General features: G+C 66.9%; 51 protein-coding genes (1 of these 51 cut by a window edge). 27 read left to right on the forward strand and 24 right to left on the reverse strand.

The features are described from left to right. The 10 genes from ACFWP0_RS27415 to ACFWP0_RS27460 form a co-directional block, all read left to right on the forward strand. The coding region (locus ACFWP0_RS27415; RefSeq protein WP_377847616.1) for a type VI secretion system Vgr family protein at window positions 1-2,571 on the forward strand (2,571 nt) is incomplete at its 5' end. A gap of 50 nt (window positions 2,572-2,621) precedes the next feature. After that, entirely contained in the window at window positions 2,622-4,352 is a 1,731-nt protein-coding gene (locus tag ACFWP0_RS27420; RefSeq protein WP_377847617.1) for a lipase family alpha/beta hydrolase, read from the forward strand. A gap of 135 nt (window positions 4,353-4,487) precedes the next feature. Further along, window positions 4,488-5,627, forward strand: coding sequence for a T6SS immunity protein Tli4 family protein (locus ACFWP0_RS27425; RefSeq protein ID WP_377847619.1), 1,140 nt, complete (start codon window positions 4,488-4,490; stop codon window positions 5,625-5,627). A gap of 112 nt (window positions 5,628-5,739) precedes the next feature. Beyond that, window positions 5,740-6,444, forward strand: coding sequence for an SDR family oxidoreductase (locus tag ACFWP0_RS27430; RefSeq protein WP_377847621.1), 705 nt, complete (start codon window positions 5,740-5,742; stop codon window positions 6,442-6,444). A 109-nt stretch (window positions 6,445-6,553) separates the two neighbouring features. Beyond that, window positions 6,554-8,119, forward strand: coding sequence for a DUF1800 family protein (locus tag ACFWP0_RS27435; RefSeq protein ID WP_377847623.1), 1,566 nt, complete (start codon window positions 6,554-6,556; stop codon window positions 8,117-8,119). Then, the gene (locus ACFWP0_RS27440; RefSeq protein WP_377847625.1) at window positions 8,116-9,519 is read left to right on the forward strand and encodes a DUF1501 domain-containing protein; all 1,404 of its coding nucleotides are present in this window, start codon (window positions 8,116-8,118) and stop codon (window positions 9,517-9,519) included. Before ACFWP0_RS27435 ends, ACFWP0_RS27440 begins: the two co-directional genes overlap by 4 nt. A 63-nt stretch (window positions 9,520-9,582) precedes the next feature. Further along, window positions 9,583-10,047, forward strand: coding sequence for a GNAT family N-acetyltransferase (locus ACFWP0_RS27445; RefSeq protein WP_377847627.1), 465 nt, complete (start codon window positions 9,583-9,585; stop codon window positions 10,045-10,047). Window positions 10,048-10,143: 96 nt separating this feature from the next. Continuing rightward, window positions 10,144-10,512 carry a hypothetical protein gene (locus ACFWP0_RS27450; protein ID WP_377847629.1) on the forward strand — a complete coding sequence of 123 codons (369 nt, stop codon included), beginning with the start codon at window positions 10,144-10,146 and terminating at the stop codon, window positions 10,510-10,512. 31 nt (window positions 10,513-10,543) lie between these two features. After that, window positions 10,544-11,056, forward strand: coding sequence for an RNA polymerase sigma factor (locus tag ACFWP0_RS27455; protein ID WP_377847631.1), 513 nt, complete (start codon window positions 10,544-10,546; stop codon window positions 11,054-11,056). Window position 11,057: 1 nt separating this feature from the next. Further along, a complete protein-coding gene (locus tag ACFWP0_RS27460; protein WP_377847633.1) occupies window positions 11,058-11,873 on the forward strand; it encodes an anti-sigma factor family protein in 816 nt (271 codons plus the stop codon). 12 nt (window positions 11,874-11,885) lie between these two features. Here the strand turns inward: ACFWP0_RS27460 and ACFWP0_RS27465 are convergent, their stop codons facing one another. From ACFWP0_RS27465 to atzF, 3 genes are read right to left on the reverse strand one after another with little or no spacing between them, the layout of a single operon-like run. After that, a complete protein-coding gene (locus ACFWP0_RS27465) occupies window positions 11,886-12,617 on the reverse strand; it encodes a GntR family transcriptional regulator (protein ID WP_377847741.1) in 732 nt (243 codons plus the stop codon). Further along, entirely contained in the window at window positions 12,614-16,252 is a 3,639-nt protein-coding gene (gene uca / locus ACFWP0_RS27470) for an urea carboxylase (protein WP_377847635.1), read from the reverse strand. The genes ACFWP0_RS27465 and uca overlap by 4 nt, the downstream gene beginning before the upstream one ends. Window positions 16,253-16,279: 27 nt before the next feature. Continuing rightward, window positions 16,280-18,109: an allophanate hydrolase gene (gene atzF, locus ACFWP0_RS27475; RefSeq protein WP_377847636.1), complete on the reverse strand. Its 1,830-nt coding sequence runs from the start codon at window positions 18,107-18,109 to the stop codon at window positions 16,280-16,282. On the opposite strand from atzF, the gene ACFWP0_RS27480 reads away from it, so the two are divergent. The 10 genes from ACFWP0_RS27480 (at window position 18,108) to ACFWP0_RS27525 (ending at window position 27,329) form a co-directional block, all read left to right on the forward strand. Next, complete coding sequence (locus ACFWP0_RS27480) at window positions 18,108-18,305, forward strand: hypothetical protein (RefSeq protein WP_377847638.1); 198 nt, start codon at window positions 18,108-18,110, stop codon at window positions 18,303-18,305. The two genes, atzF and ACFWP0_RS27480, sit on opposite strands and share 2 nt — an antisense overlap. Before the next feature lie 176 nt (window positions 18,306-18,481). Beyond that, window positions 18,482-19,735, forward strand: a complete 1,254-nt coding sequence (urtA, locus tag ACFWP0_RS27485; protein ID WP_377847640.1) for an urea ABC transporter substrate-binding protein — start codon at window positions 18,482-18,484, stop codon at window positions 19,733-19,735. An 11-nt stretch (window positions 19,736-19,746) separates the two neighbouring features. Then, window positions 19,747-21,378 (forward strand): urea ABC transporter permease subunit UrtB, encoded by a 1,632-nt coding sequence (gene urtB, locus ACFWP0_RS27490; RefSeq protein WP_377847642.1) that lies wholly within the window; start codon window positions 19,747-19,749, stop codon window positions 21,376-21,378. After that, window positions 21,375-22,502, forward strand: a complete 1,128-nt coding sequence (urtC, locus tag ACFWP0_RS27495) for an urea ABC transporter permease subunit UrtC (protein WP_377847644.1) — start codon at window positions 21,375-21,377, stop codon at window positions 22,500-22,502. Before urtB ends, urtC begins: the two co-directional genes overlap by 4 nt. Then, window positions 22,499-23,338 (forward strand): urea ABC transporter ATP-binding protein UrtD, encoded by an 840-nt coding sequence (urtD, locus tag ACFWP0_RS27500; RefSeq protein WP_377847646.1) that lies wholly within the window; start codon window positions 22,499-22,501, stop codon window positions 23,336-23,338. The genes urtC and urtD overlap by 4 nt, the downstream gene beginning before the upstream one ends. A 1-nt stretch (window position 23,339) precedes the next feature. Then, the gene (gene urtE, locus ACFWP0_RS27505; protein ID WP_377847648.1) at window positions 23,340-24,038 is read left to right on the forward strand and encodes an urea ABC transporter ATP-binding subunit UrtE; all 699 of its coding nucleotides are present in this window, start codon (window positions 23,340-23,342) and stop codon (window positions 24,036-24,038) included. 47 nt (window positions 24,039-24,085) lie between these two features. Next, the gene (locus ACFWP0_RS27510; protein WP_377847650.1) at window positions 24,086-24,493 is read left to right on the forward strand and encodes a DUF2946 domain-containing protein; all 408 of its coding nucleotides are present in this window, start codon (window positions 24,086-24,088) and stop codon (window positions 24,491-24,493) included. A gap of 104 nt (window positions 24,494-24,597) precedes the next feature. Further along, window positions 24,598-26,139 carry a PepSY domain-containing protein gene (locus ACFWP0_RS27515; RefSeq protein ID WP_377847651.1) on the forward strand — a complete coding sequence of 514 codons (1,542 nt, stop codon included), beginning with the start codon at window positions 24,598-24,600 and terminating at the stop codon, window positions 26,137-26,139. 65 nt (window positions 26,140-26,204) lie between these two features. Further along, window positions 26,205-26,633: an arsenate reductase (glutaredoxin) gene (arsC, locus tag ACFWP0_RS27520; RefSeq protein ID WP_377847653.1), complete on the forward strand. Its 429-nt coding sequence runs from the start codon at window positions 26,205-26,207 to the stop codon at window positions 26,631-26,633. Window positions 26,634-26,723: 90 nt separating this feature from the next. After that, window positions 26,724-27,329: a phosphatase PAP2 family protein gene (locus tag ACFWP0_RS27525; RefSeq protein WP_377847655.1), complete on the forward strand. Its 606-nt coding sequence runs from the start codon at window positions 26,724-26,726 to the stop codon at window positions 27,327-27,329. Window positions 27,330-27,354: 25 nt separating this feature from the next. On the opposite strand, the gene ACFWP0_RS27530 is transcribed toward ACFWP0_RS27525, so the two are convergent. From ACFWP0_RS27530 to ogt, 3 genes are all read right to left on the reverse strand, one after another. Continuing rightward, window positions 27,355-28,338 carry a Bug family tripartite tricarboxylate transporter substrate binding protein gene (locus ACFWP0_RS27530; RefSeq protein ID WP_377847656.1) on the reverse strand — a complete coding sequence of 328 codons (984 nt, stop codon included), beginning with the start codon at window positions 28,336-28,338 and terminating at the stop codon, window positions 27,355-27,357. Window positions 28,339-28,438: 100 nt separating this feature from the next. Then, entirely contained in the window at window positions 28,439-29,524 is a 1,086-nt protein-coding gene (locus ACFWP0_RS27535; RefSeq protein WP_377847658.1) for a tartrate dehydrogenase, read from the reverse strand. A gap of 87 nt (window positions 29,525-29,611) precedes the next feature. Next, entirely contained in the window at window positions 29,612-30,178 is a 567-nt protein-coding gene (gene ogt, locus ACFWP0_RS27540; protein ID WP_377847660.1) for a methylated-DNA--[protein]-cysteine S-methyltransferase, read from the reverse strand. 145 nt (window positions 30,179-30,323) lie between these two features. On the opposite strand from ogt, the gene ACFWP0_RS27545 reads away from it, so the two are divergent. Beyond that, window positions 30,324-31,769: an AlkA N-terminal domain-containing protein gene (locus ACFWP0_RS27545; protein WP_377847661.1), complete on the forward strand. Its 1,446-nt coding sequence runs from the start codon at window positions 30,324-30,326 to the stop codon at window positions 31,767-31,769. 22 nt (window positions 31,770-31,791) lie between these two features. Here ACFWP0_RS27545 and ACFWP0_RS27550 read toward each other — a convergent pair whose 3' ends face one another. From ACFWP0_RS27550 to ACFWP0_RS27590, 9 genes are all read right to left on the reverse strand, one after another. Beyond that, entirely contained in the window at window positions 31,792-32,697 is a 906-nt protein-coding gene (locus ACFWP0_RS27550) for a LysR family transcriptional regulator (protein ID WP_377847663.1), read from the reverse strand. A gap of 18 nt (window positions 32,698-32,715) precedes the next feature. Then, window positions 32,716-33,198 carry a YajQ family cyclic di-GMP-binding protein gene (locus tag ACFWP0_RS27555; RefSeq protein WP_377847665.1) on the reverse strand — a complete coding sequence of 161 codons (483 nt, stop codon included), beginning with the start codon at window positions 33,196-33,198 and terminating at the stop codon, window positions 32,716-32,718. Window positions 33,199-33,267: 69 nt separating this feature from the next. After that, window positions 33,268-34,056: a heme ABC transporter ATP-binding protein gene (locus tag ACFWP0_RS27560; RefSeq protein ID WP_377847666.1), complete on the reverse strand. Its 789-nt coding sequence runs from the start codon at window positions 34,054-34,056 to the stop codon at window positions 33,268-33,270. Next, window positions 34,053-34,940: a FecCD family ABC transporter permease gene (locus ACFWP0_RS27565; protein WP_377847743.1), complete on the reverse strand. Its 888-nt coding sequence runs from the start codon at window positions 34,938-34,940 to the stop codon at window positions 34,053-34,055. The genes ACFWP0_RS27560 and ACFWP0_RS27565 overlap by 4 nt, the downstream gene beginning before the upstream one ends. Window positions 34,941-35,049: 109 nt before the next feature. After that, window positions 35,050-35,883 (reverse strand): hemin ABC transporter substrate-binding protein, encoded by an 834-nt coding sequence (locus ACFWP0_RS27570; RefSeq protein WP_377847668.1) that lies wholly within the window; start codon window positions 35,881-35,883, stop codon window positions 35,050-35,052. 17 nt (window positions 35,884-35,900) lie between these two features. Beyond that, window positions 35,901-36,947 (reverse strand): hemin-degrading factor, encoded by a 1,047-nt coding sequence (locus ACFWP0_RS27575; RefSeq protein WP_377847670.1) that lies wholly within the window; start codon window positions 36,945-36,947, stop codon window positions 35,901-35,903. 80 nt (window positions 36,948-37,027) lie between these two features. Further along, on the reverse strand, window positions 37,028-39,646 hold the full coding sequence (locus ACFWP0_RS27580) for a TonB-dependent receptor (protein WP_377847672.1): 2,619 nt from the start codon (window positions 39,644-39,646) through the stop codon (window positions 37,028-37,030). A 105-nt stretch (window positions 39,647-39,751) separates the two neighbouring features. After that, a complete protein-coding gene (locus ACFWP0_RS27585; protein WP_377847674.1) occupies window positions 39,752-40,765 on the reverse strand; it encodes a FecR domain-containing protein in 1,014 nt (337 codons plus the stop codon). Next, on the reverse strand, window positions 40,744-41,253 hold the full coding sequence (locus ACFWP0_RS27590) for a sigma-70 family RNA polymerase sigma factor (protein WP_377847676.1): 510 nt from the start codon (window positions 41,251-41,253) through the stop codon (window positions 40,744-40,746). The genes ACFWP0_RS27585 and ACFWP0_RS27590 overlap by 22 nt, the downstream gene beginning before the upstream one ends. A gap of 155 nt (window positions 41,254-41,408) precedes the next feature. On the opposite strand from ACFWP0_RS27590, the gene ACFWP0_RS27595 reads away from it, so the two are divergent. The 4 genes from ACFWP0_RS27595 (at window position 41,409) to ACFWP0_RS27610 (ending at window position 44,152) form a co-directional block, all read left to right on the forward strand. After that, window positions 41,409-41,876: a CopD family protein gene (locus tag ACFWP0_RS27595; RefSeq protein WP_377847677.1), complete on the forward strand. Its 468-nt coding sequence runs from the start codon at window positions 41,409-41,411 to the stop codon at window positions 41,874-41,876. A gap of 145 nt (window positions 41,877-42,021) precedes the next feature. Then, on the forward strand, window positions 42,022-42,882 hold the full coding sequence (locus ACFWP0_RS27600) for a hypothetical protein (RefSeq protein WP_377847679.1): 861 nt from the start codon (window positions 42,022-42,024) through the stop codon (window positions 42,880-42,882). A gap of 97 nt (window positions 42,883-42,979) precedes the next feature. Next, window positions 42,980-43,669 (forward strand): helix-turn-helix transcriptional regulator, encoded by a 690-nt coding sequence (locus ACFWP0_RS27605; protein WP_377847681.1) that lies wholly within the window; start codon window positions 42,980-42,982, stop codon window positions 43,667-43,669. A gap of 69 nt (window positions 43,670-43,738) precedes the next feature. Next, window positions 43,739-44,152, forward strand: coding sequence for a VOC family protein (locus tag ACFWP0_RS27610; protein WP_377847683.1), 414 nt, complete (start codon window positions 43,739-43,741; stop codon window positions 44,150-44,152). A gap of 9 nt (window positions 44,153-44,161) precedes the next feature. Here the strand turns inward: ACFWP0_RS27610 and ACFWP0_RS27615 are convergent, their stop codons facing one another. The 7 genes from ACFWP0_RS27615 to ACFWP0_RS27645 form a co-directional block, all read right to left on the reverse strand. Next, entirely contained in the window at window positions 44,162-44,293 is a 132-nt protein-coding gene (locus ACFWP0_RS27615; protein ID WP_377847685.1) for a hypothetical protein, read from the reverse strand. Window positions 44,294-44,346: 53 nt separating this feature from the next. Continuing rightward, the gene (locus tag ACFWP0_RS27620; protein ID WP_377847687.1) at window positions 44,347-45,297 is read right to left on the reverse strand and encodes a DUF6708 domain-containing protein; all 951 of its coding nucleotides are present in this window, start codon (window positions 45,295-45,297) and stop codon (window positions 44,347-44,349) included. Window positions 45,298-45,381: 84 nt separating this feature from the next. Continuing rightward, complete coding sequence (locus ACFWP0_RS27625) at window positions 45,382-46,332, reverse strand: DUF6708 domain-containing protein (protein ID WP_377847689.1); 951 nt, start codon at window positions 46,330-46,332, stop codon at window positions 45,382-45,384. Between the two features lie 84 nt (window positions 46,333-46,416). Continuing rightward, on the reverse strand, window positions 46,417-47,367 hold the full coding sequence (locus ACFWP0_RS27630) for a hypothetical protein (protein WP_377847691.1): 951 nt from the start codon (window positions 47,365-47,367) through the stop codon (window positions 46,417-46,419). After that, complete coding sequence (locus tag ACFWP0_RS27635; protein WP_377847693.1) at window positions 47,364-50,192, reverse strand: toxin VasX; 2,829 nt, start codon at window positions 50,190-50,192, stop codon at window positions 47,364-47,366. Before ACFWP0_RS27635 ends, ACFWP0_RS27630 begins: the two co-directional genes overlap by 4 nt. An 18-nt stretch (window positions 50,193-50,210) precedes the next feature. Next, window positions 50,211-51,140: a DUF4123 domain-containing protein gene (locus ACFWP0_RS27640; RefSeq protein WP_377847695.1), complete on the reverse strand. Its 930-nt coding sequence runs from the start codon at window positions 51,138-51,140 to the stop codon at window positions 50,211-50,213. Window positions 51,141-51,435: 295 nt separating this feature from the next. Beyond that, window positions 51,436-52,572 (reverse strand): pyridoxal-phosphate dependent enzyme, encoded by a 1,137-nt coding sequence (locus ACFWP0_RS27645; protein WP_377847697.1) that lies wholly within the window; start codon window positions 52,570-52,572, stop codon window positions 51,436-51,438. Window positions 52,573-52,670: 98 nt separating this feature from the next. On the opposite strand from ACFWP0_RS27645, the gene ACFWP0_RS27650 reads away from it, so the two are divergent. Then, window positions 52,671-53,582 carry a LysR family transcriptional regulator gene (locus tag ACFWP0_RS27650; protein ID WP_377847699.1) on the forward strand — a complete coding sequence of 304 codons (912 nt, stop codon included), beginning with the start codon at window positions 52,671-52,673 and terminating at the stop codon, window positions 53,580-53,582. A gap of 7 nt (window positions 53,583-53,589) precedes the next feature. Here ACFWP0_RS27650 and ACFWP0_RS27655 read toward each other — a convergent pair whose 3' ends face one another. Beyond that, window positions 53,590-54,996: an amino acid permease gene (locus ACFWP0_RS27655; RefSeq protein ID WP_377847700.1), complete on the reverse strand. Its 1,407-nt coding sequence runs from the start codon at window positions 54,994-54,996 to the stop codon at window positions 53,590-53,592. A 79-nt stretch (window positions 54,997-55,075) separates the two neighbouring features. Then, window positions 55,076-56,326 (reverse strand): kynureninase, encoded by a 1,251-nt coding sequence (gene kynU / locus ACFWP0_RS27660; protein ID WP_377847702.1) that lies wholly within the window; start codon window positions 56,324-56,326, stop codon window positions 55,076-55,078. 139 nt (window positions 56,327-56,465) lie between these two features. Here kynU and ACFWP0_RS27665 point away from each other — a divergent pair, with 139 nt between their 5' ends. Further along, window positions 56,466-56,602 carry the 5' end (the start) of an Lrp/AsnC family transcriptional regulator gene (locus tag ACFWP0_RS27665; RefSeq protein WP_377847704.1) on the forward strand. It continues 337 nt past the right edge of the window, so 137 of the gene's 474 nt are visible here — the first part of the coding sequence; the start codon lies at window positions 56,466-56,468; the stop codon falls past the right edge of the window.

The raw sequence follows: 56,602 nt of genomic DNA on the forward strand, positions 1-56,602 counted from the left end.
ACTCCGTCCTCTTCTTGCTCGTACCCGGCCGAAACCCTTGTTCCTCTTGTTCCGGTTGTTCAGGATGCCGACATGCCCCGATTATCCGATGTGCGTTTCACCTTTTCCCCGGCCGCCGCTGGCGTGGACTTCGAGGTGCTCGAGTTCACGCTCGACGAAGCCTTGTCCGAGACATTTCTACTGCGCGTGGAGCTATCGAGCTTTGATGCGGCGGTGGATTTTGGCGCGCTGCTTGATCAGCCTGCGCTCTTTACGATCTGGCGCGGGGATACGCCCGTGCGCCATGTACATGGAATCCTGACCGGCTTCGAGCAGGGAGACAGCGGGTTCCGGAGAACGCGCTATCGGGCGGTGGTGGAACCGGCCCTGGCGCGCACGGACCTGTGTTCGGATTGGCGCATTTTTCAGCAGCAGTCGGTGCCCGAGATTCTTGAACAGGTCCTCAAGTCGCACGGCATCACGGACTACGAGCAGGTCACGACCAACGCACACCTGCCGCGTGAATACTGCGTGCAGGCCGGCGACACCGATTTGCAGTTCCTCGCCCGCCTGGCGGCAGAAGAGGGATTCTTCTACCGTTTTGCGCATACGGACAAGGGCCATCGGCTGATCCACGGGGATCGGATCTATGTGCATGGGGAGATTGAAGGAGGACCGGTCACCTACAACCCTGCTCCCGGCGGCGATCAGCCCGAACCCGCGCTGCGCAAGTTCACCTACGCCGAACAGGTGCGCACCGCGCGCCAAACGCAGCGCGACTACACCTACACGCATCCACGGTACGACCAGGAGCATTCGCCGGTCGCCGCGGACCTGGACCACCAGGACAAGCGCTACGAGCGCTACGCCTACCCTGGGCGATACAAGCGCGACGAGGCCGGTAAACCGTTTGCGCAAAGTCGTCTTTTGGGCCTGCGTCGCGATGCCCGCATGGCGCGGGTCGAGGGCGACGATGCGCGATTGATTCCCGGCGTGGCGTTCGACCTGACCGGCCACCCGCGTGCAGACTGGAACCACGGCTGGCGCCCGGTGCGCATGCAGCATCACGGCGTGCAGCACACCAGCCAGCAGGAAGAGGGAGCAGAAGCCTCGCAAGGCACGCAGTACCGATACATGGCGGACATCGTGCCCGACCGCGTGGACTGGAAGCCCGAGCCCGCCCGCAAGCCGCGCATCGACGGGCCGCAGATCGCGTCGGTCGTGGGGCCGGCCAACGAAGAGATCTACTGCGACGACTTCGGCCGCATCAAGGTCCAGTTCCCGTGGGATCGCCTGGGCAAGAACGACGAGCACAGCTCCTGCTGGATCCGCGTGTCGCAGAACTGGGCGGGCGCGGCATTTGGCCACATGGCGATACCGCGCATCGGACAGGAGGTAATCGTCGACTTCCTGGATGGCGATTGCGACCAGCCGATCGTGACGGGAAGAACTTTTCGGGCCACCAACCTGCCGCCCTACGAGCTGCCCAGGCACAACATCCTGAACACAGTCAAAAGCAAGGAGCATAAAGGCGACCGCGCCAACGAACTGCGCCTGGACGACACGTCGCAGCAGATCAGCGCGGCGCTGATGAGCGAGCATGGCGCAACCCAGTTGCACCTGGGGTACCTGACGCATCCACGCCCCGATGGCGGCCAACCTCGGGGCGAAGGATTCGAGCTGCGCACGGATGAGCATGGCGCGCTGCGCGCGGCCAAGGGTCTGCTGTTTAGCACGGACGCGCAATTGAAGGCCGGCGCCGGCCATCTGGATCGCACGCAGGTGGTCAGTGCGCTGCAGGCCGCATTGGAACTGGCGAAGAACCTGGGCGACTACGCAAGCGAGCACCAGGGCGTCGGCCACGACATCGAGCCACAGCAACGATTGAACGATGCCGTGCGAGACCTGGGACAGGGCGCCAATGACGAGAAGGAAGGCTCAAATGGCGGACAGCCCGTCATTGCGCTGAGCGCGCCGGCAGGCATCGCAGCGGCAACGCCGCGCGCCATCACCCTGAGCGCGGGCGCCCATATCGACAGCGTCGCGGAACAGAACCAGCACATCACGGCCGGACAGAAGATCGTCGTGAATGCGGGGATGGACCTGGGCCTGTTCGCACAGGGCGGCGAGTTGCGGCACATCGCGCATCAAGGGCAACTTCTGCTGCAAGCGCAGAACAACACCATTCGCCTGCAGGCCGACCAGAGCATCGAAATCAGCGCGAGCAACGACCATGTGCTGCTCTCGGCAGACAAGCACATCACCCTGCTCTGCGATGGGGCCTATATCAAGATGGAAGGCGGCAATGTCGAGTTGGGTATGCCCGGGACGTTTACGGTCAAGGCGGGCGCGCACAATTTCCATGGTCCTTCTTACGCTTCCGTTGAGGCCAATAGCTGGGCACATTCTGATTTCGACGAACGTGTGCGCGTCATGCGCAGCGGGAAACCCGTGCCGAACTATCGCTACGCCATTGTGCACGCTGACGGCGCACGGATTGAAGGCGTCACGGACAGCGACGGTTGGGCAGAGTTGCAGCGTGGATTGAGTGTGACGGGGTATTCGTTTCTCTTGCTCGGTCCGAACACTTGAGCTCGCAAAGAATCTGAAAACACCTCCTCCATCAGCAAGGAAGAACTGAAATGAGCGAACAGACACGTCAGATTGACACGTATATCGGGGAGGACGGAAATCCGACGGCGCATGTAACCATGAGTCCGACTTCGAACCTAATGCGCTGCCACGTGGAGGCGCCGCCGGATCGGGCAATTCCAATTGTTTTTTTGCCGGGAATAATGGGCAGCCCGCTTATTGCAACTGGAAATTCTGCTCGCCTCATCGGTGATGAGAACGTATGGGCGTGGTTTCCGGACGATTCTTTGGGATGGGTAGCAGGCATTACAAAATGGTCCAGCTACAGTTCATTAAGCCCAGCCCAACGTAAACGCCTACTCAACCCCCATGAAACACGTCCTCTTGAGGTTACTGACCAGGCACATCGGAAGACGGTAGAAAAAGCTGTGCAGAGTTCCATACCAGTGGAGGAGGCCTTTCGACGTGGTTGGGGTACAGTTTTGTTGGATTCGTATGGCGAAATACTGAAATTCCTCGAAACCAGACTATCAAATATTATTACACCCCGGGGCGAGCCCTCCTCCGGGACGGCTGGAAGGGCGATTCCATCCCGAGCTCTCCCATGGGGAGAATATCAGGGAACATACACACCCTTGGATAAACAGGCATTTCAAGCTGCGGCCGAATTCAGATATCCAGTATTTGCCGTGGGCTATAACTGGCTACGCTCGAATGAGGACGCAGCAGAATATTTGTATGACCGCACGCAGGCGATCCTATCCTATTGCAAGAAAGACCTCAGATTGACTTGCAACCATGGGGTGATCTTATTGACCCACTCTATGGGCGGGCTGGTGGCGCGTCGCTTTGCTCAGCAGCATCCAGAAATGGTCCAAGGGATTGTTCATAGCGTACAACCGTCTGTGGGAGCGGCAACGGCGTACCGACGAGTAAGGGCCGGTTGGGAGGACTTTAAGGGCGCTGTCGGACTGGGAGATAATGGAAAAAAAATCATGCCCATATTCGCGAACGCCGCAGGACCTTTGGAACTATTGCCCACCCAGAGTTACGGCACGGGCTGGTTGCGAGCGCAGTCAAATAGTGGGGAGCCAATATTTCAGCTGCCCCTTGTGAACCCATATGACGAAATTTATCTTGAGACGCGGGCGTGGTGGAGGCTCATGGATCCGCTTTGGGTCGATCCTGTAGACACGGATGCCCCGCCAGGAACCCCTAGGCCTTCGATCGCCCGAGGCTGGGAGAACTACAGTTCGAATATTGAGCTAGCCAGGAAGTTCCACGGCGAACTCGGCAATTACTATCATCCCAATACGTATGTCACCTACGGCGGAGATGACGGGAAGAAGGCTTTTAGTACGGTAACGTGGCGATTTAGCCAGAACACTATTTCCTCAGCCATTCCCGGGCGGGCGGCCACGGCAGGGCCTATGCTAAGCAAAGCGCATGCTCTAGATCTTCACCTGAAATTTGACAACTATAAGGGCCGCGTGACGATGATCAACAGCCAAAGTGAAAAAGCGATGATTAATCAATATGGCGCCGGCGTAGTGCATGACACTTTAAACGATGCCCACATGGCCGATTTGCAGGATGCGGACCAAGCGGGCGACAGTACTGTTCCTCTAAATTCAGCCAAACATGCGGCAGACAATGCTCGGTTCGCCGTCAAAATGAAAGGATACGGGCATCAGGATTCTTTTAAGGATGAGAGGGTGAAAGAAGTAACGCTATACGCCTTACTGCGTATAGGTTCGACTGCACAAAAATTATCGTTCTGATCGTCAACCATCGCCTATTGGACGGAAATGATTCGTCGCTATCTCAGCATCTCATTTTTTTCAATTATTACGATAACTGTCGGATTTTTCGCGTCGAACCGTTGGCAGCAGGCACATCCAGACCGGACAAACTCCATGACTTCGTTAACCCGCAATATGAAAACACAATGTGTGGGCCGCATACTTATTGACTTACCTGAAGGTTCCAAGTGGAAGCCAAAAGCAAAGGGGGGGAGAGTGGGCGACCAGTACTTCTCCGTCACAACGGGGGTGTCTCTAGATGAATTCACTGCCGTGCTCGAGGAGCGATGGGCAGCGATACTGGCGCTGAAAACTTCCCGGGGTGAAGTCGTGACTCAGCCCCCCCATCGGTTTAGCTCGGCTCCGAATAGCGTCATTTTTTCGTACAACTATCGCAAGCATAATTTGCCGGATCTAAATGGCCAATGGGCAAACAGGATTTTTCATGAGGCGGAAGGATACATCTGGCTCAACGGCACAATGGTCACTGTACCGCGAAATTTGAACGGCCGAGACGAGACCGCCAGCCTGATGAAGCGGATGAGGGCGAGAGCCACGGACGAAATACCGGCTGATCCAGGATTATGTTTGGACGGGGCTTTTATTGCTGGATATTACGACCCAACGGAAAGAGAGGAGATTATGTGGAGCTTCAGCCTCCCGCGCAATCTTGGACTGGTTGTCCAGCACACGAAGGTATGGGGTCCTCTTCAATCAATGCTTGAACGGCGCGACGATGCCGCCCGAGAAATCGCTGGGTATGTCGCAAAGTTGCTTTCTGAACCTGGCGTTGTCGCCGGAAATAAGAAATACCGTGCTGCGACGCGTATCGGAGGAGTACTGGAGGGAGAGGAGTTCGTCATGGGAGGCACGCAGGGAATTAATGACCACACGTTTGAAACCAATATTGGAGGCCTGTGGGAATTTCCCGGACGCGGATTCCCGTCTCCGCTGCCGAATATTGAGCTAAACATGGGCACAACATTCCGCACCGCCGAAAAGCCTTCCTCGCTGGGCGCGTTCCCCAAACAGGAGGGCAATCCGGATGCTCCCACCGAGGCTGAGTTCTTCGAAATCTGGGACGCCGTAGTGTCCAGCGTCCGCGTGCGGCCTATCGCCATGGCGCAGCCGCCACAAAAGGAACTTCCGCCGCCGAAAATTACACGTGAACAAGCCGAGGCGGATCGCAAGGCGCTCGATGCCTTTATTGCCGAGGGACCGGGCCCGGACCTATCGAAGCCCTCGACGAAATAGCAACGCCTGCCCGCGGCAACGCCGCAACCAAGCTCCCGGGGCGAAACCCACAAACGCCGCCATGCCCGCCCCCTACAATGGCCGCTCCCCCGAATTCGAGACAGGAGCGAGCATGAGCACGGAAAAAGTAGCGATCGTCACCGCCGGCGGCAGCGGCATGGGTGCGGCGGCGGCGCGCAAGCTGGCGGCCGACGGGTATCGCGTCGCCATCCTGTCCTCGTCGGGCAAGGGCGAGACCCTGGCGCAGGAACTGGGCGGACTGGGTGTGACCGGCTCCAACCGCTCGCCCGAGGACCTGTCCCGGCTGGTGGACGCCACGCTGCAGAAATGGGGCCGGGTGGACGCGGTGGTCAACAGCGCGGGCCACGGCCCCAAGGGCGCGCTGCTGGAGATCAGCGACGACGACTGGCACCTGGGCATGGAGTTCTATCTGCTGAACGTCGTGCGCATCGCCCGGCTGGTCGCGCCGGTCATGAAAGCGCAGAAGTCCGGCGCCATCGTCAACATCTCCACCTACGCCACCTTCGAGCCCGAAGCGCTGTTTCCCACGTCGGGCGTGTTCCGCGCCGGACTGGCCGCCTTCACCAAGGTGTTCTCGGACGAGTACGCCCAGCACAACGTGCGGATGAACAACGTGCTGCCGGGCTTCATCGACAGCCTGCCCGAAAAGGAAGACCGCCGCGCGCGCATTCCGATGGGCCGCTACGGCACCGCCGAGGAAGTCGCGGACCTGATCGCGTTCCTGGCCTCCGACGCGTCGGCCTACATCACCGGCCAGAACATCCGCATCGACGGCGGCATCACGCGTTCGGTGTGAACACGGCTTCTACTGCTTTTGGCTTAATCCTCTCATCCGAATGCCGGTATTGAACCCTGCCCCGGGCTTTTAGTACCGTAGGTTTTCGCATTCGACGAGGTGCCTGCGCATGTCCGCTACGCCGTCAGCGGCTGCGCAGCAGTCCGCCACGCCCCATCAAGCAGCCCCCACCCCCGGCCAGGCCTCGCGCTTTCTGGCTCAGGCCACGTTCGGCCCCACGCCCGCGCAGATCGACGCCGTGGTGCGCGAGGGCTACGCGGCCTGGCTGGACGCGCAGTTGGCGCTGCCCCCTTCCCAGACGCACTTCGACTGGCTGGTGCAGCAGAAGAAGAACACCGAGGCCTTCAAGGGCAACGGCATCAATGCGCCGCTGGAATCCACGCTGTGGCGCAAGTTCATCAGCGCCGAAGACCAGGTGCGCACGCGGGTCGCGTTCTCGCTGTCGGAGATCTTCGTCGTCGGGGTCTCGTCCATTACCGCTTCCTGGCCGCTGTTTGGCGCCGCGGGGTTCATGGATCTGCTGGCCGAGCACGCGCTCGGCAACTACCAGGACCTGCTGACCGCCGTGACGCGCAACCTGTCCATGGGCTGCATGCTGACCTATCGCGGCAACCGCAAGGAAGATCCCAAGACCGGCCGCCACCCCGACGAGAACTACGCCCGCGAGGTCATGCAGCTGTTCAGCATCGGCCTGCTTGAGCTCAGGCAGGACGGCACGGTCAAGATGGTCGATGGCGCGCCGGTGGAGACCTACGCCAACGCGGACGTGCAGGGGCTGGCCAAAGTGTTCACGGGCTGGGACATCAACGGCCCGGAGACGGACGTGGAATTCCACAGGCGGCCCATGGCGCTCAACAACGCGCTGCATTCGATGTCCGAAAAGCGGTTCCTGGGCGCGGTCATTCCGCCCGGCACCGACGGGCATCTGTCGCTCAAGCGCGCCATGGACGTTATCTGCGCCCATCCGAACGTGGGGCCGTTCATCGGCATGCAGCTCATCCAGCGGATGGTCACCAGCAACCCCAGTCCCGCCTATGTCGGCCGCGTGTCGGCCGCGTTCAACGACGACGGCAAGGGCGTGCGCGGCAACCTGAAGGCGGTGGTGCGCGCCATCCTGCTGGACCCGGAGGCCCGCCAGGCGGACCTGAACGCCCCCCATTGGGGCAAGGTGCGCGAACCCATCCTGCGTTTTTCGGGATGGGCGCGGGCCTTCGGCGCCGCCTCCACCAACGGCGCCTGGGCCATGCCCGACACCACCGACAACACGATCCGGCTGGCGCAAAGCCCGATGCGCTCGGCCACGGTCTTCAACTTCTTCCGGCCCCGCTACGTGCCGCCGGTGACCGAGCTGGCCAGGCGGCATCTGGTCGCGCCCGAACTGCAGATCACCGACGAGACCAGCATCGCCGGCTACCTGAACTTCCTGGCGATCTACGCGGACCGGGGCTGGGAGGACCTGCAGACCTCCTATGCGCCCGAGATCGCGCTGGCCCGCGACCCGGACGCGCTGGTGGCCCGCGTAGTGCTGCTGCTGGCGGGCGACGCCTTCAGCGCGGGCACCGCCGCCGCCATCGCGCGGGCCGTGGCCACCCTGTCCGCCGACCGGCCCCGCGACCGCGTGCGCGCCGCCATCATGCTGGTGGCGGCCACGCCCGAATACCTGGTGCAGAAATGACACGTATCCACGACGCCGACCGCCGCGCTTTCCTGTTGCGCGCCTGCGCACTGGGCGCCACCGGCGCCGCCGCGCCGCTGGCCTTGAACCTGGCCGCGATCGGCGCCGCGGCGGCGCAATCGGCCCCGGCCTCGTACAAGGCCCTGGTCTGCGTCTTCCTGTACGGCGGCAACGATCCCTACAACACGCTGGTGCCCTTCGACGCGCCCGCCTACCGGGCCTACGCGGCGGCCCGCGGCGACATCGCCCTGCCCCGGGACGCGCTGCGCGCCACGGCGCTGCGCGGCAAGGCCGAGGCGGCGGGCGGCGCGCAGTTCGCCCTGGCGCCCGCGCTGGCGCCGCTTGCGCCGCTGTACGAACGCGGCGACATGGCGGCGCTGCTGAACGTGGGGCCGCTGGTCGTCCCCACCACGAAGGCGGAGTACATCGGCGCGCGCGTGCCGCTGCCGCCCAAGCTGTTCTCGCACAACGACCAGCAGTCGTACTGGCAGGCGCTGGCCCCGGAGGGCGCCTCGTCGGGCTGGGCCGGCCGGCTCACTGACCTGTTCGCCGGCGCCAACGCGCAGCGCAGCTTCACGGGCATCACGGCGGGCGGCAGCACCGTGCTGCTGGCGGGCCGCAAGGTGGCGGGCTATCGCGTGGGCATCAACGGCTCGACGCAGATCGACATGCTGCATCGCGACATGTATGGATCCAGCGCCTGCACCGCCCTGCTGCGCGAGCTGATCACGCAGCCGCGCGAGCACCTGATGGAGCGCGAGATGTCGCGCATCGCCGCCCAGTCCATCGACGCCGACGTGCGGCTGCGCAACGCGCTCGCGGGCGTGGCGGTGCCGGGCGATTTTTCTTCGCCGCTGGCCCAGCAGCTGAAGATCGTGGCCCGCATCATCGGCGCGCGGCAAGCGCTGGGCGCGCGCCGCCAGGTGTTCTTCGTGTCGCAGAACGGCTATGACAACCACACGGGCCTGAACGACGCGCACCCCGCGCTGCTGCGGGAAATGGGGCAGGCGCTGGCGGCATTCCAGCAGGCGCTGTCGGAAATGGGCGTGGCCGATCAGGTCACCACGTTCACGGCGTCGGAGTTCGGCCGCACGCTGGGATCCAACGGCAACGGCTCCGACCACGGCTGGGGCTCGCACCACTTCGTGCTGGGCGGAGCGGTCAACGGCGGCCGCTATTACGGGTCCCACCCGGAAATCGCGCTGGACGGCCCCGGCTTCGTCGACAACGGCCGGCTGCTGCCCACCACGGCGGTCGACCAGCTGGGCGCATCGCTGGGCGCCTGGTTCGGCGCCAGCCGCGACGACCTGCGCATGGTGTTCCCCAACCTGAAGCATTTCGACGCGCGGCCCCTGGGAATACTGGATCGCACTGGCGCTGGCGGCCCAACCGCTCTATAACCTCATCCATCAGGCCGGCAAGCCGGCCAAGCCGCGTTCCCCCAGCCCATCCGCATCCCCGACATGAGCCTCACCCCCGCCCTGGCGCTGCAGCCCGCCACCGAAGACGACCTGCCGTTCCTGCTGTCCCTGCGCAAGTCCACCATGACCGAGCACCTTCAGCGCGCCGGCGCGCCGGCGGACGACGAGCACCACCTGGCGCGCATCCGCCACCACTTCGACGACGCGCAGATCGTCTGGCTGGACGGCAGGCCCGCCGGCCTGTTCAAGCATTACCGCGACGCGGCCGGCTGGCGCATCGTCCAGATCCAGATCGACCCCGCCTTCCAGGGCCGGGGCCTGGGCCGCCGGCTGCTGGCCGGCGTGCTGGACCAGGCCGACGCCGAAGGCGCGCCCGTCACCTTGAGCGTGCTCAAGGGCAGCCCCGCCCGGCGGCTGTATGAAGCGCTGGGCTTCACCCCCATCGAGGAGACCGACCTGGAGCATGAAATGCGTTACGAACCCGGCGCCGTCCGGCCGGCCGGCTGAGCCTCTGCGATTTCTTCCGTCGTCGCGGGAATAAAGCGATACCGGGCAGCGTCTGTAGAGGGCAGTCCCCCCACTTTCCCACCTACGAGGCACAACATGCGCAATCACATCGCCGCAGCCCTGGTTCTCACCTCCGCCGCCCTGTTCTCGGCCGGCGCCCAGGCCCAGGCTGTCAAGACCCAGGACGGCATCCTGGTCAACAGCGCCGGCATGACGCTGTACACCTTCGACAAGGACAGCGCGGGCAAAAGCGCCTGCGTCGACCAGTGCGCCAAGGCCTGGCCCCCTGTCGCCGCCCCCGCGGACGCCAAGCCCATGGGCGACCTGACGGTCATCACCCGCGACGACGGCTCCAAGCAATGGGCCCACAAGGGCAAGCCGCTCTACCTGTTCACCAAGGACACCAAGCCGGGCGACAAGACCGGCGACAACTTCAAGGAAGTCTGGCACGTCGTCAAGCCCTGACACGGACAGCACCGCTCATCCGTTTCAGACCATGCGCGCCGAAGACGAAGCCCTGATCCTGGCCTGCATCCCCAGCCTGCGGCGCTACGCCCGCGGGCTGACGGGCGACCCCCACCGGGCCGACGACCTGGTCCAGGACACGCTGGAGCGCGCATGGGGCCGCTATTCGCGGTGGCAGCGGCGCGGCGAGCTGCGCGCCTGGATGTTCGGCATCATGCACAACCATTTCATCGACGGCGTGCGCGCCTCCAGCCGGCGGGTCGAGCAGACTGCCCCGGGCGACCTGCCCGACGCCCCCGTGCGCGCCACCCAGGCCGACCGCCTGGAGGTGCGCGACCTGGACCGCTGCCTGCAGACCCTGCCGGCCGAACAGCGGGAAGTCCTGTTGCTGATATGCGTGGAAGACCTGTCCTATCAGGAAACCGCCCAGATACTGGCGGTGCCGATCGGCACCGTCATGTCGCGCCTGTCGCGCGCCCGCGAAAAGCTGGGCGCGCTGATGCAGGGCCGCGACGCGGTCAGCCGGCTACATCGCGTGAAATGACATGAACGACAAACGCCTACAACCGGTTCCCGCCGCCGGCACCCCCATCACCGAAGCCGACCTGCACGGCTACGCGGACGGCCAGCTGCCGGAGGCGCGCCATGCCGAGGTCGCGGCCTTTCTTGCCGCCCATCCGCAGGACCAGACCCGCGTGGACGACTGGAAGGAACAGCGGCGCGCGCTGCATGCCTTGCTGGATCCCGTGCTGGACGAGCCCCTGCCGCTGCGCCTGCCGCTCAAGGCCCCCGCGCGGCTGTGGCCCTGGCGCGCGCTGGCCGCCGGCGTGGCGATCGCCGTGGTCAGCGCCAGCGCGGCCTGGGTGGTCCGAGGCGCCATGGATGCCCGCCATCTGCAGGCCGTGCTGGCCACCGCCGGCCCGGACCGCGCCGCAGGGGGCTACGCCCAGCGCGCCGCCATCGCCCACGCCGTCTATGCGCCCGACATGGGCCGGCCCGTCGAGGTCAGCGCCGACAACGAAAAAGGGCTGGTGACGTGGCTGACCAAACGCATGGGCGCGCCCGTGCGGGCGCCGTCGCTGTCGCATGCCGGCTATGAGCTGGTGGGCGGACGACTGCTGCCCGGCGGCGCGGGCCCCGTCGCCCTGTTCATGTACGGCGCCGCCGACGGCCAGCGCCTGACCCTGTACGTCACCCGCGAAGCCGCGGGCGAGGAAACCGCCTTCCAGTTCACGCAGGAAGGGCCGGTGCGGGTGTTCTATTGGGTGGAAGGGCAGTTCGGCTACGCGCTGTCGGGCGCCGTCAGCCGCGAGGAGCTGCAGCGCGTATCGCAAGAGGTCTACCGGCAGCTGCAGGGCTAGCGCCTGTGCGCGCTAGGCCGCGGCGTTCTCCCGCGCCGCATGCAGCATGTGCAGCGTGATCTTGCGCACCTCCGCCTTGCTCATCTCGATGTGGGAGCGCAGCATGCGCGCCGCCTCGTCGGCGCGCCGCGCCAGCACCGCCCTCAGGATGGCCGCGTGCTCGTCGTAGGTGGCGTCCACGCGGAAGTCCTTGGTGAAGTCCAGCCGGCGCACGATGCGTATCTTCTCGGTCACGTCGCGGTGGATCTGCGCCATCTCCGGATTGCCCGCGGCCGCCACCAGCGAACAATGGAAGGCTTCGTCCAGCTGCGCCACCAGCCTTCCATCCAGGATGCGCTGCGGCGGCGGCGCCAGCCACACGTCCGTCAGCGCGCCCAGGATTCCGGCCTCGTCCATGCGCTCGCGGGCGCACAGCTTGTCCACCGCCGCCTGCTCCAGCACCACGCGCACGTCGTACAGCGCTTCGAAGCGTTCAAAGTCGAACGGCCGCACCTGCCAGCCGCTGCGCGCCCGCGCCAGCACAAAGCCTTCGCGCTCCAGCCGGGCCAGGCCAAGCCGCACCGGAGTTCGGCTGACGCCCAGCCGCGCCACCAGGTCGGCTTCGGTGAAGCGCTCGCCCGGCAGCATGCGAAAGTCGAACAGGTCGTCCTTGATGCGCTGGTAGACCTGGTCGGCCAGCGAGCCCGCCAGGGCGGGCGCCTGGCGCATGGCCGGACCGGCCTGCACGGATTCCAGGCGCATCATCCGGTCACGGCGCACGTGGCGTCTTCGGTCATCACGATCAGCGGATCGCCCGCGTTCACGGGCTTGCCCGGCACGCAGCGGATCGCCGTCACCGTGCCCGACGCGGGCGCGATGACGGACAGCTCCATCTTCATGGCCTCCACCACCACCAGCGTGTCGCCGGCCGACACGCTCTGCCCCACCTGGACCGGAATCTTCCAGATGTTGCCGCACATGTCGGCGCTGACCAGGCGCTCGTCTTCGCGCAAGGCGGCCTCGGGCTCGGGGTCGGCGACGGCCTGCTCCACCGCCGCGTCCTCGGTTTTCCACAGCGCCACTTCGGCGTCGAAGGCCGTCTTCTGGCGCGCCTGGAACGCGGCGATGCTGCCGGCCTGCTCGGCCAGGAAGCGCTGGTGCGCGGCGAAGTCGAACACTTCCTCCTCGATGCGGACCGTGGCCCGGCCTTCGCGGAAGTCCTCGCGCAGCCCGTCCAGCTCGGCCTCGGTCACCGGATAGAAGCGCACCTGGTCGAAAAAGCGCAGCAGCCAGGGCTTGCCGTCCTGGAACACGGGGTTCTTCAGGAACTTGTTCCAGATGGGCAAGGTGCGGCCGACCAGCTGGTAGCCGCCCGGGGAATCCATGCCGTAGATGCACATGTACACGCCGCCGATGCCCACCGTGCCTTCGGCGGTGAACGTGCGCGCCGGGTTGTACTTGGACGTCAGCAGGCGATGGCGCGGATCGATCGGCACCGCGCAAGGCGCGCCCAGGTAGACGTCGCCCAGGCCCATGATCAGATAGCTGGCGTCGAACACGATGCGGCTGACTTCGTCGCGGTCGTCCAGCCCGTTGATGCGCTGGATGAAATCCACATTGTTCGGCAGCCACGGCGCGCTGGCGCGCACGGTCTCCTGGTAGCGCTGCACGGCGCCCAGCGTGGCCGAGTCCTCGAAGGCCATGGGCAGGTACACGACGCGGGTGGGCACCTTCAGGGTGGCCACATCCGCCAGGCCGGCCTCGATCTCCAGCAGGCGCGCAATCAGCGCGCCTTGCAGGATGACGCGGCTGTCGTACCGGATCTGCAGGGAACGCACGCCCGGCGACAACTCCCGCACGCCCGCGATGGGATGGCCGTTCAGCGCTTCCATCAGCAGGTGGATGCGCATGCGCAGCGCCAGGTCCAGCACGTTGTCGCCGTATTCCAGCAGCAGGTAGCCGTCGCCCGCCTGCCGGTACGAGACCGAGGGCCGCGAGCCTTCGGCCGGCAACGCCGCGACGATGGTCTCGGACGCGGTGGCGGGCACGGGAGCGGGCTCGGTCGCGGCGGGCGCCACGGCCGACAGATCGGCCACGCTGCGGTCCTGCGCGGCTTCCAGCGCCACGGCCTGCGCGTAGTCGATGCGCACGAAGCGGATGCGGTCGCCCGGCTTGACCTGGCCCACCTTCCACAATTCGGCGCGGGCAATGGTGACGGGGCACACGAAGCCGCCCAGGCTGGGGCCGTCGCGCGTCAGGATCACCGGGCTGTCGCCCGTGAAGTTGATGCTGCCGATGGCGTACTCGCAATCGTGGATGTTGGACGGATGCAGGCCGGCCTCGCCGCCGTTCTCGCGCGCCCAGGCGGGCTTGGGGCCGATCAGCCGCACGCCCAGCCGGTTGGAGTTGTAGTGGACTTCCCAGTCCGCGGCGAAGAAGGCCTCGATGGCCTCGGGCTGGAAGAAGTCCGGCGCGCCGTGCGGGCCGTACAGCACGCCGATCTCCCAAGTGCTGCCATAGTCGGGAATCAGTTCCGCGGGCGCGCCCTGGGGCTCGGCCACGGGCGGCGCCGCATCGTCGCCAGCGAGTTCCGGGCGCACCACGGGCAGCATGTCGCCCACGCGCAGGATGCGGCCGGCGTGGCCGCCGAACTGGCCGAGCGCAAAGGTCGAGCGGCTGCCCAGGTAGACCGGCACGTCCAGCCCGTTGCGCACCGCCAGATAGCTGCGGCAGCCCGACAGCGCGCGGCCGGTGGCCAGCACCTGGCCCGAGCGCACGGCGACCGGCTGCCACATGGGCACGGGCTCGCCGTCCAGCGTGGCCGCGCAGGCGGCGCCCGTCAGCGCCACGATGGCGTCGCCGTGAAAGCGCAGGGTCGGGCCGACCAGCGTGGCTTCGATGCCGGCCGCGTCGGGCGCGTTGCCGACGATGCGGTTGGCCACGCGGAAGGCGTAGTCGTCCATGGGGCCGGAAGGCGGCACGCCGATGTCCCAATAGCCGGCGCGGCCCGGGTAGTCCTGAACGCTGGTGTAGGTGCCGGCTTCCAGCACCTCGATCGCGGCGGGCCGGTAGGCAAAGCTCTCCAGGAAGCGCGTGGACAGCTTGCCGGCGCGAAAGCGCTCGTCGGCCACGATCTGGCGCAGGTAGTCCAGGTTGGTGGCGATGCCGTGCAGCCGGGTCCGGGCCAAGGCGTCGGCCAGCTTGTCCAGCGCGGCCTCGCGCGTGTCCGCATGGACGATCAGCTTGGCCAGCATCGGATCGTAGAAGGCCGGCACCTCGGTGCCGGTCGCCACCCAGCCGTCCACCCGCACGCCGTCCGGGAACGACACCTCGGTCAGCACGCCGGGCGAGGGCTGGAACTGGCGCAGCGGGTCTTCCGCGTACAGGCGCACCTCGATCGACGCGCCCCGCGGCGCGCGCGACATGGCGGCGTAGTCCAGCGGTTCGCCCGCGGCCACGCGCAGCATGCATTCCACGAGGTCCAGGCCCGTCACCTCCTCGGTCACGGGATGCTCGACCTGCAGGCGTGTGTTGACCTCCAGGAAGTAGAAGCTGTCCCGCGCCGGGTCGTAGATGAATTCCACCGTGCCGGCCGAGCGGTAGTTCACGGACTCGCCCAGCTTGACCGCGGCCTGCAGCAGCGCGGCGCGCGTGGCGGCGGGCAGCAAGGGCGCCGGGGTTTCCTCGATGACCTTCTGGTTGCGCCGCTGGACCGAGCAATCGCGTTCGCCCAGCGCCAGCACGCGGCCCGCGCCGTCGCCGAAGATCTGCACCTCGACGTGCCGCGCGTTGTCCACGTAGCGCTCGATGAACGCGCCGCCGTCGCGAAAGAAGTGTTCGCCCATGCGCTGCACGCTGTCGAAAGCCACCGTCAGCTCGGCCTCGTTCTCGCAGCGCGACAGGCCGATGCCGCCCCCGCCCGCCGTGCTCTTTAGCATCACCGGGTAGCCGATGCGCTCGGCCTGCGACAGCGCTTCGCCCAGGCTGGCCAGGAGGCCCGTGCCTGGCGTCATCGGCACGCCGGCCTCGGCGGCCAGTTCGCGCGAGCGGTGCTTCAGGCCAAACTCGCGGATCTGCAAGGGCGTGGGGCCGACGAAGGCGATGCCCGCCGCTTCGCAGGCTTGCGCGAATTCCGCGCTTTCCGACAGGAAGCCGTAGCCCGGGTAGATCGCCTGCGCGCCGTGCTCGCGGGCGGCGGCCAGCAGCAGGTCCATGCGCAGGTAGCTGTCGGCCGCCTTCTCGCCGCCCAGCGCGACGGCCACGTCGGCCTCGCGCACATGCGCGGCGTTGCGGTCCGGGTCGGAATAGACGGCCACGCTGCGGATGCCCAGGCGCTTGAGGGTGCGGATGGCGCGGACGGCGATCTCGCCGCGGTTTGCAATCAGAACGGTATCGAACACGATGCGACTCCCTGGTGTCTGGCGGGGTTAGCGGGGGGTGGCGGCAAGGCTGGCCAGATAGGCGCGCCAGCCGCCAAAGGCGGTGATGTCGCGCGCGCCGTCCAGGCCGCGCGGCTCGCAGATGAAGCCCTTGACGCTGCGGCCGTCCTCCAGTTCCAGCGTGCCGATGCCCAGCGGCGCGGGGATCTCGGCCACGAAGGCGCCGAAGGCCGTCACGGGCACATCCCACAGCTCGACCTCGATGGGCGCGCCGCTGTCCGCCTTCACCAGGCCGGGCTTGGGCGGCGTGGTGTTGGCCAGGGCGTACAGCCGGTAGTCGCCCGCGGTTCGCGTCTTTTCGACAAACGCCGCATGGCGCGACGTGAGCTGATGATTCAGCGGCATGCCGGTCAGGTGCGCGCCCACTACCGCCACGCGCACGGTGTCGGCGCGCGCTTTTTCGGCGGCCGCGGCCGGCAGCGACGCGCCCGTGGCGCCCAGCGGCAGGCCGCGCTGCGCCTGCCAGCGCTTGCCGAACCGGGCCAGCGCGTGATCCTGCCACGCCAGGCCGATCAGCGTGATGCCCGACGGCAGGCCGTCGCCGCGCATGCCGGCCGGCACGGCCAGCGCCGACAGGTCGGCCAGGTTGGCGAAGTTGGTGTAGACGCCCAGGCGCGAATTCAGCGTGACCGGATCGGCCGCGAGCTGGGCGATGGTGTAGATGGAGGGCGAGGTCGGCACGACCAGCGCGTCGAAGCCTGCCAGCGTCTGGTGGATCAGCCGGGTCAGTTCGGCGCGGCGGTACTCGGCCTTGAATGCGTCCAGCGCGCTGTACCGGGCGGCCTGCTCCACGATGCCGCGCACCACCGGGTTGATGGCGTCCGGCTTTTCCTGCCACAGCGCTTGCACGGCGGCAAAGCGCTCAGCCACCCACGGGCCCTGATACAGCAGCGCGGCCAGCTCGTTGAACGGCGCGAAGTCGATGGCCTCGACCTCCGCGCCCGCCGCGGCCAGCGCGCGCACGGCGTCGTCGAACACGGCGGCGGCCTGCGCATCGCCATAGAATTCCAGCGTGGCGGGAATCGCCAGCCGGGGCGTCTTGGACCACGGCCGCGAAGCGCCGGCCGGCATCGTGCGCGAATAGGGATCGCGCTCGTCGAATCCGCCGGCCACCTCCGCCACCCGCTCGGCATCTTCCACGGTCAGCGCAAAGATGGACACGCAATCGAGCGTGCGGCAGGCGGGCACCACGCCCGCCGCGCTGAGCCAACCCTTGGTGGGCTTGAGGCCCACGATGTTGTTGAAGCCCGCCGGCACGCGGCCCGAACCCGCGGTGTCGGTGCCCAGCGAAAACGCCGCGATGCCGCGCGCCACCACCGACGCGGATCCGGAGCTGGAGCCGCCGCTGACGTACTCCGGATTGAAGCTGTTGGCCACCGCGCCGTGCGGCGAGCGCGTGCCCACCAGGCCGGTGGCGAACTGGTCCAGATTGGTCTTGCCGATCAGGATGGCGCCCGCGGCGCGCAGGCGCTGCACGACGGTCGCGTCCTCGCCAGGCGTGTAGGCGAACTCGGGGCAGGCTGCCGTGGTGGGCCAGCCCGCCGCGTCGATGTTGTCCTTGATGGCGAAGGGCACGCCATACAGCGGCAGGCGGCCCATGTCGCCGCCCGCGGCGGCCAGCAGCAGGCGCAGGCCGTCGAGCTGTTCGTCGAGCAGGGCGCGGTCGACCCGCCGGATCCAGGCATTGTCCCGCGGGCTGTCCGGCGTGGCGGCGTAGGCGGCCAACAGCGCTTCGGGCTGCGCGCCATCGCGGTAGGCGGCCAGCCACTGCGCGATCGTCCAACCGACAGGGCTCTTCTGCGTTGCTGCGGCATTCATGCTGGAATCCTTTCTTGTATACAAGTACGGATACCCAAGCAATCGGCGTGCCATGTTGGCCGCCGGCTTCGCCCGCCCTCTGGCCGCCGGCGAAAAACCCGCGCAAACGCCGTTTTTCCGCCGGCGCATGGCTGCCCTGCCCGCACCGCAAGCGGGCGTTTCGCGCACCTGTTTTGTGCATGCGGCACTGTTTTGATCCGCTCTATGCCGCAACGCGGCAGCCGCGCGCCTTCGCGTAAACACCCCCTCTTCATACGGCGGCTCCGCGCCGCGCAAGCACTTGGCACGCCTTTTGCTTTGAAGTCCAGGTTGTTGGGTGTTGTTCAGATCGTTCTCGCCGGCCAACCCGGCACATTCCATCCTGGAGTCACCATGAAACGCAGACTAGCCCTTAAGCAACTGACCGCCGTGAGCCTGTTGGCCATGTCCGGATGGATGCCGCAGGTGTACGCCGCCGACGACACCATCAAGGTCGGCATCCTGCATTCCCTGTCGGGCACCATGGCCATCTCGGAAACGTCGCTCAAGGACGTTGCGCTGATGACCATCGACGAGATCAACGCCAATGGCGGCGTGATGGGCAAGAAGCTTGAGGCCGTGATCGTGGATCCCGCGTCGAACTGGCCGCTGTTCGCGGAGAAGTCGCGCCAGCTGCTGTCGCAGGACAAGGTGGCCGTGGTCTTCGGCTGCTGGACCTCGGTGTCGCGCAAGTCCGTGCTGCCGGTGTTCAAGGAACTGAACGGCCTGCTCTTCTATCCCGTGCAATACGAAGGCGAAGAGCTGGAGAAGAATGTGTTCTACACGGGCGCGGCGCCCAACCAGCAAGCCATTCCCGCGGTGGAATACCTGATGAGCGAAGACGGCGGCGGGGCCAAGCGCTTCGTGCTGCTGGGCACCGACTACGTCTACCCCCGCACCACCAACAAGATCCTGCGCGCCTTCCTGCATTCCAAGGGCGTGAAGGACAGCGACATCGACGAGGTCTACACGCCGTTCGGCCATTCCGACTACCAGACCATCGTGGCCAACATCAAGAAGTTCGCCACGGGCGGCAAGACGGCCGTCATCTCCACCATCAACGGCGACTCCAACGTGCCCTTCTACAAGGAACTGGGCAATGCGGGCCTGAAGGCCACCGACGTGCCGGTCGTGGCGTTCTCGGTGGGCGAAGAGGAACTGCGCGGCGTGGACACCAAGCCGCTGGTGGGCCACCTGGCGGCCTGGAACTACTTCGAGTCGGTGAAGAACCCGGTCAATGAGGAATTCATCAAGAAGTGGAAGGCCTATGCGCGCGCCAAGAACCTGCCCAACGCCAGCACGGTCGTGACCAACGACCCGATGGAAGCCACCTACATCGGCATCCACATGTGGAAGCAGGCCGTGGAACAGGCCAAGACCACGGACGTGGACAAGGTAATCGCCAACATGGGCGGCCAGAAGTTCAACGCGCCCGACGGCTACACCATCGAGATGGACAAGACCAACCACCACCTGCACAAGCCCGTCTACATCGGCGAGATCAAGGCGGACGGCCAGTTCAACGTGGTGTGGAAGAGCAAGGGCCCGATCCGCGCGCAACCGTGGAGCCCCTACATCCCCGGCAACGACGGCAAGCAAGGCCTCTAAGCGGAGCAAGCATGCACATCGCGGCAATCGCACACTTCTTGCGCCGTTCTCTTCTTGCGTGGCTGCTGGCCATGCCGATGCTGTCCGCGCCCGCGGCGGCGGCCGGCGTGGACCAGTCCCTGCTTGCGCCGCTGGCCGGCGACGACACGGACGCCAAGCTGCAAGCGATTGCCGCGCTGGGCCAACTGCCCGAGCCCGGCGCGGCCGCGGTGCTGCAGGCGCTGGGCAGCGACCAGCTCTATGCAAGCGCCGACGGCCGCGTGCTGATCGGGACGGGCGGCGCGCGGGCCACCGATCCCGCGACGGGCGCCGCCGTGGACCTGCCCCCGGGTTCCGGCGCCGTCTCCATCAACAACCGCCTGCGTCGCGCCATCGAGGCCGCGCTGGCGGGCTCGCGCCTGTTTTCCGACAAGTCCAATGAGCGCCTGGACGCCGCCCGACGGCTGCAGCAAACGGGCGACCCGGCGCGCCTGCCCATGCTGGAAAAGGCGCTGGCGTCCGAAAAGAACGAGGCCGTGCGCGAAGCGCTGCTCGTCGCGCAGGCCAACCTGGAATTGAAAAGCGCCGACCCCGCCAAGCGGCTCCACGCCGTGGAGCTGCTGGGCGGCACGCGCAACGCGGCGTTCCGCCCCACGCTGGCCGCGCTGGCGCAGGAGCGCGACGGCGTCCATGCGGAACCGGACGCCGGCGTGCGCGAGGCCGCCGCCAACGCGCTCAAGCGGATCGACCGGCACCTGGCCACGATCGAATGGGCCGGCAATCTGTTCTACGGCGTCAGCCTGGGCAGCGTGCTGCTGCTGGCGGCGCTGGGCCTGGCCATCACTTTCGGCCTGATGGGCGTCATCAACATGGCGCACGGCGAACTGCTGATGATCGGCGCCTACGTCACCTATGTTGTGCAGACGCTGTTCCGCTCCTGGCTGCCGGGCTGGCTGGACTGGTACGTGGTGGCCGCCCTGCCCCTGGCCTTCGCCGTGACGGCGCTGGTGGGCATGGCGCTGGAGCGCACCGTCATCCGCTGGCTTTATGGCCGGCCGCTGGAAACGCTGCTGGCCACCTGGGGCATCAGCCTGATGCTCATGCAGGGCGTGCGCACGCTGTTCGGCGCGCAGAACGTGGAAGTGGGCAACCCCAGCTGGATGTCCGGCGGCTTCACCGTGCTGGGCGGACTGGTGCTGACCTACAACCGCCTCGTCATCATCGGCTTTGCCTTCTTCGTGGTGTTCCTGGTGTGGGCGCTGCTGAACCACACTCGCCTGGGCCTGTTCGTGCGCGCCATCACGCAGAACCGCCGCATGGCCGACTGCGTGGGCGTGCCCACGGGCCGCGTCGACATGCTGGCCTTCGGCCTGGGCTCCGGCATCGCCGGGCTGGCGGGCGTGGCGCTGTCCCAGCTGGGCAACGTGGGTCCCGACCTGGGCCGCGGCTACATCGTGGATTCGTTCATGGTGGTGGTGCTGGGCGGCGTGGGCCAGCTGGCCGGCACTGTCATCGCCGCGCTGGGGCTGGGCGGCGTCAATAAATTCCTGGAGCCTTACGCGGGAGCCGTCATGGCCAAGATCACCATCCTGGTGCTCATCGTGCTGTTCGTCCAAAAGCGGCCGCAAGGCCTGTTCGCCCCCCGCGGCCGGAGCGTCGAATGAAACAGACCGCGCTGACCGACCTGAACCTGCTGGCCCGCCGCCCCCTGTTCTCGGGCCGGGTGTGGACGGCGCTGGCCGTGGCCGTCGCCCTGCTGGCCCTCCTGCCGCTGCTGAACCTCGTGTTTCCGCCCGGCCATGCCCTGCATGTGTCGGCCTACGCGGTGGCGCTGCTGGGCAAGTTCATGTGCTACGCCATGGCGGCGCTGGCGCTGGACCTGGTGTGGGGCTACGCCGGCATCCTGTCGCTGGGCCACGGGCTCTTCTTCGCGCTGGGCGGCTACGCGCACGGCATGTACCTGATGCGCGCCATTGGCCGCGACGGCGTCTACCAGAGCGACCTGCCCGACTTCATGGTGTTCCTGGACTGGAAGGGCTACCCCTGGTACTGGTCCTTCACCGAGCATTTCTGGTACGCCATGCTGCTGGTGGTGCTGGCGCCGGGCGTGCTGGCCTTTGTGTTCGGCTACTTCGCCTTCCGCTCGCGCATCAAGGGCGTGTACTTCTCGATCATCACGCAGGCGCTGACGTTTGCCGCCATGCTGCTGTTCTTCCGCAACGACACGGGGTTCGGCGGCAACAACGGCTTCACCGACTTCAAGCGCATCCTGGGGTTCGACATCACCGCGCCCGGCACGCGCGCCACGCTGTACTGGGTCACGCTGGCGGCGCTGGCCGGCGCGCTGATCCTGGCCCGCATGGTCACGCAAAGCAAGCTGGGTCGCGTGCTGACCGCCGTGCGCGACGCCGAGAGCCGCCTGCGCTTCATCGGCTACGACCCGCTGGGCTTCAAGCTGTTCGTGTGGACCCTGTCGGCCGTGCTGTGCGGCATCGCGGGCGCGCTGTACGTGCCGCAGGTCGGCATCATCAACCCCAGCGAGATGTCCACCGAGACCTCGATCGAAATGGTGATCTGGGTGGCCACGGGCGGACGCGGCACGCTGGTCGGCCCCATCATCGGCGCCGGCGCGGTGAACGGCCTGAAGACCTGGTTCACCAGCGTGCTGCCGGAATTCTGGCTGTATGCGCTGGGCCTGATCTTCGTGCTGGTGACCCTGTTCCTGCCCACGGGCATCGTCGGCCTGGCCCGCCGCATCGCGGCCCGCCTCCAGGAGAAGAAGGCATGACGACCACGCATACCGAATCCGCCACGCTGGACGGCGGCCCCAGCGGCGACGCCGGCTACGGCCGCGTCAGCCCCAAGGGCCTGGACACCAGCCACGGCGCCATCCTGTACCTGGAAGGCATCACGGTCAGCTTCGACGGCTTCAAGGCCTTGAACGACCTGACGCTGGACATCGGCGTGGGGGAGCTGCGCTGCGTCATCGGCCCCAACGGCGCGGGCAAGACCACGATGATGGACGTGATCACGGGCAAGACGCGGCCCACGGCGGGCACCGCCTACTTCGGCCAGAGCATCGACCTGACCATGCTGACCGAAGCGCAGATCGCGCACGCCGGCATCGGCCGCAAGTTCCAGCGGCCTACGGTGTTCGAGCAGCACACCGTGTTCGAGAACCTGGAGCTGGCGATGAAGACGGACAAGCGCGTGCGTCCCACGCTGTTCTCGCGCCTGACCGGCGAAGAGGCCGACAAGATCGGCGAGACGCTGGACCTGATCCGGCTGCGGCCCGAGGCGTGGCGGCCCGCCGGGCTGCTGTCGCATGGCCAGAAGCAATGGCTGGAGATCGGCATGCTGCTGATGCAGGAGCCGCAGCTCCTGCTGCTGGACGAGCCGGTGGCCGGCATGACCGACGCCGAGACCGAACGCACCGGCGAACTGCTGAACGAATTGCGCGGACGCCATTCGCTGATGGTGGTGGAGCACGACATGGACTTCGTCAACCAGATCGCGGGCGACGGCAAGGTCACCGTGCTGCACGAAGGCTCGGTGCTGGCCGAAGGCCCGATGAACAAGGTGCAGGCCGACCCGCGCGTGATCGAAGTCTACCTGGGGCGCTGAGATGCTGGACGTAAGCACGATCGACCAATACTACGGCGGCAGCCACACCCTGCGCGGCGTGTCGCTTTCTGTCAAGCGAGGCGAATGCCTGGCGCTGCTGGGCCGCAACGGCGTGGGCAAGACGACGCTGCTCAAGTGCGTGATGGGCGTGCTGCCCGTGGCCCGCGGCGGCATCGCCTTCGACGGCGCGGACATCACGCGCCTGGCGCCGCACCAGCGCGCCGCGCGCGGCATGGCCTACGTGCCGCAGGGCCGCGACATCTTCGCCCGGCTGACGGTGCAAGAGAACATCCTGATGGGCATGGCGGCCAAGCCGGCGGCGCGGGCGCGCCGCATCAAGGAAGAGGTATTCGAGCTGTTCCCCGTGCTGAAAAGCATGCTGTCGCGGCGCGGCGGCGACCTCTCCGGCGGGCAGCAACAGCAGCTGGCCATTGCGCGGGCGCTGGTGGCCGAGCCCAGGCTCATCATCCTGGACGAGCCCACCGAAGGCATCCAGCCGTCCATCATCAAGGACATCGCGCGCGTCATCCACATGCTGCGCCAGCGCGGCGACATCGCCATCCTGCTGTGCGAGCAGTATTTCGATTTCGCCCGAGAGCTGGCGGACCAGTTCGTGGTGCTGTCGCGCGGCGAAGTGGTGGCCAGCGGCGGGCGCGACGCCATCGACGGCGAGGACGTGCGCCGGCACCTGTCGGTGTAGCGCGGGCGTGCGGCCGGCGCGCATCCGCTCCGATATAATCGGCGGCCATGTGCTCCGCGTCCTTCCTGACCCGCCCCTCCCTGTGGATCGCGCTTGCCGCGATCCTGTGGGCATCGCTGGCGCCGTCGCTTGCACATGCCTTGAGCCTGAACCCCCAGGGCGATCACATCCAGCGCATCATCGTCGACTATTGCGCAAGCGAAGGGGAAACCTCCCTGACGCTGGACGTCCGCCAGGACGACCACGGCGACGGGCATGCCGATTCCCACGAGGACGGCCACCACTGCCCGCTATGCCGCAATCCGCAAGCCGGCGTCGGCATCCTGCCCGCGCCCGTCCCGGTCCTGCCCGCCCCCGCCGCCCGCGCCATCGGCTATCCGCCGCTGTTCTACAGCGCGGCGCAATCCCAGCACGCCTGGAGCGCGGCCCAGCCGCGAGCGCCTCCGTCGGCCTGACCCCGCGCAACGCCGCCTGAGGGCGGCCCGCCTTCCGATCGCCACGCACCGCCCGCGCGCCTTCCGCGCCGCGCCCTGCGCCGTCACGTCAGACCCGAGTGCCCATGCCCATCCCGACCGTCCCTTCCGCCCGTTCATCCGCCCGGCCCGCGGGGCCGCCGCTCGCCACGCGCGCCAAGCGCTGGCTCTACCTGACGCATCGCTGGGCAGGCATCGTGCTGTGCCTGTTCTTCGCCATGTGGTTCATCTCGGGCGTCGTGATGATGTACGTGGGCTACCCGAAGCTCACGCCCCTGGAACGCCTGGCGCACCTGGCGCCGCTGGACGCCGCCCGCGTCGCGGTGACGCCCGCCGGGGCGCTGGCGGCGGCGGGCGTGGTCGACTCGCCGGGCCTGGTCCTGGCCGCCGCGCGCGGCGGCGCGCCGGTCTACGAGGTTCCCGGCGGCAAGGGGCAGGCGCCCAAGGTGGTGGACGCCGCCACGGGCGCCCTGCTGCCCGCCGCCGATGCGACCGTCGCGCAAGCCTCCGCCGCCGCCTGGTTCGGCGGGCGGTACGCCGGACGCCACCAGGGCACGGTGACCGAGGACGTCTACACGCATTCCCGCGCGCTCGACGCGCACCGCCCGCTGCATCGCGTGGACATGGACGATCCGGCGCATACGCGCCTGTACATTTCATCCGCAACGGGCGCGGTGGTGCTGGACGCCACGCGCGCCGAACGCGCATGGAACTACGCGGGCGCATGGATCCACTGGCTGTATGCGTTTCGCGGCAACGCGCTGGATCCCTGGTGGCACGACATCGTGGTGTGGCTGTCGGTTGCCGGCGTGGTGTCGGCGCTGACCGGCACGGTCGTGGGCATCCTGCGCTGGCGTTTTGCGCGGCCCTACGCCAGCGGCAGCCGCTCGCCCTACCGGGAAAAGATGATGCGCTGGCATCACCTCAGCGGCCTGCTGTTCGCGGCCGTCACCATCACCTGGATCTTCAGCGGGCTGATGTCGATGAATCCGTGGAAGCTCTTCACCAGCGACGCCGCCCCGCTGGCCCGGTCCGCCTACGCCGGGCCCGCCGGACCCGAGCCGCTGGCGTCTCCACAGGCCTTGATCCCGTCCCTGTCCGCGCCTCCCACGGAGCTGCGCTGGACGCGGGTCGCGGGCCAGGACCTGGCGCTGGCCCGCGGCGCATCGGGCTCAACAGATGTGCTGTCCGCCACGACAGCGCGGCCCCTCGCCCTGGACGAGGCCGCCCTGCGCCGCGCGGCCGCCGAGCTGCTGCCCGGCGCGCGGCTTGCGCAAGCGCAAGTCCTGCGCGACTACGATCTCTACTACTACGCCCGCGACGAACACGCGATGATGGGGCACGCCGAAAAGCCGCTGCCGGTCTGGCGGCTGATCTACGACAACCCGCAGGCGACCTGGGTCTACCTGGATCCGAAGACCGGCCAGATCCTGGACCGCCAGGACCGCAGCACCCGCGCCGGCCGCTGGCTGTTCGCGTTCCTGCACAGCTGGGACTGGACCGGCCTCTTGAGCCGGCGGCCGCTGTGGGATGCCCTGCTCATCCTGCTGAGCCTGGGCGGCGCGGCGCTGAGCCTGACGGGCGTGGCGATAGGCTGGCGGCGCCTGGGCAGGAAGCTGCGCAACTGAAAGCCCGCGCCGGATGCACTATGCTCGGCGTCTTGCCTGACGATTCACCGGAAAGAGGAGCCCCCATGTCCGACGTAACCATCTATCACAACCCCAAGTGCGGCACCTCCCGCAATACCCTGGCCATGATCCGCAACGCCGGCATCGAGCCGCAGGTTGTGCTGTACCTGGAAACGCCGCCTTCGCGCGCAACCCTGAAGGCGCTGTTCAAGCAGGCCGGCATCAGCGTGCGCGACGCGCTGCGCGAGAAAGGCACGCCCTACCTGGAGCTGGGCCTGGATGACGTGTCCCTGCCGGAAGACGCGCTGCTGGACGCTATCGAGCAGCACCCCATCCTGCTCAACCGTCCCTTCGTGTCCACGCCCCTGGGCGCGCGCCTGTGCCGTCCGTCCGAACTGGTGCTGGATATCCTGCCGGCCCCGCAAAAAGGCGCGTTCACCAAGGAAGACGGCGAGGCCGTCATCGACGCCGACGGCAAGCGCATCCAGAAGTAAAAGCGCGGAATTCGGCGCACTTTGTAAGGGGACTGACGGGAAAGCTCTTTACCATCGCGGCAGTGAATTATTACGCCGCGATGACTTGTCATGGATTTCCTGGAAAGCTTCAACCAGTCCCTTTTTCTTCTGATCAACGCCGATCCTGCCACCCCGGCCTGGCGGATCCACGCCGCCATGCTGGCGGCCAACAAGCTGATCCTGCTGGTGCCGGGCGCGCTCGCCGCCGTCTGGCTGTGGGGCGGCGAGCCGCAGCGCAGCCTGATGCTCAAGGCGCTGGCCAGCATCGCCGTGGCGCTGTTCGCGAGCTACCTGTTCGGCGCGCTGTGGCCGCATCCGCGGCCGTTCGCCATCGGCCTGGGACACGCCTTCTTCCCGCACAAGGCGACCTCGTCGTTTCCCAGCAACCACACCATCATCATCGCGGCGTTTGCGTTCGCGCTGATTCTTGACCGGCGCTGGGCCGGCTGGGGCTGGCTGGCGCTGGCCGCCGCCGCCCTGGTCGGCACGTCGCGCGTCTACCTGGGCGTGCACTTCCCGCTGGACATCGTGGGCGGGCTGCTGCTCGCGCCCGCCGCCGCCGCGCTGACCGCGCCCGCATGGCGCCGCGCCGGCGAGCCGCTGACCTCGGCGGCGCAGGGCCTGTACCGCAAGGTGCTGGCGCGGCCGATCGCGCGCGGCTGGATCCGCGCGTGAGCCTTTGCCGCCGGACGCGCCGCGCTCAGTTGATCGCGACCTTCGCGTCCTTGACCAGCTTGGCGTAGTTCTCGGTGTCCGCGCCGATGCGCGCCTTCATCTCGGCCGGCGAGTCGCCGATGGGCACCGCGCCGATCTCCGCCATGCGCCGCGAGAAGTCCGGCGACCGGATGATCTTCACCATCTCGGCGTTCAGGCGGTCCACCACCGCCTTGGGCGCGGCCGCCGGCGCCAGCACGCCGAACCACGTGCCCATGTTGAACGGCTTCAGGCCCGCCTCTTCCATCGTGGGCACGTCCGGCAGCGCGGCCGAACGCTGGTTGGTGGTGACGGCCAGCGCCCGCAGCTTGCCGCTCTGGATGTGCGGCAGCACCGGCGTGATCGTGTCGAACGACATATCGATCTGGCCGCCCAGCAGGTCGGTCGTCAAGGGGCCGCTGCCCTTGTAGGGCACATGCAGCAGCTGCACATGGCCCGCGCGCTCGAACTGCGCGCCGATCAGGTGCTGGCCGGTGCCCATGCCGTTGGAGCCGTAGGTCAGCTTGCCCGGCGCGGCCTGCGCCAGCTTCAGCAGCGACTGCACGTCCCGGGCGTCCAGCTTGGGGTTGACGACCAGGACGTTGGGCACCAGCGCCACCGTGGTCACCGGCGCGAAGTCCTTCTGGAAGTCGTAGTGCAGGCTCTTGTACACGCTGGTGGCGATGGTGTGGTGCACCGCGCCCATCAGCAGCGTATAGCCGTCCGGCGCCGCCTTGGCCACGTAGTCCGCGCCCAGCGTGGACCCCGCACCCGGCTTGTTCTCCACCACCACGGGCTGGCCCAGGCTCTTGGACAGTTCCTGCCCCAGCGCGCGCGCCAGCACATCCGTGGTGCCGCCGGCCGGGAACGGCACGATCAGGCTGACCGGCCGCGCCGGATAGGACTGCGCCTGCGCGACGCCGCCCGCGAAGGGCAGGCCCAACAGGCAGGCGAACGCCAAGGCGCGCGCGGAAACCGCTTTCTTATGCATGGTTTGTCTCCTTGGATACGAATGGACTTCGCTTCTTCTTGTGTTGCCCGGAGCAGGCTTCGGATCTGACGCCCTCGGTCCTGCTCCCGGTATGCGCCGCCTAGGCCGCCTTGGCCTGCGCCGACGCCGCCAGCTTCGCGCAGACCGCCGCCGTGACCTGCTCGGTAGTTGCGCTGCCGCCCAGGTCGCCGGTGTGCAGCGACGGATCGGCGGTCACGCTTTCGATGGCCTGCATGAGCCGGGCGGCGGCTTCGCTTTCGCCCAGATGCTCCAGCAGCATGACCACCGACCAGAACGTGCCCACCGGATTGGCCAGGCCCTTGCCCATGATGTCGAAGGCGGATCCGTGGATCGGTTCGAACATGGAGGGATAGCGGCGTTCGGGATCGATGTTGCCGGTGGGCGCGATGCCCAGGCTGCCCGCCAGCGCCGCGGCCAGGTCGCTCAGGATGTCGGCGTGCAGGTTCGTGGCCACGATGGTGTCCAGCGTGGCGGGGCGGTTGACCATGCGCGCCGTGGCGGCGTCCACCAGTTCCTTGTCCCAGGTCACGTCGGGAAACTCGCGGCTGACCTGCGCGGCGATCTCGTCCCACATCACCATGGCGTGGCGCTGCGCGTTGGACTTGGTCACCACGGTCAGCAGCTTGCGCGGGCGGGACTGCGCAAGCTTGAACGCGAAGCGCAGGATGCGCTCGACGCCGGCGCGCGTCATGATGGACACGTCGGTCGCGGCCTCGATGGGATGGCCCTGGTGCACGCGCCCGCCCACGCCCGAGTATTCGCCCTCGGAGTTTTCACGCACGATCACCCAGTTCAGCTGGTCGGGCGTGCAGCGCTTGAGCGGGGCGTCGATGCCCGGCAGGATGCGGGTGGGGCGCACGTTGGCGTACTGGTCAAAGCCCTGGCAGATCTTGAGCCGCAGCCCCCACAGGGTGATGTGGTCGGCAATGTCCGGGTCGCCGGCCGAGCCGAACAGGATGGCGTCCTTGTCGCGCAAGGCGTCCAGGCCGTCGTCCGGCATCATCACGCCATGCTGGCGGTAGTAGTCGCCGCCCCAGTCGAAATTCTGGAACTCGAAGCGCGGGCCGCCCTGGCCGGCGAGCTCCTGCATGACGCGTTGGCCGGCCGGAATCACTTCCTTGCCGATGCCGTCGCCGGGAATGGTTGCGATGCGATAGGTTTTCATGGGACGCCAGCGCTCCTTGCTGATAGAGGTCTGCTGGCACTTTACTGAGCGGCGGGCCCCGCGGCCGCCCAGGAATTCACAACATCTTCAACCTGGAGTTGAAAGTGCGGCGGTCTGGCCGCCGGCTGCCCGTTCCGTCCGGCAGGCGGCCTCGTGCTCAAGCAGCCAGCGCTTGCGATGCAGGCCGCCGCCGTAGCCGGTGAGCGAGGCGTTGGCGCCGATCACGCGGTGGCACGGGATCACGATGCCCACGGGGTTCGCCCCATTGGCCAGCCCCACGGCACGCACCGCGGTGGGCCGCGAGATGCGCGTGGCCAGGGCGCCGTAGCTGACGGTGGCCCCGCTTTCGATGCCGCGCAGCGCCTGCCAGACCTGGCGCTGGAAATCCGTGCCGCCCAGGGCGACGGGCAGGTCCGCGATGGCGGCGACGTCGCCGCCGAAATAGGCCTCAAGCGCGCGGCGGGCGGCGGAAGGCCGGGTCGCGTCGCGCAGTTCCACGGCGTTGCGGCCGTACTGGCGGCGCAGCAGCGTATGCATGCGCGCCTGGAAGTCCTCCCAGTCCACCGCGCGCAGGCGCTGCTGCGCATCGGTCAGGACGAGCATCAGCCCGATGGGGGTGGCCACGCGCTCAAGCGCGAAGGTGTGGACCGGCATGGCGCCTGCTCCTGGCAATGGGGATGCCGCCAATATAGATCCGCAGCGAGGCGCGCTCTGGCGGTTTTCGGACACGAGTGCGACATTCACAACCCTGTCCGAAAACCGCTAGATCCCGCCTGGCGGGCGGCGTTAGTATCGGCGCATGGACCTGAACCACGACGCCTGCTATAGCGCCATCCAAGTGCGCGACGCCCGCTACGACGGCCGCTTCTTCACGGCCGTCAAGACCACGCGCATCTACTGCCGCCCGGTCTGCCCGGCGCGCACGCCCTTGTCGAAGAACGTCGCCTTCTATTCCACCGCCGCCGCGGCGCAGGAGGCCGGCTATCACCCCTGCCTGCGCTGCCGCCCCGAGACGGCGCCCGAGCTCGGCCCCGGACATGAATTGCCGGACAGCGTGGCGCGCGCCCTGCAGCTGATCGAACTGGGCGCGCTGGACGAAGATGGAGTGGACGCGCTGGCCCAGCGCCTGGGCGTGGGGGAACGGCAGCTGCGGCGCCAGTTCCGCCAGCACCTGGGCGCATCCCCCGTGGCGGTCGCCCAGACCCGCCGCGTGCTGCTGGCCAAGCAGCTCATCCACGAAACGCATCTGCCGATGGCGGAGATTGCCTTCGCGGCGGGCTTTGGCAGCATCCGGCGCTTCAACGAGATATTCCTGAACCTGTTCGGACGGGCGCCGGGCGCGCTGCGGCGCTCGGAAAAGCCCGAGGTCTCGGCGGGCGAGCATGGCGAAATCAAGCTGCTGCTGCGCTATCGCCCGCCGTATGACTGGGCCGCCATGCTGGACTTCCTGCGGCTGCGGGCCATTCCCGGCATCGAACAGGTCAAGGACGACACCTATGCGCGCACCATCTTCCTGGACGACCGCCAGGGAACGGTGACGGTGCGGCCCGGCACCGGCAATGCGCTGCAGGCCACGGTGCGGTTTCCGCGGCTGCAGGCGCTGCCGGCCATCATCGCGCGCCTGCGCCGCGTCTTCGACCTGGCGAGCGACCCGGTCGCCATCGCCGCGCAGTTCTCGCAGGATCCCGTCATGACGGCGCTGATCCAGGCCCGGCCCGGCCTGCGCGTGCCCGGCGCCTGGGACGGATTTGAACTGGCCATGCGCGCCGTGCTGGGCCAGCAGATCACGGTGGTCGCGGCCATCCGCCTGGCCGGCAAGCTGGTGGCCGCGCACGGCGCGCCCATGGTCCGCCCCGAGGGCGGACTGACCCACGTATTCCCCTTGCCCGAAACCGTGGCCGCCGCGGAGCTGGCCTCGCTGGGCATGCCGCGCAGCCGCGCGGCGACGCTGTCGGCCGTGGCCGCCGCCGCCGTGGCGGACAGGCATCTGTTTGACGCCGCGGGCGGGCTGGAAGAAGCCGTGCGCCGCCTGCGCACGATCCGCGGCGTGGGGGAATGGACGGCGCAATACATCGCGTTGCGCCAGCTGCGCGAGCCGGATGCGTTTCCTTCGGCCGACATCGGATTGATACGCGCGCTGGAGCGGCTGGAATCGCGGGCGTACACGCCCGCGCAGCTGCTGGCCCGGTCCGAGCCCTGGCGTCCCTGGCGCGCCTACGCGGCGCAGCACCTGTGGGCGGCATGAGCGAGGCCGCGCCTGCAGGGCGTCACCACTGGCTTTCCGCGCCTTCCTGAAAATACCCCACCAGGAAGTCCACGAACACCCGCACCTTGGCGGACAGATGGTGCCGCTCCGGAAAAACGGCGTAGATGTCCGCCTGCGGCAAGGCATAGTCTTCCAGCACACGCACCAGCCGGCCGCTGCGCAGATAACGGGCCAGGTCCCATTCGGCGCGCTGCAGGATGCCCAGGCCGGCCAGCCCCCAGGTCAGCGTCACCTCGCCGTCGTTGCTGCTGAGATTGCCGCGCACCTTCACGGTCTCGCTGCGCCGCCCCTTGGTAAAGCGCCACAGGCCGTAAGCCGCTTCGTTCTGGCGCAGCACGATGCATTGATGCCGCGCCAGGTCGTGCGGCGTGGCCGGCACGCCGTGCGTCTTCAGATAGGCGGGAGAGGCGCACACCAGGCGGCGGTTGGGCGCGATCTTGCGGGCGATCAGGCTGGTGTCGGGCAGGTCGCCGAAACGCACGGCCACGTCGAACGCGTCCCGCACGAAGTCGGCCGGGCTGTCGGTGAGCTGCAGCTGCAGCGACACCTCGGGATACTTCTGCGCGAATTCGGCGATGGCGGGCGCGATGTAGCTGCGGCCAAAGCCCAGCGGCGCGTTGACCTTCAGCAAGCCGCGAGGACTGGCCTGGCGGCTGGCGATCGACTGGTCCAGGTCTTCGATTTCGCCCAGGATGCGGCGCGCGCTTTCCAGGTAGAACTCGCCTTCGGCCGTCAGGCTCAGGCGGCGCGTGCTGCGGTTGAAAAGCCGCACGCCCAGCCGCGCCTCGATCTGCGCAAGCCGCTTGCTGACCGCGGCGGGCGTGACGTCGAGTTCGCGCGCGGCGGCCGACATGCCGCCGGCCCGCGCCAGTTCCACAACCAATTGAAGTTCGCCGGAATGCCCCATCTGTATGGGCCCAGCGCCTTAATCGCGGAAGTTCTCGAACTGCAGCGGCAGGTCGACGTCGGTCTTCTTCAGCAAGGCAATGGCGGTCTGCAGGTCATCGCGCTTCTTGCCGGTGATGCGCAGCTTGTCGCCGTTGATCTGGGATTCGACCTTGAGCTTGGCGTTCTTGATGGCGGCGATGAGCTTCTTGGCCACCGGCTGCTCGATGCCTTGCTTGATGGTGACCTTCTGGCGGGCGCCGCCCAGGTTCTCCAGGGGATCGGCCACATCCAGGCAGCGCACGTCGATGCCGCGGGCCGACAGGCGGCCGCGCAGGATGTCCAGCATCTGCTTGAGCTGGAACGCGCTGGAGGCGACCTGGGTCACGACAAAGCCTTCGAGTTCGAACTTGGCGTCGGTGCCCTTGAAGTCGAAGCGGGTGGCCAGTTCGCGGTTCGCCTGATCGATGGCGTTGGTAAGTTCGTGCTTGTCGACTTCGGAGACGACGTCAAAAGTAGGCATGACACGGGTCCTGTTGGGTAAGTGATTGAAGTGCTGTCACCCGCCATTTTACCGGCCCCGCGTCCGGCGTCACGTCGTCACCACCAGCAGGCGCTCCGATTGCAGCGGATGCGGCATGACATGCGCTTCGATCCCATAGGCCAGATACAGATTCGCCGGCGTCAGCACCTGGGCGGGTGTGCCCGCCGCGATGCCGCGGCCGCCGCAAAGCAGCAGCAGGCGGTCGCACCAGCGGGCGGCCAGGTTCATGTCGTGCAGGATCACCAGTACCCCTGTATCGCCCGCGTGCGCCAGGCCCGCCGCCACGCGCAGCAGGTCGCCCTGATGCTTGGGATCCAGGCTGGCGGTGGGCTCGTCCAGCAGCAGGTAGCGCGGCTCGCCCTCGGCGCGGGCCGCCTTGCACTGCACCAGCACCCGGGCGAACTGCACGCGCTGCTGTTCGCCGCCCGAGAGCTCGGGATAGCGGCGCGCGCCCAGGTGCGCCACGTCGGCCCAGCCCAGCGCCTGATCCACCAGGGCGTCCACCTGGGCCGGGGACAGCTCGGGAAACGGATAGGCGCCCATCGCCACCACTTCGCGCACGTCCAGATCGAAGCTCAGTCCGGGCTTTTGCGGCAGCACGGCGCGCACGCGGGCCTGCCGCCGGTGCGGCAGGCCCGCCAGGTCGGCGTCGTCCAGCCGCAGCCGCCCCGAATCCGGCGCCAGCTCCGCCGACATCGCGCCCAGCAGGCTGGACTTGCCCGCGCCGTTTGCGCCCAACAGGCCCACCACTTCGCCGGGGCGCACCGTCAGCGACACCTGCTCCAGGATGCGGTTGCCGCCGCGCGTCAATGTCAGGTTCTCGGCCGCCAGCATCATCCGTGCCTCCGGCCGCGCGCCAGCAGCCACAGAAAGAAAGGTCCGCCCACCAGGCTGGTCACCAGCCCGATCGGCAATTCGGCGGGCACCACGGCCACGCGCGCCAGCCAGTCCGCCAGGGTCAGCGCCAGCGCGCCGCCCAGCACGCAGGCGGGCAGCAGCCAGCGATGGTTGGCGCCCAGCGTCATGCGCACCAGATGCGGCACCACCAGGCCGACAAAGCCGATGCCGCCCGTGGCCGCCACCAGCGGACCGACGATCAGCGCACACGCCAGCACCAGCTGGGCGCGCACGCGCTTGAGCGCATAGCCCAGGTGCTGGGCTTCCCGTTCGCCCAGCAGCAGCGCGTTCATGACCCGCCATTGGCGCATCAGCCACCAGGACATCAGCAGCACCCAAGGCCCCAGGAACGCCAGGAGCGTCCAGTTGGCGCCCGCCAGGCTGCCCATGGTCCAGAAGGTCAGGTCGCGCAATTGGGCATCGTTGGCCAGGAAGGTGAACAGGCCGATCATCGCGCCGGCCACGGCGTTGATGGCGATGCCCGCCAGCAGCAGCCCCGCCATGCCGGGCACGCGCCGGCCCAGGGTGTAGGCGCAGAAGGTGGCGAGCAGGCTGCCGGCAAACGCGGCGGGCGCCAGTATCCAGAAGCCGCCGGAGGTCAGCACGATGGCGCCCACCGCGCCCAGCGCGCCGCCGGCCGATATGCCGATCAGGCCCGGCTCGGCCAGCGGATTGCGGAACAGGGCCTGCATCGCGGCGCCGGAGATGGCCAGCGCGGCGCCGGCCACCAGGGCGAACAGCACCCTGGGCAGCCGGATGTCGATCAGCACGTTGCGCCAGAGCTCGCTGCCCGGGGCGGGCTGCCCCCACAGCAGCGAAGGCATCTCGCGCAGGGGAATCCGGACCGCGCCGCTGCTGCTGGCCGCCAGCGCCACGACGGCGAGGGCCACGCCCAGCAGCAGCAAGGCCAGCGGCGCGCCGACGCGTCCCGCGCTAGCGCGCCATGACACTGGCGGCCTCCCGCTTGAGCTCGGTCAGGGCCAGCGGCAAGCGCGGCCCCATGCCCAGCAGCAGCAGGTCGTCCAGCACAATCACGCGCCGATGCGCGGCTGCCGGCGTCGATGCCAGGCCGGGCAGGCGCAGCAGCTTTTCCGCGCCGCCCGACGCCTCGATCGACGTGCTGGTGACGACGATCACGTCCGGCGCGAGCGCGCTGATCGCCTCGGCCGAGAGCGGCTTGTAGCCTTGCTGGTCCTTCAGCACGTTGACCAGCCCGGCCATCGCCATGACCTCGTTGGCCGCGGTGCCGCCCCCCGCGCCCTGCAGGGTGCCGGTGCGGTTTAGCAGCAGGACCGCCCGCGCGTTGGTGACCGGAATCGCCTCCACCGCGGCGAGCTCGCGCGTGATGCGCTCCACCATGCGCTCGCCGTCGGGCGCGACGCCCAGCGCTTCGGCGATGTTGCGGATGCGCGCCTTCAGCGAATCGACCGACGGCGAATCGGGCACGGTGACAATGCGCACGCCCACCTCGCCCAATCGCTTGAGCGCATCCGGGGGCCCGGCCTGCTCGGACGCCAGCACCAGGTCCGGCTTGAGCGCCAGCACGCCTTCCACCGGCACCGAGCGGTAATAGCCGACGCGCGGCAGCCTGGTCGCGGCCTCCGGGTACAGGCTGGAGAGATCGTCTCCCACCAGCTTGTCGCCCTGCCCCAGCTGGTACACGATCTCGGTCACGCTGCCGCCCAGCGTCACCACGCGGGCGGGCGGCGCCGCGTGCGCGCCGGCCGCCAGCATCCAGCCCACCGCTACTGCCAACCATTTCTTCATCGCGGCTTCCTTTGCGCTCAAGCGGCCAGCGGCGCGCTGCACAGGCCGACCATCAGCTCGCGCCAGCCCGTCAGTTCCGGCTTGCCCGGCTTGCGCTCGCCGAAGAACTGCACGATCAGGTCTCCCGTGGAGGCGTACACCTCCAGCGAGGTCACCCAGCCGTCGGAGGTAGGCTTGTTCACCACCCACGCCGAAGCGATCGCGGTCGTGTCCAGGTGCAGGTTGAACTTCGGGTCCAGCACGTTGAACCAGGGGCCGGTGCGGCGCAGCGTCTGCACCGGGCCGGTGTGGATCTGGATCATTCCGCGGTTGCCCACGAAGCACATGATGGACAGGCCCGATTCCGCCGCCGATTGCAGCATGCGTTCCACGGCGTCCGCCGGCACCGCCTGCGCCAGGTCCTCGCCCGCGGCGGCCAATGCCGCCAGGCGCGACACCTTGAACTTGCGCAGCAGCGGGAAGAACTCGTGCGTGTCCTTCATGCCCAGCCAGGCCTCGCGCCAGCCTTGCGCATCCTCGACCTGTTCGGCGTCGGCGGCGGGGGCATAGGGCTGGGCCACGGGCCATTGCGATTCGCCGGCGAACCTGGCGACCAGGGCGTCGTAGGCGGCCGCGTCGGTGGCGTCGGTACGGTAGACCTTGTGCACCGCCACGCCCGCGCCGTCAAAGAACTGCAGGCTGTGGCGACCGTCCTGCTCGACCGCCCAGGCGGACTTCCATGCGGTGAAGAACACGCGCAGGTCGATATCCGGTCCCAGCACCAGGCCCACCGGACCTTCGGCCTGGATGTCCTCATACACGCCGTGGCGTTCATGCACACACCAGTCGTTGCGCGTCAGCGCCATGACCTCGCCCAGCGTGCCCAGTTCGCGGAAGATCTCTTGCGGCTTGCCATGCAGCGCGGTGGCCTTCAGGCCGCCACAGCCCGCGGCCACCCATTCGGCTTCGGACACGCCCAGCGCCTGGGCCAGACTGCGGGCGCGCAGTCCGGGTTGCGAGGCGGCCAGGGCCTCGTTGCGGGCGCGCAGTTCCTCAGCGCGGGTCGTGAAATCGGTAGTCGTCATCGTAGGCCCTCCGGCCGGTGCCAAACATTGCTAAAAACCGCCGCCGAGCCCGATCTGCGCCGGGCGGCGGCGGACCGAACTCAATACTGGTAGGTCAATGAGACGCGCACGCTGCGCCCCGGTTCCGTGTACCAATCCACCGGGCGCGGGATGGTGATGGCGCCCGCGGTCGGCACGTTGATGGCCTCCCAGTACTTCTTGTCGAACAGGTTGAACACGCCAGCCTGCACCTGCAGTCCCTTCACCGCGGCGGGACGCCAATATCCCATCAGGTCCACCACGCCATAGCCCGGCGCCTTAAAGTCGGGGTTGGGCGCGCCGGCCGCCGGTTCCGGGTACTCGACCTTGTTGCGTTGCAGCGCGGTGGTCAAGAGCGCGTCCACACCCCACACGTCGCGGCCGTAGCCCACGCCCAGCACCGCCTTCAGAGGCGCCACCGAATTCAGGTACTGCCCCGTGCCCTCGTCCTTGCCCACGGCCCACGCCAGCGAGCCCCACGTGCGCCAGCCGGGCGAGAACTTCCAGTGCGCGCTGGCCTCGGCGCCATAGATGCGGACGCGGGCGCGGTTGACGTTGCCCGTCACGCCCAGCGGATACTGCCCTGCCCAGCCCGGCTGCCACTGCGGCGAACTGGCGTTCAGCGGCACGTCGCCATCGATAAAGTTCTGATAGCGATTATCAAACAACGATACTGCACCGCCGAGGTCGTCGGAGCCGATCTTGGCGCCCAGTTCCCAGCCCTTGCTGGTTTCGGGCTTCAGGTAGGGGTTGCCCACGCGCAGATAGGTGCCCGGGCCGCCGTAGTTGGTATAGAGCTGGGTAGGGCTGGGCGCCTTGAAGCCATAGGCATATTGCGCGTAGAGGCTCAACTCATCCATCGCCTTCCACGTGGCGAGCAGCTTGGGCGAGAAGCGGCTGCCGCTGTTGGACGGCGGCAGCGCGCCGGCGTTGGGGTTGCTCTCGTAGCTGGCGCTGGACTGCGGCCTCTGCTCGTAGTGGTCGTAGCGCAGGGCCGGCATGATGGTGTAGCGGCCATCGGCGAAGCTGAATTCGTCCTGCACCCACAGGGCCCACTGGTCGCCCTTGGACTGCGGCACATCGGCCTGGTTGGTGTGCAGCATGTCGCAAGCGCGCGGGCCCATCGGCGCCCGCAGGCCCGGAGGGATCGTGGGGCAGTTGTCGTAGCCGCTGGAGTTCTGTTCGGTCTTGTTGCCGTACCACTCGCCGCCCACCGTCCACAGCTGCGACACCGTCGCGCCCGCCAGGCGCTTGGTGAACTCGGTGTTCACGCCGAACAGCGTCTGCTGGATGGAGTTGCTGCGGCCATAGGGGCCGCTGGGGAAGCCGTAGCGGTAAGGGTCGCCGGGGATCGCGTAGGCGCGGGCATCGACGCTGCGTATGCCATTTTGCGAGTTGTCCAGGCGCAGGCGCTGCCAGTAGACGACCGCGGTGGCCGTGTCGATCAGGCCGCCCTCGCCAGGCGCCTTGTACGAATAGTCGAGCGACACGCGCTCGCGCTCGGTTTCCTTCCTGGTGCTGTTCTGGCCCGCCAGATAGCTGGTGCCCGGGCCCTGCTCGAACATGCTGTCGATGTCGGCGTCGCGCTTGAAGTATTCGCCCGTCAGGCCGAAGCGATGGCCGCCTTCGACGCGCTGCTGCAGCTTCAGCAGGAAACTGCGCTGGTCGTAGTCCTCGGGGCTGGGCTCGCTGCGCTTGGGGCCGTAGCCGCCCACGTCGCCGCGGTTGTCCAGTTCGTGGCCGTTGCGCACGCCCGCCTGCACCAGCCAGAACGTGTTGCTGTGGATCTGGCCGGCCAGCGCGGCGTTGGCGCCCCAGCTGGTGTCGGCGGAGTCGTAGTCGGTCTTGGCCAGCGCGCCGAAGGTCTTGCCGTCGGCCAGCAGGTCGGACGGGTCCAGCGTGCGCAGGTCGGCAATGCCGGAAATCGCGCCGGAGCCGCCGCCGCTGGCGTCCGCGCCGCGCACGATGTCCAGCCGCGACAGGCTGTTGAAGTCCACCGCCTCCAGGCCGCCCTTCACGCCGCGCGCGCCGTCGTCCAGCCACGGCAGGCGGATTCCGTCGACCCGCGTCAGCACGCGGTCCTGGTCCAGGCCCCTGATGTTGATGCTGTTGTTCTGGCGATTGAAGCTCACGCCCGGCTCGGCGCGCTTGCCCAGGTCGCTCCAGTTCCTGATCTGCAGTTCGTCCATGCGCTTGCGGTCGGTGCTGGTTTCCCAGGCCGGAGTAACCACCGCGCCGTCGCCCTCGACCTGGACCGGCGCAAGCTGCGTCACGCCGGCTTGCGGCTGCGCCTGCAGCACGAACACGCCGGCGCTGCGCTCGGCCACGCCCAGGCCGCTGCCCGTCAGCAGGCGCGAGAAGCCCTCATGCACGGAGTACACCCCATCCAGGCCCGGCGTGCGGCGCTGCCCCACCAGCGCGGCGTCGAAGAGCACCGTCACGCCGGCGCTGTCCGCAAAGCGCGGCAGCGCATCGGCCAGCGCGCCAGCCGGAATGCGGTATCCGCGGGCCTCGGCCTGCGCCACTGCCTGCGCCTGCGCGTGGGCCGCGGGCAGCATCAAGGCGGACGCGGCGGCCAGGGCCAGCGCGGCATGCACGGCGGCGGTAAGACGGGTCAGCCGGCATTGCGCGCCTCGGGCTGTCAGGGAGCCGCTTGCGCGGCCGGCAGGGGTGTAAGCCATGGTCGTCCTTTCGATCCAACAGGTATCGGCATTGGTGTGCCTATACAGACCATGACCCTCGTGAAATCCAGATCGGACAGCGTTTTCTCCGGTTTTTTGTAACAGTCAGGCGCCAGCCGACGCGCGCGGCGCGATCGTCACCCAGTACGGCGTGCGGTAGCGCACCTGCACGGGCAAGGTCGCCGGCAAGGCGGCCAGCACCGCGTCGGTGTCGCGCAGCTGGAACGCGCCCGAAATGCGCAAATGCGCGATCTCGGGATCGCAGCGCAGGATGCCCTGGCGGTAGCGGGCCAGCTCGGCGGCAAAGGCGTCCAGCCGCAGCTGACTGGCGTACAGCACGCCGCGCATCCAGTCCCCGGCGTGCGGGTCGGCGGGCGCAGGCGGGGTAGCGCCGTCCGGCGTCATGCTGCTCTGTTCGCCCGCGGACAGGCTGACAAAGCGGCCCGGCTGCGCCCCGCTGCTCAGGCGCACGCGTCCTTCCTGCACGCTGACCTGGCAATGCGGGCCCTCCTGCCGCACGCAGAAGCGCGACGCCTGCGCCTCGATGTCGCCCCCGCGGGTGCGCACCACAAAGGGCCGCGGATGCGCAGCCGTATCCGCCACCGCATGCACGGCGATCTCGCCGGACCGCAGCCGCAGCAGGCGCGTCGCGTCGTCGAACAGCACGTCGACGGCGCTGGCGGTGTTCAGGTGCAGGGTCGAGCCGTCGGCCAGCGTCACCTCGCGCCGCTCGCCGGCCGCGCTGCGATAGTCGGCGCTCCAGTCCATGGGGTCGGCGCGCCACGCGGCCCACCCCGCCGGCCCGGCCACCACCAGCGCGACCAGCGCCTTCAAGGCGGCGCGCCGGCTCTTGAACGCCGGCCGGTTCAGGGTCGCCATGCCCAGCGCCGAGGGGATCAGGCCAAAGCGCGCGTTCACGCGCTGCGCGCGCTGCCAGGCATGCTCGTGCTCGGCCTTGCTGGCGCGCCATTGGTCGCAGGCCCGGACGTCGGCGTCGGTGGCCCGGTCCGAACTCAGCCGCAGCAGCCAGCGCGCGGCTTCGCGCGCGACGTTGCGCTCCACGGCGGGCAATTCGCCCGCGCCTTCCGCATGCGCGCTCAGATCACCGCCATGATGCATTGCTCAAGCCCCTTGGCGATGTAGCGGTGGACGGTGCGCAGCGACACGTTGAGCCGTTCGGCGATCTCGCCGTGGCTCAGGCCTTCAAGCTGCGCCATCAGGAAAGCCTGGCGGGCGGGCAGCGTCAGGCCCGCCAGCATCTCGTCGATTTCCTGCAGGGTTTCCAGGATGATCAGGCGCTGCTCCGCCGACGGGGCCAGCGCCTGCGGCATCAGGGCCAGGGCTTCCATGTAGGCCTGCTCCACCGAGCGGCGCCGGTGATGATTGAGCAGCAGCCGCTTGGCGATCGTGGTCAGGTAGGCGCGCGGTTCGCGCAAGGCGTCCAGCTCCTGGCGATGGCGCAGCACCCGGACAAACGTGTCCTGGGCGAGATCGGCCGCGTCGAAGCTGTTGCCCAGCTTGGCGCGCAGCCAGCCATGCAGCCAGCCATGATGGGCGCGGTACAGAAGATGGACGGCGTCGCCTGAGGCAAGCACGGGATTCGGCACGGATGGCTCCCTGACTCACAATCACAAATAGAAATCAATCTCATTCTAAATGCAAAACCATGATTCTGGTCAAGTCCGCGCGAGATGGTTTGCGGAGATATCATGGGGACAGATTCGGCCGGCTTCCGCCGCCCTACCCTCTGGAGGCAGACCGCATGTTCTATACCGCCCTGAAATTCGTCCACGTCATGGCCGTGATCCTCTGGGTTGGCGGCATGCTGTTCGCGCACTGTTTCCTGCGGCCGGCGGCCGCGCAGCTGGAACCGCCAGTGCGCCTGAAGCTCATGGCCGCGGTGCTGGGCCCGTTCTTGAACGCCGTGCTGGCTGCCATCGTGCTGATCCTGCTGAGCGGCGCCTGGATGATCGGCCAGGAGGCCAGCCAGGCGGCGCAGACCGGCGGCGCCTTCTTCATGCCCCGCAGCTGGACCCTCATGGCCGCCGGCGGCGTCGTGATGATGGCCATCTTCGGCCATATCCGCTTTGTGCTCTATGGGCGGCTGGCCGCGGCGGTCGCCGCCGCCGACTGGCCCAAGGGCGGCCAGGCCATGGGCGGCATCCGCCGCTGGGTGGGCGTGAACCTGCTGCTGGGCATCGCCATCGTGGCCATCGTCTTCATGGGGTAGCGGGATACCGGCCGGCGCGCCAGCCATCGGCCAAGCGCAGACTGGTATCGGGATTCTTTTGCTTGGTGCAATACGCAGTACATCCGCGCTGGCCACACTGCGGATGACTCTCGCGGGTCGCCTCCACAACGATAAGGGATTCCCCATGATCAAACGCGCATTGCACCTGGCCGCCTTCGGCCTGTTCGCCACCACCTGCGCCGCCCAAGCCGCCGCGCCCATCGACAACAGTGCGCTGGAGAAGCCCGAATTCCGCGCGCACAAAGCCACCTACGGCGTCGTCTACCGCCTGCCGCAGGAGGTCAACGCCGTCCTGGACGCGAAGGTGAGCGGCACGCTCAAGGAAGACCTGATCAAGCTGGGCCTGAAGACCGAAGCCGAAACGCCCAACATGCCGCACGTCACCGTAGTCCACATCCACAGCGCCGATCCCGAGACGCCCGCCCGCATGCTGAAGGCGCTGCCCAAGCCGCCCGCCCCCCTGCAGGTCACGCTCAAGACCTTCTATCCCACGGAAGCCGCCAAGGGCGCCGGCCACCCCTGGTGGCTGGACCTGGGCGTGGTCAAGAGCGGCCAGGGCTTCGAGGACATGATGCGCTACAACACCGTGGCCACGGCCGCGCTGGCGCCCTTGCGCGACGGCCCGCTGCCGCGCGTGACGGGTCCGGTCTACGCCAAGATGGGCGATGCGGGCAAGGACCTGGTCAAGACGATGGGCGTGAGCGGCGTGAACGTCATGCAGGACGGCAAGGAAGTGCGCGCCCACAATCCGCACACCACGCTGGTCTACAGCATGGCCCTCTACGACGCCCGCCTGCAGGATGCCATGAAGCAGGAGTCCGACAAGTTCAACGCCGTGCTGCCGGACGGCATCGCCACGACGTTCAAGGACGTGTCCATCGTCGAAATCGGCTTTGCCGGCAATGTCGTGCGCGAGATCTACCGCGTCAGCCTGGAAGACGGTTCGGCCATCGACGTGGCCACGGGCAAGAAAGCCGGCTCCTGAGCCTGATCTGCCGGGATCAGGGGCCGGGCAGGGCCGATACCCGCATGCTGCCGTTTCGTGGCAGCATTACGGACTCGCCCCAAGCCCGCCCCGCCCCATGTCCCGCACCGAACGACTCCTGGATCTGCTCCAGACCCTGCGCCGTCACCGCCTGCCGGTAAGCGGCCGCCGGCTGGCCGCGGAAATGGGCATCAGCCTGCGCACGCTGTACCGCGACATCGCGACCTTGCAATACCAGGGCGCCGAGATCGAGGGCGAGCCGGGCGTGGGCTACGTGCTGCGCCCCGGCTTCATGCTCCCGCCCCTGATGTTCAGCACCGAGGAGATCGAGGCGCTGGTGCTGGGCACGCGCTGGGTGGCGGGCCGCTCGGACGAGCGGCTCGGGCTGGCGGCGCGCAATGCGCTGGCCAAGATCGGCGCGGTGCTGCCGCAGGAACTGCGCGACGAGCTGGACGCCATCCCGCTCCTGGTCGGCCCCAGCGCGTACACGGTCATCGACCGGGTCGACGTGGCGCTGATCCGCCGGGCCATCCGCGCCGAGCAAAAGCTGGAAATCACCTATCGCGACGACAAGGGCGCCGATTCCGCCCGCGTGATCTGGCCGTTTGCGCTGGGCTTTTTCGACAGCGTGCGCCTGGTCATGGCGTGGTGCGAACTGCGGGAAGACTTCCGGCATTTCCGCACCGATCGCCTTGCCACCCTGGCCGCCGGCGACCGCTATCCCCGGCGCCGCCACGCGCTGCTCAAGGAGTGGCGCGCCATCCACCACGAGCAGAAGAAAATCTGATGCACGCTGCTGCCAAAAACTGACAGCACCGCTGCCTAACATGAGCGCGTCAACCACCTGGAGCGCAGCATGTCAGACACCAATTTCGTCATCTTCTATGTGGAAAAGCCCGAGGCCAGCGCCGCGTTCTACAGCGCGCTGCTGCAGCGGCCGCCGGTTGAAAGCACGCCCACTTTCGCCCTGTTCGCGCTGGACTCCGGGCTGATGCTGGGCCTGTGGTCGCGCTACACCGTGGAGCCGGCCGCGGCCGGACGCGGCGGCGCATCCGAACTGGCGTTCACCCTGGCCGACGCCGACGCCGTCAACCAGCGCCATGTGGACTGGAGCCTGCGCGGCCTGCCCATTCTGCAGGCGCCCACCGACATGGACTTCGGGCGCACCTTCGTCGCGCTGGATCCCGACGGCCACCGCCTGCGCGTGTTCGCGCCCGCGCCGGCCCCGGCCGCCTCCCGCTCGGAACGGACGGCCGCCGCCGCGGCCTGACGCCCCGGCTCAGGCCGGCGCCGAAAACAGGTCCGTCATGAACTGCGTGGACTTGATGCCGATGCCGGTCAGCAGCGCCACGGTGCGTTCGCCTGGCGCGCTTGGACCCGGCGCGAAGAGCTCGTTAAGACGACGCAACACACAATGGCGCGACGCACGTCAGCGAAAGCAGATTTCGCCTCGAGAGTCGCGCGTCATGGCTCTATGCGCTCTCCGTTGACCCGAATGACTGGCTGGCGCTTTTCCGCAAAGCCGCAAAGCTCGTCGATTTCCTTCGGAAACTGCCTATAAGGCACGTTGTACTGCAGGAATGCCTCGACGCTGTCTGGAAAGGCGCTGATGAGCAATCCCACTATCCAGAGCGGAATGGTTATGGGAGCCCAAAGCTTGCCATGAGGCTTGGCAAGCGTCTCGCTCAAGCTCGCGTACCACTCGCGATATGGCTTGAATGTCTCCTGCTTGCGACTCAGGCGCGGCGGAATCGGCGACGGCTCGGGTAGGCCGCCTGGGCCATGAGCCATGAACGCTTGCAGGTACGACCACAGCGAGCGGGCCGAACGGTCGCCACCAAAAGTGCCTAAATTGCCGCATGCTGCACAGATTTCGGTCGGGGGATTCATCGCATGGTCGATCCCGAACAAGTACAGCGGATGGCGGCTTGCATAGCCGCTGGCGGATATGATGGGGATAAAGCCAGCAACGGCCTCAAGCTTGTCCCAATCCAATACGTGAAGGCGCTTCCCGTTGGGGTAGATGAAGTACAGCTTGCGGGTTCCTCGATGGATGCGGATGAAGGCCCCGCGGCAACGGTGAGCGCCGCTGGCAAAATAGAAAACAGAGATCATCCCGGGCAAGAGGGGCGCTATAAGCACCATATTCATCACGATCTGGTATGTAAGCCTGTCCGCGCCAATTACGAAGAGTCCGAACGCGGTAATCGCAATAGCCCCGATCATGGACAATCCAATAGCGCCAGCCGCACCTCGCCGCGTGAAATTCGTGTACGTCTCCAACTCAACACACACCTCGTTGACACGTCGAACACCGTCGGGCTGGGCCGGCTCGCCTGTGGGGTGATTGTGATAGAGCGGAGTGCCGCCAAAGCGCACACTGCGCGGTAGGCGCTTTACGGTGTCTGCTGTCATTGGGGCGGCCTTACCCAATCAAGGGGCGCGAGGCGAATAGCATCCCGCGGGGTTGATAAGCGGCTGCTGCGTTAGGAGTACGCGTCATGGCTCTATGCGCTCTCCGTTGACCCGGATGACTGGCTGGCGCTTTTCCGCAAAGCCGCAAAGCTGGTCGATTTCCTTCGGAAACTGCCTATAAGGCACGTTGTACTGAAGGAATGCCTCGACGCTGTCTGGAAAGGCGTTGATAAGCAACCAGCCAAACCAAAACGGAATAGTGATCGGGGCCCACAGTTTTCCGTGAGGTTTGGCGAGCCTGCGCTTCAGGCCTGCGTACCAATCGCGGTATGGCCTGAGAGTCTCCTGCTTGCGGCTAAGGCGCGGCGGAATCGGCGGCGGCTCGGGTAGGCCGCCAGGGCCATGAGCCATGAAGGCTTGCAGGTACGACCACAAGGACCGGGCGGAGCGGTCGCCCGAGTATGCGCCCAAGTTACCGCATGCTGCAAAGATCTCGGTCGGGGGATCCATCGCATGGTCGATCCCGAACAAGTACAGCGGATGGCGGCTTGCATAGCCGCTGGCGGATATGATGGGGATAAAGCCAGCAACGGCCTCAAGCTTGTCCCAATCCAATACGTGAAGGCGCTTCCCGTTGGGGTAGATGAAGTACAGCTTGCGGGTTCCTCGATGGATGCGGATGAAGGCCCCGCGGCAGCGGTGAGCGCCACTGGCAAAATAGAACAAGAAAGCAATGCAGGTTAGAGCCGGGGCAGTAATAAGCATGCTTAGGGCGAGTTCATATGTCATGCGCTCCCAGCCCAATATCCACAGGGCGAATAGCAGCGAAATAATCGTGATGACCACGGACATGCCGATAAACCCCGCCGCCCCCCTCTGAGTCAAATTTGCGTAGGTTTCAAGCTCCACGCACAACTCGTTGACACGTCGAACTCCGTCGGGCTGGGCCGGCTCACCTGTGGCGTGGTTGTGATAGAGGGGAGTGCCGCCAAAGCGCACGCTGCGCGGTTGGCGCTTTACGGTGTCTGCTGTCATTTGGACGGCCTCACCGAATCAAGGGGCGTGAGGCGAATAGCATCCCGCAGGGTTGATAAGCGGCTGCTGCGTTAGGAGAACGCGTCATGGCTCTATGCGCTCTCCGTTGACCCGAATGACTGGCTGGCGCTTTTCCGCAAAGCCGCAAAGCTCGTCGATTTCCTTCGGAAACTTCCTATAGGGCACGTTGTACTGCAGGAATGCCTCGACGCTGTCTGGAAAGGCGCTGATGAGCAATCCCACTATCCAGAGCGGAATGGTTATGGGAGCCCAAAGCTTGCCATGAGGCTTGACAAGCGTCTCGCTCAAGCTCGCGTACCACTCGCGATATGGCTTGAATGTCTCCTGCTTGCGACTCAGGCGCGGCGGAATCGGCAGCGGCTCGGGTAGGCCGCCTGGGCCATGAGCCATGAAGGCTTGCAGGTACGACCACAGCGAGCGGGCCGAGCGGTCGCCACCAAAAGTGCCTAAATTGCCGCATGCTGCACAGATTTCGGTCGGGGGATCCAGCGCATGATCGATCCCGAACAAGTACAGCGGATGGCGGCTTGCGTAGCCGCTGGCGGATATGATGGGGATAAAGCCAGCAACGGCCTCAAGCTTGTCCCAATCCAATACGTGAAGGCGCTTTCCGTTGGGATAGATGAAATACAGTTTGCGGGTTCCTCGATGGATGCGGATGAAGGCGCCGCGGCAACGGTGCGCGCCGCTGGCAAAATAGAACAAGAAAGCAATGCAGGTTAGAGCCGGAGCAGTAATAAGCATGTTAATCGCAAACTCGTAAGTTAAACCCTCCCATCCGACCGTCCACATCATGGCTAGCAACGCGATAAGCGTGATGATCGCGGACATGCCGATATAGCCGGCCACGCCCCTTTGAGTGAAATTTGCGTAGGTCTCAAGCTCCACGCATGACTCGTTGACACGTCGAACACCATCGGGCTGGGCCGGCTCACCTGTGACGTGGTTGTGATAGAGCGGAGTGCCGCCAAAGCGCACGCTGCGCGGTAGACGCTTTACGGTGTCTGCTGTCATTGGGGCGGCCTTACCGGTTCAAGTTTCGTGATGTCGATAGGATCGGATAGTAGGCCCCCCGATGAAAAAACCAACTGTGCCGGCGCGCCGGGCTGCGCTACAGCAAGTCCAAGGGATTGCTCGAAATCGGGAAAGAAGAGGTACTCCAGCCCGACCTCCGTATCCTCGTGCATGCTGATGGCCCACCCGCATTCGTTGCCGGTATACCCCAATGAAGTGACCAGACATTCGCGGTCATAGTCAACCGGGCTAGTGCCACTAGCATGCAGGACGGGGCCGTCGGTACGGGCAAGAACTTTCCCGTGCCGGCTGAAGGTCAGCTTAGTTTGAAAGCGATCACCAGGCGAATCATCAACGCCGGGCAATTGGCAATGGATGCGCAGGGTGCCCACATCACGGCCCCTAGCATTGATCCACTCCGCACTGAAACGTGGGCGGTAATAGAGCCCATGGACGGCGTCCAGTTCTTCGCGCTTCGTGTAATGCCGGCTATTTACTCCCCAAATACTGTGCTTGAGCCAAATTTCCACGGGGCCGTGTCTGGTCATATCCGTTCCAATGACAAAGGCAATCCCGAGCCCGAGCGCCACGAGCCCTACAATGGCCCACCCTCCGGCCGAGAGACCCAGGACTAAGGCTACTGTTCCGCCGTTAGCTATAGTAGACACTGCCGCCGTTCCTCCTCCCCACGTCGACAGCGCTATCACGCCGCCTGCGATGGCAGAGCCCAGGTACATGCCAGCCTGTTCAAGATTACTATCTTGAACCGCATAACCTGCCCGAACGGCATCTGCGGCAGCGGCTATTCCGACACCGCCAGCACCAAAGAGCGCTACCCCATACTTGGCGCGCAGCACGTGTGCCCATGTTGCCAATGCGGCATTACCGCGTGTTCCGGCGCTCATCACGATAGCCGCTGCACCAATTTCTATACCGGCTCCAACAAGAGCACTCACCGCTCCGACATTGCTGAAAAAGTTCTGAGGATTTTTTCCGTTTTGCGTATTGAAGTTCTTCCAAGCATCCGCAAGCCCCTTCAATGCCAAAAATCCCCCCAGCCCCGTAAAAAAATGCCCCGCAGGCGCGCGCATTCGTCCCATCATGCTGGAAAACAAATTCCCTTCCGCATGAACAGGCCGTGCGGGCGGAAGCGCTGGACGCTCAGCCGGCGCGCCATCTAGTTCACGATACGTTGTCTCGCCGATCTTGACCCAGTCGTAAACCAGCACGCGAGCAGTTGCAGCCGTCTGCCCGACCCGGGGCGCAGGCAGTTTCCAGCCACGCAGCCGCTCTTCACCCAAGGCCTGGTGGCCCTGGAACTCGTATGCGGCGCGCAGCAGTTCCGGCAGGCTTACGTCATACCTGACTATCGTGGCATTGAATCGGATCTCCAGCACATGGCGAAGCCGCCGCACGAGTATGTCCGCCTGCTTGGATTGCGGCAACGCCTGCAGCAAGCCGATCAGGGCATTGGTGGCGGGCGTCGCCGCGTGTTCCTCCAGATACTTGTCGAGGACATCGAAAAGGTTCTTCGCGATATCGCCTACCTTTTCCTGCAAACGCGCAATCAGAATCTTGCTGCCATTCGCCAGCGCGAGCCAATAAGGACTCTGCGAAGGCGGCATCGCTACCAGGTCGCTCAGCGCCTGCTGCCCCTCCTGCGTGTGCACCAAACCGCCTATGCAGTTGAAAACCGCCTGTTCGTATGCCCGCGCGTTATGCAGGGAGGCCAGATCGAAACAACTCAGCGCCTTGCCAAGCAGGCGGGGCGCTTCAATCAACAATACCCACGCCTTCACGTCCTGCACGGCTGCGGCTATGGCTGCGTCAAACTTCCCGATCTCCCTGGCGTAGACATGGGCAAAGCTGACTGCGCCCGCATGGTCCACCAACCTGCGTTGCTTGGCGACCGCCTTGGCCAAATCCGGAGAACGTTGCGCGCCTTTTTCCGCCGTCTGGAAGTAGTTGGCGATGAGCTGCCCGCTCAGCAGCTTATGCGCGTTGTCGGCCGCATACCTGGTCTTCCGCTTTACCGCATCGGTCGCCAGGTAGTGGAGCTCGCTTGCGACGCCTATCGGATCTTGCAGAACCACCGCCAATGGCGTGACGCTCTTGAACGGAAGCAGCGCGATGTACATGGCTCCGGCGATGTGGGTATCGGCCGGCTCGTTCTCCGTGAACTGGATCTCGCTCCAGGGATACGGCCGCGCCGCGTAGCGCGTGGCGGGCGGCGCGAGTTCAGGGCAAGCGTTGGCCAACGTCGTGGCCGCAAGCACATTGGCCTGCCCGGCGCCGCCGGCCGGCTTGAGTGTGGTGGCCAGCTTGTCGCGCAGGCCGTTTTGATTTGTCTCGATGCGCCAGAGCGTTCGGTGAGTCAGCACCGTGTCGCTAACCAGCAGGTGGACTGTGTCCGCGATCTCTGTCTGCGGCGCGAGCAGGTAGCTTTTGGAGCCCGCCTCGTCGGGGCGCGAGAGGCGCCCCGGCGCCAAATCGTCATCGTCTTCCTTGCGCCACCAAATACGGGCGAATCGCACCCTTTGGGTGACCTGATAATGCTGCGTCCACATCCGGCCGTGTCGGAAATAGAACAAGTAGACGTAGCTTCCCGGACGCAGCACGCGGGGCCCGTAGGCCTTTCCGCTTCTTAGCGCCGGATAGCCGGCCGTGCCGAGCGTCGGGTAGAGCTTGGCATCCGCGGCATAGGCGCTCACGCCATACCGAAGCGGATAAACGGGTACGCCACGCTCGCAGGGCGGCGGAGAAATGGCTTTTCCAGCACGCTTTTCGCTGGGATGATCCGGACTCAGTGCCTTCTTGTAGTTCATATGCCTTCCGGTTTTGCTTTACGGCGTCAAGCCTGCAAGTTCCGCCAGCCGCGACTCCGCATCAAGCAGGCGCTGCCTGCCCGCGACCTCCCGCCGGACCAAAATGGCCTTTAAATCGGTGTCCTTGGCAAAGAAATCTTGCGGGTACTGGAATCTGAGCGCCATGTAGTGGCGTATGTCGCGCTCGGTGGAAAACGCCAGCTGGTGTTGCGCCTCGTGCGCAAACGTCGCCATATGCGCGACCAGCAGCGGCTGGCTTTCGGCGTTGGCGTACTCTGGAAACCGCCGGTTGAATTCACGCTCGACGTCACGCATGAACCATGCATAGCTCGCTTGATCCAGCGCCTCTTCGTCCACTACCGTCAATACCGGAGAGCCGCCAAGCTCTTCACCGCCGTCGCTCGCGCGTGGGTTCTGGGCGGTCAACCACTCCCCTTCTCGTTTGTCGCCGGCGTACCAGATAAGGCGCTCCATCGGGCCGAAGATCTCCGCCATGCGACTAGGCCCCAGCCCTTCACAAAGCTCTTCAAGCTGCCGCACGGCGTGCAAGCTGAAGGAAACCGGCTGGCCATCGGGCCCGACCAGTTGATGCAGGCCCTTCAAATGGCCGGCCAGCGTGTCGGCGTCGTCCGGCCCCAGCAAAACCAGGCCGGCCTGCTGCGGGAGCCAATGGTCCAGGGCATGGACGAACAGCGGCTCATCAAGCGGAACGATCAACGGCCCTTGCCTGTATCCCGGCGCGCCATATTCCATGGCTGTATCGCGCCACACCCACCGGTAGTCGAATCTCTTGGTGAAGGCGCGCACCTCGCTTTCCAGCGCTTCGCTATGCGCGCCGTTCAGGCAAAGCCAGGGGCGCGGCCCTTGCTGCAATGCCGGCCAGTCGATGCTTGGAAGCGCGCGTACCACTTGCCGCAGCCACTGCTGGGCGCCTGGGAGTTCGTTCATCGGACCTATTCCTTACCGCAGGGCTGGGCTCGCTGGAGATTCCAGCGGCGATCCAGAAGATTCAGGCCAGCATGCTGCCTAGGAATAGGGAATAGAAAAATCAGAAATTTCTTAAAGCGTCCCCGAAACTTCCTCTTTGGGTGTGGCGGCGCCACACGTCTGTCCGATCCGTTGACGGCGGCAGGGCCCTGGGGGACGCGGAGCTGATCGGGTCCGCCCCTTGCACCGAAGAAAGGAACCGGAAATTACGAGCCGTGGCGGCTTTTCAGCCGCCGCCGCGGCCTGACGCCCCGGCTCAGGCCGGCGCCGAAAACAGGTCCGTCATGAACTGCGTGGACTTGATGCCGGTGCCGGTCAGCAGCACCACGGTGCGTTCGCCTGACTTGATCGCGCGGCGCGCCTCCAGCACGTCCAGCGCGGCGGCAGCCGTGGCGCTGGTGGGCTCCGCATAAAGGCCGGACGCGGCCAGCTTCCTTACCGCCGCCACGATGTCGGCCTCGGGCACCGCGACGGTCTGGCCGCCGCTGGCGCGCACTGCCTGCAAGACCTCGCGCAGGCGCACGGGGTGCTTGATGGCCGTGCCTTCGGCGACGGTGGGCAGCACCTCGCGGGGAACCAGTTCCTCCACGCCCGCCTGAAAACTGGCGTCCACCGGCGAACAGTTCAGCGGCTGCGCCACGAACAGCCTGGGCAGGCGGCTGATCTGCCCGGCGGCCAGCAGTTCGGCGAATCCGATCGCGCATCCCAGCACATTGCTGCCGGCGCCCGCCGGGATCACCACGTTGTCGGGCTCCTGGAAACCGAAGTCTTCCCACATCTCGTAGGCGATGGACTTGGTGCCCTGCAAGAAGAACGGCTGCCAGTTGTGGCTGGCATAGAAGATGTCTTTCGACGCGCGGATGGCCTCGGTCTGCGAATTCTCGCGCGGGCCTTCCACCAGGCGCACGTCCGCGCCGAAAGCCCGGATCTGCGCCACCTTGGCGGTGGACGTGTAGGCGGGCGCAAAAATGGCGACGCCCATGCCCGCCGCCGCTCCGAACGCGGCGATCGCCGCGCCGCCGTTGCCCGAGCTGTCCTCGGCCACCGCCGGGATGCCGATCTGGCGCAGCCACGACAGCATGACGGCCGCGCCGCGGTCCTTGAAGCTGCACGTGGGGTTGAACCATTCCAGCTTGAAGTGCGGCCGCAAGCCGCCCCAGGCGCGCTCCACCATCGGCGTGCCGCCCTCGCCCATCGACACGGGACGGGCGATGTCGCGCGGCAAGGCGGCGCGGTAGCGCCATATCGAGCGCGCGCGGGTATCGATGTCGTCGCGCGAAATCCCGCGCAGCGGCGAGATCATCAGCGGCGTTTGCGCGTCGGAACACCAGCGCGGGTCGTCGAGCGGGTAACGGGCGCCGGTCAGGGGGTCCAGGTAATGGGGGTTGGGCATGGTGCGTAGTGAAAAAATCGGGGAAACGCCCAGTCTACGCGGGCCGCCCCGCCCGTCGTTGCAATATCATGTTGCGGTAAACGCAATGGAGATTCCGCATGGAACGTGGCGCGCTGTGGGAGTACCAGGTGTTCTGCGCCGTCGCCGAACGCCAGAGCTTCGTGGCGGCCGCGCGCGCCCTGGGCGCCTCGCCCAGCGCCGTCACGCGCGCCGTGCAATCGCTGGAGCGGCAGGTGGGCGCGCAGCTGCTCTTGCGCAGCAAGAGCAGCGTGGTGCTGACCCCGCAGGGCGAAAGCTATTTCCAGTCCGCCCGCGAGCTGCTGCGGCTGGAGGAACAGGCCCGCGACGATCTGCAAGGCGCGCAGGGCGGCGCCCAGGGCCGCCTGCGCTTTTCGGCGCCCGACCTGCTGGGCGTGGCGTTGCTGCCCGCGGTGCTGCGCCGCTACGCGGACGAGCATCCGGGCGTCAGCATCGACATCCTCTATACCGACAAGTGGGTGGACCCGATAGAAGAGAGCCTGGACTTTGCGGTGCGCGGCGGTTTTCCGGCTTCCAGCGACCTGCTGGGCGCCCGCCTGTGGCCCTATGACCGGCTGCTGTGCGCCAGCCCCGACTACGTGGCGCGCATGGGCCTGCCGCAGGAGCCCGAGGAATTGATGGCGCATCGCCTGCTCATGCACACCGGTCCGCGCGTGCTGAAGGACTGGCATCTGCGCCAGGACAAGCGCATCGTCCGGCTGCGCGCCAAGCCGGCCGTGCGCGTCAGCAGCGGCAGCGGCCTGATGGCAATGGTCCTGCAAGGCATGGGCATCGCCCGTCTGGCGGACTGGGCCGCCCAGCCGCAGATCGAGCGCGGCGCGCTGGTGCGCGTGTGTCCCGCCTACACGGTGACCTCGGCGCAAGGCGCCGCGCCGCAGATGCACGCGGTGTACGCGTCGCGTTCCCTGCCGGCGCGCGCCCGCGCGATGCTGGCCGCGATCCGGCAGTGCGCCGGCGGGCAGGCGCGCTAGGACCCGTTCAGGTGCGTTGTTCTCGCGCGTTCAGGGCCACGGCTACACCGCGCTTCCTGAACAGCAAGAAATACAGCCCCGCCAGGATAAGCAGGAACGGCACGCCGAACACCAGCGTCATCCGGAAGACGCTGGTGAAGTACGTAGTGGCCAGGATGGCCAGCATCGCCGCCGCGCCCAGCAGGGTCAGCACCGGAAAGCCCGGCATCCGGAACGACAGCCGCGCCCCGCCTTCCCGCGCCCAGCGGCGGCGGAAGAAATAGTGCGTCACGAAGATCATCATCCAGGTGAACAGCGCGCCGAACATCGAGATGGCCATCATCAGTGTGAACGCGGTCTCGGGATACAGCACGTTCAGGACCGTGGCGATGGCGATTCCGCTGGTGGACAGCAGCAAGGCATTCAGCGGCGTGCCGCTGCGGTTCAGCCGGCCGAACGCCGACGGCGCATGGCCCGCGCGCGACAGGCTGAACATCATGCGCGTCGTGATGTATAGCTGGCTGTTCATGGCCGACAGCGCGGCCACCAGCACGATGAAGTTGATGACGCCCGCCGCGCCCGGGATCTCCAGCGCCTGCATCACTTTGACGAACGGGCTGCCTCCCTTGCCCGCTTCGTCCCACGGCACGATGGCCAGGATCAGCGCCAGCGTCAGCAGGTAGAAAACGACCAGCCGGACGATGGTGGCGCGAAACGCCTGCTTGACCGCGCGTTCCGGATCCTCGGCCTCGCCCGCCGCCACCGCGATCATCTCCACGCTCAGGTAGCTGAAGATCGAGATCACCACCGCGATCCACATGCCCCACACGCCGTTCGGGAAGAAGCCGCCGCGCGAGGTGTACAGCGCCGCGCCGTACTGCGGATTGCCCCAGACCACATAGGCGCCCAGGATGATGAAGGCCACGATGGCGCTGATCTTGATGGTCGAGAACCAGTATTCGATCGTGCCGAAGGCCTTGACGCTCATCGCATTGATGAGGATCAGCGCGGCCGAGAACACGCACACCCATTGCCAGCCCGGCACGCCGGGAAACCAGAACCGCATGTACTCGGCGATCGCCGTGACCTCGGTGCCGACCGCCAGCACCACGCAGGACCAATAGGCGTACCGCACCAGGAAGCCCGCCAGCGGGCCGATGTAGTGCTCGGCATACGCGCCGAACGAGCCCGAGGTGGAATGCGCCACGGTCATTTCCGCCAGGCAGGCCATCAGCAGCAGCGTGATCAGCCCGCCGATGGCGTAGCTGATCAGCACGCTGGGCCCCGCGAACCCGATGGCGAACTTGCTGCCCAGGAACAGCCCCGTGCCGATGGCCCCGCCGATGGCGATCATGCTCATCTGGCCTGAGGTCAGGCGCCGCTTGAGCCCCTGCTCGCGTTCGGCGATCTCGCCGAACCCCTTCTGTTGTTGCATTGTCTCCTCCCTGTGCTGCGCTCTCTTGATGGATGTAAGGCTCGTATGGCCTGCGCGATAAGGCAACGCCTGTCCGGCGTCAGGTCACGGCGGACCGGTGCCTGAACTCGGGCTTGTCCCAGGCTCGGCTGTCCAGCACGTCCTTCAGGATATCGACGGCGTCCCAGACGTCGGCGTAGCCGAAGTACAGCGGCGTCAGGCCAAAGCGCAGCACCTCGGGTTCGCGGTAGTCGCCGATCACGCCGCGCGCGATCAGCGCCTGCATCACCTCGAAACCGTTGGGATGGCGAAAGCTCACGTGGCTGCCGCGCTCCGCGTGGCTGCGCGGCGTCACGAGCGTCAGGGGATGGTCCGCGCAGCGCGATTCGACCAGCGCGATGAACAGGTCGCCCAGCGCCAGCGACTTCTTGCGCACGTCGGCCATGTCGGCGGCATGCGCCACGTCCAGGCCGCATTCGACCAGCGACAGCGACACGATAGGCTGGGTGCCGCACAGGTAGCGGCGGATGCCGCCCGCGGGCTCGTAGGCCACGGCCATGTCGAAGGGCCGCGTGTGGCCCCACCAGCCGGACAGCGGCTGCCAGAAGTCCTGGGTGTGGCGCGGCGCCACCCAGATGAAGGCGGGCGATCCGGGGCCGCCATTCAGATACTTATAGGTGCAGCCCACGGCGAAATCGGCGTCGGCCCCGTTCAGGTCCACCGGCACCGCGCCCGCCGCGTGCGCCAAGTCCCAGATGGCCAGCGCGCCGCGTTCGTGCGCCGTCGCGGTCACGGCGGCCATGTCGTGCATCTGGCCGCTGCGGTAGTTCACGTGCGACAGCAGCATCACGGCGACGGAGTCGTCCAGCGCCTTGTCCAGCGGCAGGTCGTCGTCGATCAGGCGCATCTCGTAGCCCTGCTGCAGCAGGTCGATCATGCCCTGGATCATGTAGAGGTCCGTGGGAAAGTTGTCGCGCTCGGACAGGATGACGCGGCGGGCCGGCTGCTTCTGCTGCTGGATGCGCAGCGCGGCGGCCAGCGCCTTGAAGATGTTCAGGGACGTGGTGTCGGTGATGACCAGTTCGCCCTCGCGCGCGCCCAGCAGGCTGCCCAGCTTGTCGCCCAGGCGCGCCGGCAGCTCGAACCAGCCCGCCGTGTTCCAGCTCCGGATCAGGCCCGTGGCCCATTCCTGGGTGATCACGCCGGCGGCGCGGGCGGCGGCGGTCTTGGGCATCACGCCCAATGAATTGCCGTCCATGTAGAGCACGCCGGGCGGGAGGTCGAAGCGGTCTTTCAGGGCGGCCAGGGGGTCCTGGCGGTCGGCGTTCACGCAGGCTTCGCGGGTGTTCATGATCAGTTCCTTCAGGCAATATCCTGCGTACATACTATCAGCGTGGCCAGGCCGATAAATTGCAAAAGCAGGCGTGACTTACCCTGGATTTCCGCATTAAATTGCATGGATATCATTTTTTTAGAATTGGATTGCAGCCATGCAGATCGACGCCATAGACCGCCGCATTCTTTGCCGCCTGCAGGAAAACGGCCACCTGAGCAATCAGGACCTGGCCGAGCAGGTGGCGCTGTCGCCTTCGGCATGCCTGCGGCGGGTGCGCGCGCTGGAAGAAAG

Source organism: Achromobacter sp. NPDC058515 (assembly GCF_042721735.1).
Classification (GTDB): domain Bacteria; phylum Pseudomonadota; class Gammaproteobacteria; order Burkholderiales; family Burkholderiaceae_B; genus Achromobacter.

Coding starts and splice junctions, on each gene's coding strand:
- ACFWP0_RS27645 (WP_377847697.1), bottom strand. CDS start 52,572: ATGCCCAACCCCCATTACCTGGACCCCCTGACCGGCGCCCGTTACCCG.
- ACFWP0_RS27585 (WP_377847674.1), bottom strand. CDS start 40,765: ATGCATCATGGCGGTGATCTGAGCGCGCATGCGGAAGGCGCGGGCGAA.
- ACFWP0_RS27460 (WP_377847633.1), top strand. CDS start 11,058: ATGAACGACAAACGCCTACAACCGGTTCCCGCCGCCGGCACCCCCATC.
- ACFWP0_RS27630 (WP_377847691.1), bottom strand. CDS start 47,367: ATGACAGCAGACACCGTAAAGCGTCTACCGCGCAGCGTGCGCTTTGGC.
- ACFWP0_RS27510 (WP_377847650.1), top strand. CDS start 24,086: ATGTGCTCCGCGTCCTTCCTGACCCGCCCCTCCCTGTGGATCGCGCTT.
- ACFWP0_RS27560 (WP_377847666.1), bottom strand. CDS start 34,056: ATGATGCTGGCGGCCGAGAACCTGACATTGACGCGCGGCGGCAACCGC.
- ACFWP0_RS27620 (WP_377847687.1), bottom strand. CDS start 45,297: ATGACAGCAGACACCGTAAAGCGCCTACCGCGCAGTGTGCGCTTTGGC.
- ACFWP0_RS27595 (WP_377847677.1), top strand. CDS start 41,409: ATGTTCTATACCGCCCTGAAATTCGTCCACGTCATGGCCGTGATCCTC.
- ACFWP0_RS27450 (WP_377847629.1), top strand. CDS start 10,144: ATGCGCAATCACATCGCCGCAGCCCTGGTTCTCACCTCCGCCGCCCTG.
- urtB (WP_377847642.1), top strand. CDS start 19,747: ATGCACATCGCGGCAATCGCACACTTCTTGCGCCGTTCTCTTCTTGCG.
- atzF (WP_377847636.1), bottom strand. CDS start 18,109: ATGAATGCCGCAGCAACGCAGAAGAGCCCTGTCGGTTGGACGATCGCG.
- ACFWP0_RS27605 (WP_377847681.1), top strand. CDS start 42,980: ATGTCCCGCACCGAACGACTCCTGGATCTGCTCCAGACCCTGCGCCGT.
- ACFWP0_RS27425 (WP_377847619.1), top strand. CDS start 4,488: ATGACTTCGTTAACCCGCAATATGAAAACACAATGTGTGGGCCGCATA.
- ACFWP0_RS27600 (WP_377847679.1), top strand. CDS start 42,022: ATGATCAAACGCGCATTGCACCTGGCCGCCTTCGGCCTGTTCGCCACC.
- ACFWP0_RS27480 (WP_377847638.1), top strand. CDS start 18,108: ATGCTGGAATCCTTTCTTGTATACAAGTACGGATACCCAAGCAATCGG.
- ogt (WP_377847660.1), bottom strand. CDS start 30,178: ATGCCGGTCCACACCTTCGCGCTTGAGCGCGTGGCCACCCCCATCGGG.
- ACFWP0_RS27455 (WP_377847631.1), top strand. CDS start 10,544: ATGCGCGCCGAAGACGAAGCCCTGATCCTGGCCTGCATCCCCAGCCTG.
- ACFWP0_RS27550 (WP_377847663.1), bottom strand. CDS start 32,697: ATGGGGCATTCCGGCGAACTTCAATTGGTTGTGGAACTGGCGCGGGCC.
- ACFWP0_RS27640 (WP_377847695.1), bottom strand. CDS start 51,140: ATGAACGAACTCCCAGGCGCCCAGCAGTGGCTGCGGCAAGTGGTACGC.
- ACFWP0_RS27535 (WP_377847658.1), bottom strand. CDS start 29,524: ATGAAAACCTATCGCATCGCAACCATTCCCGGCGACGGCATCGGCAAG.
- ACFWP0_RS27580 (WP_377847672.1), bottom strand. CDS start 39,646: ATGGCTTACACCCCTGCCGGCCGCGCAAGCGGCTCCCTGACAGCCCGA.
- ACFWP0_RS27530 (WP_377847656.1), bottom strand. CDS start 28,338: ATGCATAAGAAAGCGGTTTCCGCGCGCGCCTTGGCGTTCGCCTGCCTG.
- ACFWP0_RS27565 (WP_377847743.1), bottom strand. CDS start 34,940: ATGCCTTCGCTGCTGTGGGGGCAGCCCGCCCCGGGCAGCGAGCTCTGG.
- ACFWP0_RS27545 (WP_377847661.1), top strand. CDS start 30,324: ATGGACCTGAACCACGACGCCTGCTATAGCGCCATCCAAGTGCGCGAC.
- urtE (WP_377847648.1), top strand. CDS start 23,340: ATGCTGGACGTAAGCACGATCGACCAATACTACGGCGGCAGCCACACC.
- ACFWP0_RS27440 (WP_377847625.1), top strand. CDS start 8,116: ATGACACGTATCCACGACGCCGACCGCCGCGCTTTCCTGTTGCGCGCC.
- ACFWP0_RS27420 (WP_377847617.1), top strand. CDS start 2,622: ATGAGCGAACAGACACGTCAGATTGACACGTATATCGGGGAGGACGGA.
- ACFWP0_RS27465 (WP_377847741.1), bottom strand. CDS start 12,617: ATGATGCGCCTGGAATCCGTGCAGGCCGGTCCGGCCATGCGCCAGGCG.
- ACFWP0_RS27515 (WP_377847651.1), top strand. CDS start 24,598: ATGCCCATCCCGACCGTCCCTTCCGCCCGTTCATCCGCCCGGCCCGCG.
- ACFWP0_RS27650 (WP_377847699.1), top strand. CDS start 52,671: ATGGAACGTGGCGCGCTGTGGGAGTACCAGGTGTTCTGCGCCGTCGCC.
- urtC (WP_377847644.1), top strand. CDS start 21,375: ATGAAACAGACCGCGCTGACCGACCTGAACCTGCTGGCCCGCCGCCCC.
- kynU (WP_377847702.1), bottom strand. CDS start 56,326: ATGAACACCCGCGAAGCCTGCGTGAACGCCGACCGCCAGGACCCCCTG.
- ACFWP0_RS27445 (WP_377847627.1), top strand. CDS start 9,583: ATGAGCCTCACCCCCGCCCTGGCGCTGCAGCCCGCCACCGAAGACGAC.
- ACFWP0_RS27430 (WP_377847621.1), top strand. CDS start 5,740: ATGAGCACGGAAAAAGTAGCGATCGTCACCGCCGGCGGCAGCGGCATG.
- arsC (WP_377847653.1), top strand. CDS start 26,205: ATGTCCGACGTAACCATCTATCACAACCCCAAGTGCGGCACCTCCCGC.
- ACFWP0_RS27570 (WP_377847668.1), bottom strand. CDS start 35,883: ATGAAGAAATGGTTGGCAGTAGCGGTGGGCTGGATGCTGGCGGCCGGC.
- ACFWP0_RS27555 (WP_377847665.1), bottom strand. CDS start 33,198: ATGCCTACTTTTGACGTCGTCTCCGAAGTCGACAAGCACGAACTTACC.
- ACFWP0_RS27625 (WP_377847689.1), bottom strand. CDS start 46,332: ATGACAGCAGACACCGTAAAGCGCCAACCGCGCAGCGTGCGCTTTGGC.
- urtD (WP_377847646.1), top strand. CDS start 22,499: ATGACGACCACGCATACCGAATCCGCCACGCTGGACGGCGGCCCCAGC.
- ACFWP0_RS27655 (WP_377847700.1), bottom strand. CDS start 54,996: ATGCAACAACAGAAGGGGTTCGGCGAGATCGCCGAACGCGAGCAGGGG.
- urtA (WP_377847640.1), top strand. CDS start 18,482: ATGAAACGCAGACTAGCCCTTAAGCAACTGACCGCCGTGAGCCTGTTG.
- ACFWP0_RS27575 (WP_377847670.1), bottom strand. CDS start 36,947: ATGACGACTACCGATTTCACGACCCGCGCTGAGGAACTGCGCGCCCGC.
- ACFWP0_RS27635 (WP_377847693.1), bottom strand. CDS start 50,192: ATGAACTACAAGAAGGCACTGAGTCCGGATCATCCCAGCGAAAAGCGT.
- ACFWP0_RS27525 (WP_377847655.1), top strand. CDS start 26,724: ATGGATTTCCTGGAAAGCTTCAACCAGTCCCTTTTTCTTCTGATCAAC.
- ACFWP0_RS27610 (WP_377847683.1), top strand. CDS start 43,739: ATGTCAGACACCAATTTCGTCATCTTCTATGTGGAAAAGCCCGAGGCC.
- ACFWP0_RS27435 (WP_377847623.1), top strand. CDS start 6,554: ATGTCCGCTACGCCGTCAGCGGCTGCGCAGCAGTCCGCCACGCCCCAT.